Below are 57671 nucleotides of genomic sequence, written 5' to 3' on the forward strand. Positions count from 1 at the left end.
GTTGCGTGACGGCGTCGCTGTCGTCGGAATAGCGCTTGAAGCGCAGCAGACGGCAGAACGGCTTTTCGACGATCGTCTGTTCGACGATGGGAATGTTGCGGCCGTCCTTGACGATCTGATGCAGGTTGAACTCGGGCTTTTCGTAATCCTTGCCGAGGCGGTACAGCAGCTCGTAGCCCGCGGACAGGCGGGTGGCGCCTGGCACATAGGCGAACGGACTGGCCGGATTCGCAAACGATTTCGAAGCAGCCTGAGCCCAGGCGGTAAGCGGGCTGAGGAGTGCCCGCTGGAATTCGTGAAATTGATAGAGCATGGGGGCTCCGGCGTTAAGCGGTTCGCGCACGGCAGCGTGTTTTGAAGCGCGGCGACGAGGCGGGCCGTTTTTGGTTACGTGTGGACTTTGTTAGTGGCGAATGGCGACAATTATCGGCCGTCAACTTCATTCGATGATATAGAAGGCATACGATTTGTGCAATGCAACAACAGTTCGTTAGCGCACGCACCGGATGTCATATTCACGTCATCGTCAAGGCGGGAGTTTTCTTTAGACGACAGGTGACGATTCCGTACCAGCATCTGCTGTGCCAGCCGGCGGTTCCCGGCCTTGTCCGTCGTGGGGCGGCTGGCCTGCGGCGCTTGCCATGCCTTGTTCGTGCTTCATCAGGTTCAGCCCCGTATGAACGAGGGCCACATGGGAAAACCCTTGTGGAAAATTACCTACAAGCCGCGCGGAAACGGGATCGTACTCCTCCGCGAGCAGCCCGACATCGTTGGCCAGCGCCAGCAGCCGCTCGTACATCTCGCGCGCTTGCTCGACACGCCCCTGCAGCGCCAGGTTGTCGACCATCCAGAAGCTGCAGGCGAGAAACGTCCCTTCGCCGGGCGGCAGGCCGTCGTCGACTTCCGTCGTGCGGTAGCGCAGCACGAGACCGTCGTGCACCAGATGCTTTTCGATCGCATCGACGGTGCCCGCGACGCGCGGGTCCGACGGCGGCAGAAAGCCGAGCAGGGGCATCAGCAGCACGCTCGCGTCGAGCGCGTCGCCGCCGTAGGTCTGCGTGAATGCGTTGAGCTCCGGGTTCCAGCTTTTCGCGCAGACATCCGCGTGAATGTGCGCGCGCACCGCTCGCCAGTGGTCGAGCGGCGCGGGCAGATCGAACGCTTCCGCCGATTTGACCGCGCGATCGAACGCGACCCACGCCATCACCTTCGAGAACGCGAATTGCTGACGGCCGCCGCGTGTTTCCCAGATGCCTTCGTCGGGTTCTTCCCAGATCGTTTCGAGGTGCTTGAGCATCGCGCACTGCACGTTCCACGCGGTTTCGTCGGCCTGCAAGCCGCCGACGCGCGCCAGATGCAGCGCGTTCATCACTTCGCCATACACGTCGAGCTGCAACTGGCCGACGGCGTTGTTGCCCACGCGCACGGGCTTCGAGCCCTCATACCCCGGCAGCCAGTCGAGTTCGAACTCCGGCAAGCGGCGTTCGCCCGCGAGGCCGTACATGATCTGCAACTGTTCCGGCGAGCCCGCCATCACGCGGCCGAGCCACGAGCGCCATGCGCGCGCTTCGTCGTAGTAGCCGCCGCGCATCATCGCGAGCAGCGTGATGGTCGCGTCGCGCAGCCAGCAGTAGCGGTAGTCCCAGTTGCGCGAGCCGCCCATCCGCTCGGGCAGCGACGTCGTGGGCGCGGCGACGATGCCGCCCGTCGGCTCATAGGCGAGCGCCTTCAGCGTCAGCAGCGAGCGGCGGATCGCGGGCGCGTATTTGCCCTCGACGGTGCCGCGCGCGGCCCATTCGAGCCAGTAGTTCTCGGTACGGGCGAGCGCCGTATGCGGATCGTGTGCGGGCGGGATGCGCAGATGCGATGCCGAATACGTGAGCGAGAACGGCACGCGCTCGCCTTCGGCGACCGTGAACTCGGCGACCGTCTTCATGTTCTCGCCGCGCAGATCGACGGGCGTGCGCAGCGCGACGGTGTCAGGGCCGGCGATCGCCTTGATGCCGCTGTCGTGCGTGAGGCGGCTGACCCATGGAATCGAAAAGCCGTAGTCGAAGCGCAGCACCAGTTCCATGCGCATCTTCACGGTGCCGCGCTTGCCGACGACAATGCGGATCATCTCAGACCACCCATTGCCGGGCGGCATGAAATCGATCAGCGTGACGGCGCCTTCCGGTGTCTCGAAGTCGGTTTCGAGAATCAGCGTTTCGCCTCGATAGCGGCGGCGCGTCGAGCGCGCGTAGCCGTGCTGGCGCGCCGTGCTGTCGTCGCCTTGATGCTGCTCTTCGTGGGCGCGCCGCGCCGCGACGTTCGTGCGCCGCGCCGCTGCCTTCGTGCGGGCTTTGCGGCCATCGCTCCCGGCTGCTTGTGCGGGGCGCTTTCCGGCTTGCCTCGGGACGGGCTTTTCGTCCGGCTTTGGCTCCTGCTTCGCGTTCGATGTCGCGCAGTGCGATTCTTCTTCGTGCTGTTGCGCGCCGGCATGCAAGTCGTCGTGGGCGGTATCGGCGGCGTTCGTGTCGGCTGCGGGCGCGATCAGCCAGCGGCCGTTGTCCTCGGTGCCGAGCAGGGCGGCAAAGCAGGCCCCCGAATCGAAACGCGGCCAGCAAAGCCAGTCGACGGAGCCATCGCGGGAAACCAGCGCGGCCGTGTGGCCGTCGCCGATGAGTGCATAGTCTTCGATACGTGCAGGCATGATAAAGCGGTCTATAGCGGTCGGTCAGCGTGTAATAAGTACGCTCCCGCACAGCGCCAGACGGTGCGCGAGCGTCGTTGTTACCTGACTCGCGCGATGCGTTTTGGTTCGTACACCAGCGAGCACTTCGAGTATTGGCAATCCGCGTATTGGCTGCTTACAATCGATTCGAACGTGACTTCTGACGAATCGCCGCCCACCGGCGCCCGGTGTTGCAGCATGCAGCACAGTGCCGATTTCGAGGAAATATAGCCATGCTGAACCCGTCGAAATCCGACTGCATCACGATTCTCTCCGCCGCGAGTGAACTGCCTGACGACTCGCTCTTGCCACTCGACTTCCGCACGCTCGGCCTCACGCGCAACGGGATGGAAACGGCCGCGGCATTTCTGATCGAACGAGCCTGCTTCAAGCGCCATAGCGACGCCGACGGTCATTATGCCGTCGGCGGGCTGTCGTTGCAGGGACGCTGGCGCCTCGACCAACTTTCGAACGGTTGACGCACGCTAGCGCCCATCGTCCGGTGATCGCGCTGCCGCGCCGCGGCGAATGACATGCAACAGGCATCCGGACCGTGCAACAGGCCGTCCGTGCGTCGACACGCGTGTCGATGCGTTGCGTGCACGTGCGCTGCGATTCTTTCGACACTGCGCGCGCTCGCAGCGCCGCATGTGCCCGGCTTCACGCATGTTCGCCACGCGCAGCGAATCGAAGCAAGGCGCTCCGCATGGGCGCCTGCACGCGCGCGTCAGAAATGCATGGTGCCGCCGACGCCGAACAGCCCGATCAGGCCGATGATGATCAGATACAGCGCGACGATGTAGTTGAGCAGACGCGGCACGATCAGGATCAGAATGCCGGCGATCAGCGCGACGAGCGGGCCGAGGGTGACATGGATATTCATGGCGACTCCTTTGTTGGACTTGACTGCTGTGAGCGATAACCTGCGCGTGCCCGCGTGACTGTGCGATCGCGAGCAACGCTTCTATACTTGCCCCAGCTACAACATCGACGACCAGCCCCCGCCACGAGGGCGCGCAGCGCGACGGCCGCCGTCTCGCCATGCAACCGTCACGATAACGGCACGCTTCGATCGAGCCGCGCGGCAGACCAGCGACACGCACAATCCGAATAACCCGTATCGCCAGGAGGTCGTCATGCAGCGTCGTATACGAGGAGTAGCGTGTGCCGTGCCACAGTCTTTCAATTGCCGGGTTTCCCCTCGTTCGGCCGGCTCTCGCTTCCGCCCCGCACTACGTTCGATGATAAGAGGATTGACACTCATGGTATCGATTGCCTCGTTTGCGTCGGTTGTCATCAGCAAGCAGGCCTTCGCGCAAGGCCCGGCCGCAGCGCCCGCCGACGGTATCTACGATCTGATCGTCGGCACCTACACCGGGCCGAAGAGCGAGGGCATCTCCGTCTACCGCTTCGATACGAAGTCGGGCGACGCGACGCAGGTATCGTCGATCAAGACAGATAACCCGTCGTATGTGATCGCGACGCGCGATGGCCGCCATGTCTATTCCGTCGACGAGCAGCCGGGCGACAACGGTCCCGCGACGCAGCGCGGCGGCATCAGCGCGTTTGCCTTCGATGCGAAGAGCGGACAGCTGACGTTCCTGAACCGCGTTTCGTCGGATGGCAACGATCCGTGCTATCTGAGCATTTCGCCCGACGGCAAATATCTGACGACGGCCAACTACTCCGTTGCTGCGAACCCCGGCGGCAGCTTCGCCGTCTTTCCGTTGCAGGCGGACGGCCAGGTCGGCGCATCCGTGCTGACCGTGCATCACGAGGGCGGCGGTCCCGTGAAGGGGCGCCAGGACAACGCGCACGTGCATTCGACCGTGTTCTCGCCCGACGGCAAATATCTGTTCGCGCAGGATCTCGGCACCGACAAGCTCTATTCGTACCGCTACACGCCCGACGGCAGCCGCGGCCTGTTCGGCCCCACCGAGAAGCGCTATACCGATGTGAAGGCCGGCTCCGGTCCGCGGCATCTCGTGTTTGGCGCGGACGGCAAATACGCATATTTGACGAGCGAGCTGACCGCAACCGTCACCGTTTTCCGCTACGACGACGGCAAGCTCACGCAGCTGCAAGTCGTGCCGATGACCAAGCCCGGCTTCAAGGGGCAGGTCGCGGCGGCCGCGATCCATCTGTCGCCGGACGGGCGCTTTCTTTACGCCAGCAACCGGGGCGACGCGAACGAAATCGTCATCTACGCGGTCGATCCCGGTAGCGGCCATATCCGCGAGGCAGGCCGTCAGTCGACTCTCGGCAAGGCGCCGCGCGAGTTCTCGATCGACCCGACGGGGCAATGGCTGATCGTGGGCAACCAGAACAGCGACACGGCCTATGTGTTCCGCCGCGATCAGCAAAGCGGCCTGCTGGAAGCGAATCCGAAACGGATCGATCTCGGATCGCCCGTCGACTTCAAATGGGTGCTGCCGTCCTGATTGCCGTGACCTGAGCGATCCGGACGAGTCCGCCGGCATGTCGCCGGTTGTCATCGGTTGTGCTGCCGGCTGACGCGAACAACAACGGAACGCGCGATGAGAACGACGCTAACCAGGAGAAGACCGAGGCCGAGGACAGAAACAAAGACGAGGACAAGCGCCGCATTCATCGCAGCGGGCGCGATGTGCGGCGCGTGCAGCGGGTTCTTCAGCGCGCCTGCGTTCGCGGAGGCGAGCTGCAGCTATTCGACGGAATGGCTCGCGGGCGCCTGCCGGCGTATCGAGCGCGTCGCGAAACAGGGCACGTGGGATCTCTACGTGACGGGCTACGGCTGGCACATCAACGGCTATACGGAAGAGGAGCGCCAGTCGCTCAATTCCCGGTCGTGGGGCGGTGGTGCGGGCAAGCACTTCACCGACGAAAACGGCAACGAGGACATCCTGTTCGCGTTCGTGTTCCTCGATTCGCACGAGAACCCGGAGCCGATCGGCGGCTGGGCGAGACAGTGGTACACGAAGCCCGTGGCCGGCGGACTGTCGCTGGGCGGCGGCTACTTCGCGGGTTTCACCGCGCGCGAAGACGTCGCGCACTACCTGCCCGTGCCGCTCGTGTTGCCCGTCGGCTCGATCCGCTATCGCAAGGCGTCCGTGATGGGCACGTTCATTCCGGGCATTCCCGGCGTCACCAAGGGCGATGTCGCGTTCTTCTGGAGCCGCTACGAGTTTTGATATCGCGGTTGCCCAGGAAGCGGCCCGTCGACGGCAGGTGGCTTACTCGGCGGGCCCCGGCGCGAGCACTTCGCGGCTGCCGTTGATGCCCATCGCCGACACGAGGCCCGCCGTCTCCATCTGCTCGACGAGGCGCGCCGCGCGGTTATAGCCGATGCGCAACTGCCGCTGCACCGCTGAAATCGACGCGCGCCGCGTGCGCACGACGAACGCGACGGCTTCGTCGTAGAGCGGATCGGCTTCCGCATCCGGCGTCTCGCCGAACAGGTCCTGACCCGCGCCGCCGCCGTCCGTTGCCGGGCCGTCGAGAATGCCCTCGACGTATTCCGGTTCGCCGAACTGCTTCAGATGCTCGACGATGCGATGCACTTCCTCGTCGGCGACGAACGCGCCGTGCACGCGCTGCGGGTAGCCGGTGCCGGGCGGCAGGAACAGCATGTCGCCCTGGCCGAGCAGCGATTCGGCGCCCATCTGGTCGAGAATCGTCCGCGAGTCGATCTTCGATGAGACCTGGAACGCGACGCGCGTCGGAATGTTCGCCTTGATGAGGCCCGTGATCACGTCGACGGAAGGGCGCTGCGTCGCGAGAATCAGATGGATGCCCGCTGCGCGCGCCTTTTGCGCGAGACGCGCGATCAGCTCTTCGATCTTCTTGCCCGCGACCATCATCAGGTCGGCCAGCTCGTCGATCACGACGACGATCAGCGGCAACGGCGACAGCGGCTCGGGCGCGTCGGGCGTCAGCGAGAACGGATTGCCGATCTTCTTCTCTTTCGCCTCGGCGTCACGGATCTTCTGGTTGAAGCCTTGCAGATTGCGCACGCCGACGGCCGACATCAACCGGTAGCGCTTCTCCATTTCGCCGACACACCAGTTGAGCGCGTTCGCGGCAAGCTTCATGTCGGTGACGACGGGCGCGAGCAGATGCGGGATGCCTTCGTACACGGAAAGCTCCAGCATCTTCGGGTCGATCATGATGAGGCGTACGTCTTCGGGCGTCGCCTTGTACAGCAGCGAGACGATCATCGCGTTGATCGCAACCGACTTGCCCGAGCCCGTCGTGCCCGCGACCAGCATGTGCGGCGCCTTCGCGAGATCGGTGACGACGGGGTGCCCCGTGATGTCCTTGCCCATCGCGAGCGTCAGATTCGACGTGGACTTCTGATAGACGTCGGCTTGCAGAATTTCGGAGAGACGGATCGTCTGGCGCTTTGCGTTCGGCAGTTCGAGACCCATGCAGGTCTTGCCGGGAATCGTCTCGACGACGCGGATCGACGTCAGGCCGAGTCCACGCGACAGGTCCTTCACCAGTCCGACGATCTGGCTGCCGCGCACGCCGAGCGCCGGCTCGACTTCGAAGCGCGTGATGACGGGACCCGCCGATGCGCCGACGACCGTCACGGGCACCTTGAATTCCTGCAGGCGCTGCTCGATCAGCGCGCTCGTTTCGGCGAGCTTTCCTTCGCTGACGGGCTCGGCGTCGGCCGATGCGGGCGCGAGCAGATCGAGGCCGGGCAGCTCGATGTGCGACGCCGAGGGTGCATGGAACTCGAACGCGGGACCGCTGTGGCCACGCACGGCAGGGCGGGGCGCTTGCGCTTGCGACGCGTCTTCTGCGTCGGGCGTCTGGGCGGGCGTCGGCGCTTCGTCGTGCGCGGGTTGCGCGAGGCTGTCGGCGGCTTGCTGGTCAGGCGCTTGCGCCGTCGCGACGGGTGCGGCGCCGGGGAAGCGGACGATGTTCGATGCTACGTGCGCTTGGGGCTCCTCGTTCGCAAAGTCAGCCGGTTCGACGTCGGGCGGGTTGCCGCCGACGGCAAGTGGACTGATCGTATGCAGCGGCGCGACAGGGGCGTCGTACGCCGACGCGTTCGATACGGGCGCGCGGTCATGGCTGGAAGCGGTCCGCAGCAGCGTCACGGATTGCGTGATCGCGTCCCATGGCGCGAGCCTGGAGGCGGCGGCTTCGTTTGCCTGCGCGTGATCGGGTTGCTGACCTGCTACCTCTGTCGCGGATTCGGTTTCTTCGGCGGCAGTGTTTGAATGAGCCGCAGCCGGATGATTGCTTTGCGGTTCGGGCTGGTTCGATTCCGCTGCGTGGTCGATCGTAGGCGCATCGTAGGCGGCGGGCGTCGTCGTTGCTGTCGGCGATGCGGCTGCGCGCGCCGTATCCGCTGGCTCGTGATCGACGTGGGCTGCCGGGATTTCGCTCGCTATGGACGATGACGGCGTCGTGCTCCCCTGTTCGATGGCTGGCTCTGCCGTTTGACTTTGCGTCGTGACGTGCGCAGCGCCGGCGTGCGGTTGGGGCTTGACAGTCGAAATCGCGTCATCGTTGGCTGAGGGCGAGTCGGGCGCGGCAGCGTGCGGCTGTTGGGCGTCAGCGACCACGTTTGCAGTCGTCGGCGCGTGCGGCACTTCGATGCGCGTCGCAGCGTCTTCGTTTGTTTCTTCCGAAGGTGCCGCAGCCACTGTCGTATGCGCGACAGGCTCAGCAGTGTGCGAAGCGTCCGGGCTTTGTCCAGCCGTCGAATCGCTTGCATCCGCCGATATGGGAGGGGTTGCGTCCGGCGCTGCGGCTTCGCGAGCGGTCAAGCTTGCCGCTGCGACTGCAGCATTCGCTGCGCTCGTTCGCGGCTCATCTTCGGCAGCGGAACCCGGCACGGCGACGGGTTCCATCGCTGTAGCGGCATTTGCCACGGCAGACGGCTGCGCGTGCGCAACCGCATCGGCTGCATCGGACTGCGGCGCGATCGTTGACGCATTGCCGGCATGACGGGCGCCGATGGCCGCTTCGAGTGCCGACACGGCCTGATCGACGGCGGTGACGGCTGCGACGTTAGCGGCCATGCCGCTGCCCGCGGCATCAATGGCCGCATTCATGCCCGTCTGCGGAACGGGAGCCACGGGCGTCATTGGCGCGGCAACAGGCGGTGTCTGCGCGGCAGCCGGCTGATCGACGGCAGTTGCCGAAGGCGGTGTCTCGGCGATCCGCGACAGGTCGCCCGCCGAGCGCCGCGCGAGACTCGCGCCCGCGAGCGTCGTCCAGCGCGCGGCGTTTTCCTCGATGCTGCGCAACGTTTCCTGCACGCTCGTCGTGGGCGCGGCAGGCTGAGCAGGCGGATTCGCCCGCGTATAGGCGGGCGCGCGGAGCTGCGACATGCCACGGCGCGTGCCCGGCAGACCAGGCGGGCTTGCAGGACGCGTCGTCTGGGCCGATGAGGAAGGCCCGGTCGAAATCGACTGGCTGCTCTGCGACCGCCCGCTCTGCGCGAGCGTGGCGGCGCGCAAAGACGCCGCGCGCGCCGACGACACAGCGGGATTCACCGACACGCCGCGCGCGGCCGCCTGGGCCGCCGCCTTCGACGATTGCAGCGCCGCAGTGCTGCCGAACACGGTCGGCGGCGTGGCCGCGACGCGCGCGCTTTCCATCGATGCCGGGATGCTCTCGCGCGAATGCGGGCGCTGCGCGTCGGCGCTGAGCCAGCCGGCGGGTGCCGTGGGCTCGGCAGGCGTCCACGGCGTCGGACGGTTCGGCTGGCGGTTGCCCGCGCGGCTTCCCGCGCCGCTTCCCGCGCCGCCGCCCGTCATTCCGCTTGTAGTCCCACTCGCTATCCCACTCGCAGCTGCGCTCGTCCCGCGCCCGATACCCGCAGCTGCCGCACCGGACGACGATACCGCCGATGCGCCCGAAGGCATTCCCATCGTCTCTTGCGCCACACCTGCGCTCGCCGCGCCAGCCGCCGCAGCATTCGAGCCGCGCGCCGTCGAGGGTGGCCGCCATACGGTCGGCCGCGCATAGCGTCCGTTGTTCTTCGGCGCCATCGTGTTGATGGGCGCGCTGCTATGCGCAGGCGCCGTATCGGTGGCGGCGCGGTGATGGCCGCGCGGCTCGTCGTCGCGGGCGCGCTTCGACAGCCCGAGCCCGAACGCGTCATTCGACCACGCGACGAACGACGACCACCTGAATCCGATCAGCCACGGCAGCGCGAGCCCGAGCAGACCGAGCATCACGAGCGGCGTCGCGACGCGCCCCATCAGGTGCGCGAACCCCGCCGCCAGCGCGTGACCGAACGCATCGAGCCCCGGCGCGTCGATCAGCGACGCCTCCAGCGTGCAACTCGCGACCAGCACGCAGACAAAGCCGAGCCACAGCCTGATCGTGCCCGGACCGCGCAGCCCCGCGCCGCCCGGCAGCACGGACTTCACGAGACGCCACACGAGGGGAAGAAACCAGACGGCGGAAGCGCCGAACCAGCCGAAAACTACCGTTTGCATGCTAGACATCAACGAATGACGGGCGCGCGCTCGCGCAACCCGTCGAGTTTAATCGGACGAAGCATTCTGCTTCGAAGGCCGGCGTCGCATGCGGCGCGCGGGCATCGGCGCGTGATGCGGCAGCAACGCACGAGTGAGCGCCTCGACGCGCATCGTGCTCAGTGCGGACGCTCGCCGGCCGCGCCGTCATTGGCCGCGCCGCGCGAACACGAGGGTGTCGCCGTTGTTGAGGATCAGTTGCAGTTGCTGCGGCTTGCGCATGTCGACGCCCGAGTGCTCGACATGTGCGAGCGCATCGAGATACGCGGCTTCGATCTTGCCGCCCGGCGTCGCGCACGCCATGCGCGTCCCCGCGAGCGGGCCGAAGCTGAGCTTGCCGTCCTTCAGCATGTAGGTGCCCGTATAGCGGTTGCATCCCGAGAAGCCGCTCGCTCGGCGCATGCCGCTTTCCGTCGACAGCACGAGCGTGACCGGTTCGCCGCTCGCGCCGCCCGGCACGTCGCGCGTGCCGCCGCCGGACATCTTCCAGCCGCTCAGTTGCCAGTCGGTGTTGTCGAGCAGCTGCGTCGCCGCCGGGTTGAAGGGATCGGGCGGCGCGGCTTCCACGTCGGGATGCTTCGGCATCGCGCAGGCGCCGAGCAGCGCGGCCATCGACACGGCGGCAAGCAGGGCCCGCGCGGTCGTCGCGTGTTTCGCGCGGCGTCGGAACGATGCCCACGATGCAGCGCCCGGTGCATTCGACGATGCGCCGGATGTTGCGTTCGAGCTTGCGTCGCGTGGCGTGGCGGACGTGGGCTGCATGTCGTCGTTCCTCTCTAAACTGGCGAAGGCGTAAGGGTATCGCACTACGCTTGCCGCATGCGAGCGCAAACGCGCGCGGCAAAACACATAGGCGCGCCTATGCGCGCATAGGCGAAATGCCCGGCGGCGCGGATGCGTCCATGCACGATGCATCGCGTACAGCCGTTGCAATTCTCCGGCTCGAAGCGCGGCCTGCGGACGGTTTATCGGCACGCGCGGCGCGCAGGCGCAGGGGCCGCGCATGTTAACATCGCCGCAGTCATTCATTCCACCCGCAGTTCGTAAAAATTCTCTGGAGTTTCCATGCAGATCGGCCAACGCATCGGCACACCGCTTTCGACTTCCGCCACGCGCGTGATGCTGCTCGGTGCGGGCGAACTGGGCAAGGAAGTGATCATCGCGCTGCAACGGCTCGGCGTCGAAGTGATCGCGGTCGATCGTTACCCGAACGCGCCGGGCCATCAGGTCGCGCATCGCGCGCACGTGATCGACATGACGGATGCGAAGGCTTTGCGCGCGCTCGTCGAACAGGAGCGCCCGCATCTGATCGTGCCGGAAATCGAGGCCATCGCCACCGACGCGCTCGCCGCGCTCGAAACCGATGGCGTGGCCGAAGTGATCCCGACGGCGCGCGCGACGCAACTGACGATGAACCGCGAAGGCATCCGCCGTCTTGCCGCCGAGGAACTCGGCCTGCCGACTTCGCCCTATGCATTCGCCGATTCGCTGGAAGAACTGAAGGCGGGCATCGCGAAGGTCGGCTATCCGTGTGTCGTGAAGCCGGTGATGTCGTCGTCGGGCAAGGGGCAGTCGGTGCTCAAGAGCGACGCCGACGTCGAAGCGGCATGGCAGTACGCAATGGCAGGCGGGCGCGTGAATTACGGGCGCGTGATCGTCGAAGGCTTTATCGACTTCGAGTATGAGATCACGCAACTGACCGTGCGCGCAATCGATCCCGCCACGCAGCTGACTTCGACCTACTACTGCGATCCCATCGGCCACGTGCAGGTGGCGGGCGATTACGTCGAATCGTGGCAGCCGCAGCCGATGAGCCCGCTCGCGCTCGAACGCTCGCGCGAAGTCGCGCACAAGGTGACGGCGGCGCTCGGCGGCCGGGGCCTCTTCGGCGTGGAACTTTTCGTGCGCGGCGATGACGTATGGTTTTCGGAAGTCAGTCCGCGTCCGCACGACACGGGGCTCGTGACGCTCGCATCGCAGCGTCTGTCCGAGTTCGAGTTGCACGCGCGCGCGATCCTCGGTCTGCCCGTCGATACGTCGCTGCGCGCGCCGGGCGCATCGGCCGTGATCTACGGCGGGCTCGACGAAGCGGGCATCGCATTCGAAGGCGTCGCGCAGGCGCTCGCCGTGCCGGATGCGGATCTGCGCCTGTTCGGCAAGCCGGAGAGCTTCGTCAAGCGCCGCATGGGCGTGGCGCTCGCGACGGGGCGCGACATCGGCGAAGCGCGTCAGCGCGCGAAGCAGGCAGCGGCGGCCGTGAAGCCGGTGTCGGCGAAGTAGTCGGTACGTAGATGCGGCGCAGGTGAGGAGCAGCATGTGAAAGCGAAGCGGGCAGGTGGTGCGCAACGCGGCGGACTTGTGCGGCGTGCCGCGCTGCTCGCATCGGCCGTCGTGTTGATGGCGGCGCTGAGCGGCTGCGGTCTTGCTGCCGCGCCATGCCGGATTGCATCAGCGGGGCTGAAGATCGTGCCCGTGGTCGGCCACGCCGCCGCCGCGCCGACGGACGCATGCGCCGACGTGATCGATCCTTGAGCCGCGCTCGTTGTCGTTCGGTTGTGCGATGAGGCGACAGCGGCGTCGCTGCGTCATTCAGAAACGAGGCTTTCGATGAGCATGAGGCAGTATGCGTTGATGGGCGTGCTGACGATCGCCGCTGTGTCGGGCGCGGCCCGCGCTGCGGACCTGATGCCGCTGCCGGACATCAGGACCACCCATCGCGTGACGCAGAAATACACCTGTGCGACGGGCCGCATTCTGCACGTCACGTATCTGAACACGAGCAACGGACAGAGCTTCGCGATCCTGCCCGTCAAGGGCAAGCAGATGCTGTTCGTCAACGTGCTGTCGGGATCGGGCGCGAAGTATCAGGCGGCGAGCTATACATGGTGGACGAAAGGCCCGCAGGCCACGCTGTACGACACAATGCTCGGAGAGAATGCGCCGCCGATGCTGTCCGATTGCGTGACGATCGTGCGCTGATGCTCTGCTAATGCGTTGCTAATGCCTCGCTGATGCCGCCCGGCGCAGTTACGCCCGCGCCGGGCCCGACCCTCGTTCCGCTTTAAATTCCCTCGCGCCTCACGTTGCGCCCGCTCATTGCTCGCGGCCTGCCCCACGCATCGTGGACGCACGCCGACACGATTTCCCCACCCGGAGTAAGCTGTCTGCGACGCACAAGCCGCGCTTCTTCCTGATGCCGTTGCGCGGCCGTCATCGTTTTCGATCATCCTTGTCCGCGCGCCGCGATGGCGGCCCGGTCTGCGTTCGTTCGTCAAGCGGGACTTCACATGAAAGCATCGGATCTGTTCGTCAAATCGCTGGAAGCGGAAGGCGTCGAGTACGTGTTCGGCATTCCCGGCGAAGAAAATCTCGATCTCCTCGAATCGCTGCGCCGCTCCCGGATCAAGCTCGTCCTCACCCGCCACGAACAGGCGGCCGGTTTCATGGCCGCGACCTATGGCCGCCTCACGGGCCGCACGGGCGTCTGCCTGTCGACGCTCGGACCGGGCGCGACCAACTTCGTGACAGCGGCCGCCTACGCGCAGCTCGGCGGCATGCCGATGCTGATGGTCACGGGCCAGAAGCCGATCAAGTCGAGCAAGCAGGGCCACTTCCAGATCGTCGATGTCGTGCGGATGATGGAGCCGCTCACCAAGTACACGCGGCAGATCGTGTCGATCGGCAATATTCCCGCGTCGGTGCGCGAGGCGTTCCGTCAGGCCGAAGAAGAGCGCCCGGGTGCCACGCATCTCGAACTGCCCGAAGACGTCGCGCACGAAGAGGGCGACGGCAAGCCGATTCCGAAGAGCTACAGCCGCCGGCCCGTCGCCGAAGAGAAGGCCGTCGAGCGCGCGGTGAAGGCCATCGCGGACGCGAAGCATCCGATCCTGATGATCGGCGCGGGCGGCAACCGCAAGACCACGCGCAAGATGCTGCGCGAATTCGTCGACCAGATCGGCATCCCGTTCTTCACGACGCAGATGGGCAAGGGCGTGATCGACGAATCGCATCCGCTGTGGCTCGGCAACGCGACGCTGTCGGACGGCGACTTCGTGCACCGCGCGATCGATCACGCGGACTGCATCATCAATGTCGGCCACGACGTGATCGAAAAGCCGCCGTTCTTCATGCGCGGCGCCGATGCGGGCGAGAAGACGGTGATTCACGTCAACTTTCTCGGCGCGGAAGTGGACCCCGTGTACTTCCCGCAGATCGAAGTGGTCGGCGATATCGCCAATGCCGTGTGGCAAATGAAGGAGGCGTTGCAGGGCAAGGGCGACCATTGGGACTTCGCGCGCTTCAAGGAGATCAAGGAGCATTTCGAAGCGCATCTCGCGAAGGGCCAGCACGACGACCGCTTCCCGATGTACCCGGTGCGCATCGTCAACGATGTGTACGAGACGACGCCCGTCGACGGGATCATCTGTCTCGACAACGGCATGTACAAGATCTGGTTCGCGCGCTACTACCGCGCGCACGAGCCGAACTCGCTGCTGCTCGACAATGCGCTCGCGTCGATGGGTGCGGGGCTGCCGTCGGCGATCGCGACGAAGATCGTGCTGCCCGAGCGCAAGGTGATGGCCGTGTGCGGCGACGGCGGCTTCATGATGAACTCGCAGGAGCTCGAGACGGCCGTGCGCCTCAAGCTCGACCTCGTCGTGCTGATCCTGCGCGACGACGCGTTCGGCATGATCCGCTGGAAGCAGGAGAACATGAATTTCCCCGACTACGGGATGACGCTCAAGAACCCCGATTTCGTCGACTACGCGAAGAGCTATGGCGCGCAGGGACACCGGATCGCGTCGGCGGCCGAATTCGCGCCGCTCGTACGCGAGTGCTTCGCGACGCCGGGCGTGCATGTGATCGACGTGCCCATCGACTACTCGGACAACGAGCGCGTGCTCAATCGCGAGATCAAGCGGCTGTCGGCGCAGCTTTGACATGTCGCCGCATTTTCCCGGCGCGCGGCGCGGCGGACGCGGAACGGCCGTCGCTGCGCTCCTTTGATCGGATCAAGGAGAACGTGTCATGTTGCAGAAGAGTTACCCGTACTACCTCGCGAATGTTGCGGTAGCCGCGAACACCGATCTCGAAGTCACCGACAAGTTCAGCGGCGAAGTCGCGACACGCGTCGCGCTCGCCGATGCGGCAGCGATCGACAAGGCGATTGGCCTCGCCGTCGCCGCGATGCCCGAGCTGCGCGCGTTTCCGCCGTTCAAGCGCCAGGCCGTGCTCGAACATTGCGTGAAGCGCTTTCGCGAGCGCTTCGACGAACTGGCGATGGCGCTGTGCATCGAGGCAGGCAAGCCAATCAACGATTCGCGCGGCGAAGTCACGCGCCTCATCGATACGTTCAAGGTCGCGGCGGAAGAATCGGTGCGCATCGACGGCGACATCATCAACCTCGAAATCTCGCAGCGCGCGAAGGGCTATCACGCGTACGTGAAACGCGTGCCCATCGGGCCGTGCTCGTTCATCTCGCCGTTCAACTTTCCGCTGAATCTGGCTGCGCACAAGGTCGCGCCGGCGCTCGCGGCAGGCGTGCCGTTCGTGCTGAAGCCGGCGAGCCGCACGCCGATCGGCGCGCTGATCATCGGCGAAGTGCTCGCGGAAACGGATCTGCCGAAAGGCGCGTTCTCGATCCTGCCCGCGCATCGCGACGGCGCCGATCTCTTCACCACCGACGAGCGCTTCAAGCTGCTGTCGTTCACGGGCTCGCCCGCCGTCGGCTGGGACCTGAAGGCGAAGGCGGGCAAGAAGAAGGTGATCCTGGAACTGGGCGGCAATGCGGCTGCGATCGTCGATGGCGATCAGCGCGACAAGCTCGATTACGTCGTCGACCGTCTCGCGTTCGGCGCGTTCTATCAGTCGGGGCAAAGCTGCATTGGCGTGCAGCGGATTCTTGCGCACGCATCGCTGTACGACGCGCTGCGCGAGAAGCTGATCGCGAAGACAAAGTCGCTGAAGATGGGCGATCCGAAGGACGAAAAGACTTTCGTCGGGCCAATGATCTCCGAATCCGAATCGCGGCGGCTCGCGGGCTGGATGGAGAGCGCCGTGAAGGCGGGCGCGAAGATCGTCGCGGGCGGCAAGGTGGACGGCGCGATGTTCGAAGCGACGCTGCTCGAACACGTCGGGCGCGACACCGACCTGTACCGGAAGGAGGCGTTCGGGCCGGTGGCGATTCTCGAAAAGTTCGACGATTTCAAAAGCGCGCTCGCGACCGTCAACGACAGCGACTTCGGATTGCAGGCGGGCGTCTTCACCGATTCGCTCGCGCACGCGCATCAGGCGTGGGACGAACTGGAAGTGGGCGGCGTGGTCATCAACGATGTGCCGTCGTTCCGCGTCGACAACATGCCGTATGGCGGCGTGAAGGACTCGGGGCTCGGGCGCGAGGGCATCCGCTACGCGATCGAGGACATGACGGAGCCGCGCCTGATGGTGATGCGCGAGACGTGGTGAGATTGGGTGAACATGGGCGGGGCGCTGGCCGATGCGGGCTGTTTGCTGCGTCATGCGCGTGTCAGGCGGCTGTCACCGGATTGACTCGTTCGCCGTCTACGCTGCCCGCGTCGGACACGGTCCGTCCCCGCTCGAGACGGACGGCGTGCCGGACGACGGGGCGGCCGCCCCCGGGTCGACGCGGGCCCGCTTCGCGTGAGAACAGGCCTCGGGCCGAAGTGCTACAATACCGGCCTTTCCGGCGGATGTTTCCGCCGGCCGGAGCCGGCCGCATGCTTGCCGATACCTGGTGATACCAGAACGGACCTTGTGCGGGACGCCGTGGCTCCGCCTTCATCCTGATGCCCTCCGCGGCCCCGGCCGCTGCAGAAGAAGCTGCAAGAGAGTTTGAGCGGACGCCCGGGCGCCCGCCTTTGGCAACGCGCAAGCTGTTCCGCCCAAGCGCATTTTTAGCGAAAGCCACCATGTCCGACACAGCAACCACGCCCAACACCGTGACCTTCGACCAGTTCGGTCTGCACGCCGACATCCTCAAAGCCATCACGGAACAGGGATACACGACGCCGACGCCGATCCAGGCCAAGGCGATCCCCGTCGTGCTGGGCGGCCGGGACGTGATGGGCGCCGCGCAGACGGGCACGGGCAAGACGGCGGGCTTCGCGCTCCCCATCATCCAGCGTCTGCTGCCGCTCGCGAATACGAGCGCGTCGCCCGCGCGTCACCCGGTCCGCGCGCTGATCCTCACGCCGACGCGCGAACTCGCCGACCAGGTCGCTGCGAACGTGCAGTCGTACGCGAAGCACACGGCGCTACGCAGTGCCGTCGTATTCGGCGGCGTCGATATGAACCCGCAATCGGCGGAACTGCGGCGCGGCGTCGAAGTCCTGATCGCGACACCGGGGCGCCTGCTCGATCACGTGCAGCAGAAGACGGCCAATCTCGGCCAGGTGCAGATGCTCGTGCTCGACGAGGCCGACCGCATGCTCGACATGGGCTTCCTGCCCGATCTGCAGCGCATCCTGAACCTGCTGCCGAGCGAGCGTCAGACGCTGCTCTTCTCGGCGACTTTTTCGCCGGAAATCAAGAAGCTCGCGTCCACTTATCTGCGCAACCCGCAGACAATCGAAGTCGCGCGCAGCAACTCGACGGCGACCAACGTCACGCAGATCGTCTTCGAAGTAGCCGAGGGCGACAAGACAGGCGCTGTCGTGCAATTGATCCGCGAACGCAGCCTCAAGCAGGTGATCGTGTTCTGCAACAGCAAGATCGGCGCGAGCCGTCTCGCGCGCCAGCTGGAACGCGACGGCGTGGTGGCGACGGCGATTCACGGCGACCGCACGCAAAGCGAACGGATGCAGGCGCTCGACGCGTTCAAGCGCGGCGAAATCGAAGCGCTGGTGGCGACGGATGTGGCGGCGCGCGGTCTCGATATCGCCGAACTGCCTGCCGTGATCAACTTCGATCTGCCGTTCAACGCCGAAGACTACGTGCACCGGATCGGCCGGACGGGCCGCGCGGGCGCATCGGGCGATGCGCTGTCGCTGTTCAGCCCGAACGAGCGCAAGCAGCTCGCGGACATCGAGAAGCTGATCAAGCGTCCGCTGGACGTGCAGCGTCTCGCCGTCGACACGCCCGTGCGTCATCATCACGACGAGCGCGGCTCGCGGCGCGATCGCGACGACCGCGGCAGCCGCCGTCGCACGACGGGTGCGCACGAGCGTCCGTCGCACGGGGCGCATCATCGTCAGCAGCCCGTCGACGATTTCTTCTTGAAGCCGTACGAGCCGTCGCCTTCGGCCGTGTCGGCTTCCGCCAAGCGCGAAGAGGTGCCCGCCGCGCAGCAGAAGCCCGCTTCGAAGCAGCCGCTTGCTGCGCTGCTGGGCGGTTTCGGGATGCCGCGCAAGACGACTTCTTCGAACTGATATCGTGCGGCCGTTGGTGTTCAAGCCGAACGGCGAGACAAGCTGAAAACGGCGCCATTGCTGGCGCCGTTTTTATTTCTTTTCTGCGCTATGTGGACGCTTTAGCGTTTCACGCGCTCGGACCACGCCTTGATCGCTTCGGCGTAAAACGCTTCTCGCGACAACGCTGCCGTCCCGCTCAGCTTCAACCCCAGATGCAACGCGGCCTCGTTGAGCGCGACGAGCGGCCGGCTTGCGTCGAGCGCGAGCGCGCCCGTCTGCTTGCTGAGCTTTTCTCCGTCTGCATTCGTGACGACGGGCACGTGAAGATAAGAGGGCGTCGGCACGCCCAGGCACTGTTGCAGATAAATCTGACGTGCCGTCGAGTCGAGCAGGTCCGCGCCACGCACGATATGCGTGATGCGCTGATCCACATCGTCGACGACGACGGCCAGTTGATACGCCCACTGATCGTCGGCCCGGCGCAAGACGAAATCGCCGACTTCTGTCGCGAGGTTCTGTGTCTGCGGGCCTTGCCAGCGATCGTCGAATGTCACGATGGCGGCATCGCCGTCGGGCACGCGCAAGCGCCACGCGCGCGCCGGCTTGCCGTTCAGGCCGTTGCGGCAGGTGCCGGGATAGGCGAGCGTCGTATGGCGCGCGTGCGCATGCACGAGCGAATCGGCGATCTCCTTGCGCGTGCAGCCGCACGGATAAACGAGCCCCGTCGATTGCATGCGTTCGAATTCCTGCTGATAAAGCGGCATGCGCCGGCTTTGCCAGACGGGCGGCTCGTCGGCCACCATGCCGAAGCGCGCGAGCGTTTCGAGAATACTTTCGGCCGCGCCGGGGACGGTGCGCGGACCGTCGATGTCTTCGATCCGCACGAGCCATGTGCCGCGATGCGCGCGCGCGTCGAGCCAGCTTGCGAGCGCGCTGACCAGTGAACCGAAATGCAGCGGGCCGGTCGGCGACGGGGCGAAACGTCCGCGATAGATCGTCATGCCGCGAGCGTCAGCATCGAACCATCGCAGCGTGCGCTTTACGCGGCACGCGCCGCGCTGGCGTGTTGCACTTGTGGATGACAAGCGGCGCAGGTCTTGCCCGGCACATAGAAGGGCGACTTCTGGTCTTCCGGCGTGACGACGGCGCGACAGCCGAAACATTGCACGGTGGCCGTCGGCTGCAGATTCGGATCGAGCGAGGTGCGATAGTCGAACACGAAGCACTCGCCGTTGTAGTGCGCGCCGCCCACTTCCTCGAAGTACTTCAGAATGCCGCCTTCCAGCTGGTAGACGTTTTCGATGCCGGCATCCTTCATGTGGATCGCGGCCTTCTCGCAGCGAATGCCGCCCGTGCAGAACGACACGACCGTCTTGCCTTCGAGGTCCGCGCGGTTCTGCTCGATCACGTGCGGAAACTCGCTGAACTTCGTGATGCGGTAATCGAGCGCGTTGTCGAACGTGCCGACGTCGACTTCGAATGCATTGCGCGTGTCGAGCATCACGACGGGGCGGCCCGCGTCGTCGTGACCGCGGTCGAGCCACATCTTGAGCGTGCGCGCATCGACGGCGGGCGCGCGCCCCAGTTCCGGCTTGATGGCCGGCTTCTTCATCGTGATGATCTCGCGCTTGAGCTTAACCAGCATGCGGCGGAACGGCTGCGTCTCCGACAGGCTTTCCTTGAACTGAAGCTCGGCGAATTTGCCCTCGAAGAGAGGATCGTGACGGATGTAGTCGATGAATTCGCGCACTTGCGCGATTTCGCCGGCAATAAACAGGTTGATGCCTTCCGGCGCGAGCAGGATCGTGCCGCGCAAGCCGAGTTCGTTGCAGCGGGCGGTGACGAGCGGCCGCCATTCGACCGTCTTGTCGAGTGTCGAGAACTGATAAGCCGAGAGATTCAGGATATTCATGCTGGTCCAGCGATAAAGCGCCGTGCCCCGGCGCGCATCGATGGCGGGCGCAGCACGTGTACGGCAGGGAATGGGTTCGAGTCCGTATTATCCCTCATCCTGCGGATCGCTTCGCAATCCGCCGGGCGGCATATTGACTTGCGGACGGATAGGCCGAATGGCCGACCCACACGCGCGCGGATCGCCACCGTAAAAGCCCCACGTGCGAGCCCGCCTGGCCGGATGGCCAACGGGCCGGTTCAGGGCCGTTTTGCCGAAAATTTTCGGGAGGGCGGGGTTACAATGTCGCCCATGTCAGATCCCCGCTTCGTCCATCTCCGCGTTCACTCCGAATTCTCGATTGCCGATGGCATCGTGCGCCTCGACGACGTCGTCGCCGCCGCTGCCAAAGACGGTCAGGGCGCGCTCGCGCTCACCGATCTCGGCAACGCATTCGGTCTCGTCCGTTTCTACAAGGAAGCCCGTGACAAAGGGGTCAAACCCATTGCGGGCTGCGATGTCTGGATCACGAATCCCGACGACCGCGACAAGCCTTCGCGTCTTCTGCTGCTGGTCAAGAACAAGACCGGCTATCTGAACCTGTGCGAACTGCTGTCGAAGGCGTGGCTCACGAACCAGTATCGCGGACGCGCGGAAGTCGAGGCGGCGTGGCTCGAAAGCGGCCTCGCCGAGGGGCTGCTTGCGCTGTCGGGCGCGCAGCACGGCGACGTGGGCATCGCGCTCGCGGCGGGCAACGAGGAAGCCGCAAAGCGCAATGCATCGCGTTGGGCGAAAGTCTTTCCGAACGCGTTCTATATCGAACTGCAACGCAGCGGGCAGCCGGGCGCCGAGACGTACGTGCAGCAGGCGGTCGCACTGGCCGCATCGCTGAAGCTGCCTGTCGTCGCCACGCATCCGCTGCAGTACATGACGGCCGACGACTTCACCGCGCACGAAGCGCGCGTGTGCATTTCCGAGGGCGACATTCTCGCGAATCCGCGTCGCCAGAAGCGCTTTACGACGGACCAGTATTTCCGCACGCAAGACGAGATGGCCGCGATGTTCGCGGACATTCCGTCCGCGCTCGCCAACACCGTCGAAATCGCGAAGCGCTGCAATCTCATGCTCGAGCTCGGCAAGCCCAAGCTGCCGCTCTTCCCGACGCCGGACGGCATGTCGCTCGACGACTATCTGGTGCAGCTCTCGAAGGAAGGGCTTGAGAAGCGTCTTGAGCAGCTATACGCCGATCAAGCCGAACGCGACGCGCAGCGCGAGACGTACTACGCGCGTCTCGACTTCGAATGCGGCACGATCATCAAGATGGGCTTCCCCGGCTACTTCCTGATCGTCGCGGACTTCATCAACTGGGCGAAGAACAACGGCGTGCCTGTCGGGCCGGGCCGGGGCTCGGGCGCCGGCTCGCTCGTCGCATACGCGCTCGGCATTACCGATCTCGATCCGCTGCGCTATAACCTGCTGTTCGAACGTTTTCTGAATCCGGAACGGGTATCGATGCCCGACTTCGATATCGACTTCTGCCAGCACGGCCGCGATCGCGTGATCCAGTACGTGAAGGAGAAGTACGGCGCCGATGCCGTGTCGCAGATCGCGACGTTCGGCACGATGGCCGCGAAGGCGGCCGTGCGCGACATCGGCCGCGTGCTCGATCTCGGCTACATGTTCACGGACGGCGTCGCGAAGCTGATTCCGTTCAAGCCCGGCAAGCATGTGACCATCGCCGACGCGATGAAGGAAGAGCCGCTGCTGCAGGAGCGCTTCGACAACGAAGACGAAGTGCACCAGTTGCTCGAGCTCGCGCAGCGCGTGGAAGGCCTGACACGTAACGTCGGCATGCACGCGGGCGGCGTGCTGATCGCGCCCGGCAAGCTGACCGACTTCTGCCCGCTCTATACGCAGGGCGACGAAAGCGGCGTGGTGAGCCAGTACGACAAGGACGACGTCGAAGCCGTCGGCCTCGTGAAGTTCGACTTTCTGGGCCTGACCACGCTGACGATTCTCGACTGGGCCGAGCGCTATATCCGCCGACTCGATCCGTCGAAGGAGCACTGGTCGCTCTCGCAAGTGCCGCTCGACGACCCCGCGTCGTTCTCGATCCTCAAGAAAGCGAATACCGTCGCCGTGTTCCAGCTGGAAAGCCGCGGCATGCAGGGCATGTTGAAGGACGCGCAGCCCGACCGCTTCGAGGACATCATCGCGCTCGTCGCGTTGTATCGTCCGGGTCCGATGGACCTGATCCCGAGCTTCTGCGCGCGCAAGCATGGCCGCGAAACAGTGGAGTATCCGGACCCGCGCGTCGAGCCTGTTCTGAAAGAGACCTACGGCATCATGGTCTACCAGGAGCAGGTGATGCAGATGGCGCAGATCATCGGCGGCTATTCGCTGGGCGGCGCCGACTTGCTGCGTCGCGCGATGGGCAAGAAGAAGCCCGAGGAAATGGCGAAGCACCGCGAAATCTTCGCCGAGGGCGCAGCGACCAACGGCCTCACGCGCGAGAAGTCGGACGAGATCTTCGACCTGATGGAGAAGTTCGCGGGCTACGGCTTCAACAAGTCGCACGCGGCGGCCTATGCGCTGCTCGCGTACTACACCGCGTGGCTCAAGGCGCATCATCCCGCCGAATTCATGGCGGCCAACATGTCGCTCGCGATGGACGACACGGACAAGGTCAAGATCCTGTTCGAAGACTGCCTCGCGAACAAGATGGCCGTGCTGCCGCCGGACATCAATCTGTCCGCGTATCGCTTCGAGCCGGTCGCTGAAAGCGACGGCAAGCGCTCGCGCACGATTCGATATGGCCTCGGCGCGATCAAGGGTAGCGGCCAGAACGCAATCGAAGAAATCCTGCGCGCGCGCGAAGGCGGGCCGTTCGTCGATCTCTTCGATTTCTGCAACCGTATCGATCGCCGCATCGTCAACCGTCGCACGATCGAGGCGCTGATTCGCGCGGGCGCGTTCGATTCGCTGCACCCGAACCGCGCGCAACTGCTCGCATCGGTGTCGCTCGCGATGGAAGCCGCCGATCAGGCGAGCGCCAACGCGATGCAGGCGGGCCTGTTCGACATGGGCGATGCGCCGTCGCAAGGCCATGAGCTCGTCGACGAACCTGTGTGGCCGGACAAGCGCCGCCTGCAGGAAGAAAAGACGGCGCTCGGCTTCTATCTGTCGGGCCATCTGTTCGATGCGTACAAGGACGAAGTGCGCCGCTTCGTGCGGCAGAAAATCGGCGAGCTGAAGGAAGGGCGCGACAAGCTGGTGGCGGGCGTCATCGTTTCGCTGCGCACACAGATGACTCAGCGCGGCAAGATGCTGATCGCGCTGCTCGACGACGGCACGGGCCAGTGCGAAGTGACCGTTTTCAACGAGCAGTTCGAGGCGCACAAGCAGCTCTTCAAGGAAGACGAACTGCTCGTCGTGCAGGGCCAGGCGCGCAACGACGCGTTCACGGGCGGCATCCGCTTCACCGTCGATACGCCGATGGATCTCGGCCGTGCACGCACGCGCTATGCGCAGGCGGTGAAGGTGCGGATGAACGGCAACGCGGACGCCCATGCGCTGCGGCGTGTGCTCGAAGCGCATTGCGCGAAGCCGGAAGACGCCGAAAGCGCTGCGCCCGCTGCCGCGCCGAGCCGCAGCGGCCGTGGCGGTCAGTACGGGCAGAATGGCCAAGGCGGCGACATGAGCCGTGGGCAGCGCTTGTCCGCGCCGATGCCTAACGGTCTCGCCGTGCAGATCGTCTATCGCAGCGACAACGCGGAAGGCGAGGTGCGGCTCGGCGATGCGTGGCGCGTGAAGCCGACGGACGAATTGCTCGCCGCGTTGCGCAACGAGTTTTCAGGTAGCGCGATCGAGATCGTGTACTGACCGATCGAATGATCGATCGGGTAATCGAGCGAGAGAGACGCCGGCTCGCGCGGGCGGGCCTCGGCTTCGTTCACCGGCCCGAAGCGTCCTTGCGCCCCAACTGCGCGAGCTTCACGAACCGGTAGTACACGGTCTCCGCATTGAACATCGCGATCATGAAGCCGGCGCGCCCATCGAGAAACCCGCGCCGCAGAAGGTACGTCCGCACGAACGCCCACGCGCCTCTTGCGACGGCCTTGCCGAAGCTGCCGCGCTGGCCGGCCGCGTGACGCTGCTGCGCGCCCAGCGTCGAATACGCGTCGAGCTTGCGCAACACTGTCTCGAAGTCTTCGTACGAGTGATGCATCAGCTTGCCCTCGAGGCGCTTCGCGGGCGCGTCGAACACGAGCCGCTCGTGCACGAGATCGTCGGAAAAGCGCGCGGCGCCTTGTTTGAAGAGGCGCGGAATCCAGTCCGGATACCAGCCGCTGTGACGCACCCAGTGACCGCAGAACGCCGACAGCCGGTCGACAGCGTAGACATCAGCGGCGGGCGCGGCCAGTGCGCTGGCGATCGAGACGGCCAGTTCGGGCGTCACGATTTCGTCGGCGTCGATCGACAGGACCCATGTCGTAGTGAGCGCGTCGACGGCGCGGTTCTTCTGCGGGCCGAAACCCGGCCAGTCGTCGTGTGTGAGCACGCGGGCGCGATGAGCGCGGGCGATCTCGACCGTGCCGTCGGTGCTGCCGCTGTCGACGACGACGATCTCGTCGGCGAACGCGACGGCTCGCAGGCATTCGTCGAGCCTGCGCGCGGCATTCTTCGTGATGATGGCGACGCCGAGCGTGGGTTGTGTCATGCGAGTCGAAAGCGGGAAGGAAGGCGGACGCCGCGCGCGCTCTGCTGCTGAAGTGCCGCCAGAGCCCAGCGAAAGTTGCGCAAGTATACACAGCACTGCGCACGGCACGGCACAGCACAGCCCGCGCTACCGAAAAGCCCAACCCCAGGCACGACGACCCAGCCAATCCGCCAACGCGGGCTTTTACCGCCATTCGGCCGATCCGGGACAGCAACCCGGACGGTTTACAATGTCGCATTTGCAAATCCGCCCGAGGGCGGTTCATGGACGCCGCGAAGCGCGTCCGCATTTCCAGGGGATCTTTTGAGCGCCAAGCCAACGTTAAGCAAGCCCATCGGCTCGGGTGAAGTATCGTCGTCAGTCGTCGTGCTGCGCCGTCTGTGGCCGTATGTGAAGCCGCTCATCTGGACCGTCATCGCCGCCATCGCGACGATGGGCGCCGTCGCCGCCACCGAGGCCGGCATTCCCGCGCTGCTCAAGCCGCTGCTCGATCATGGCTTCGGCGCGCACGGCAGCGACAGCGCGAAATGGTACGTGCCGCTTGCCGTGATCGGCCTCGCGCTCGTGCGCGGGATCGCGCAGTACGCGTCGGGCTATCTGCTGTCGTATGTATCGAACCGGATTCTGCTCGAGCTGCGGCTCACGATGTTCAACCGGATGATCCACGGCAGCGTCGCGTTCTTTCAGCGCGAGACAGCGAGCACGGTGATCAACGCGATCGTCTTCGAGGTGAACCAGATCCTGAACGTGTTGACGGGCGTGATGGTCACGCTCGTGCGCGATTCACTGACGGTCGTGTTCCTGCTCGGCTATCTGTTCTATCTGAACTGGCGCCTGACGTTGATCGTCGCGGTGCTGCTGCCGGGCATCGGTTGGCTCGTTGGCAAGATCAACCGGCGGCTGCGGCGGCTGAACCGCGAGCACCAGACGCTCACGAACGAGCTGTCGTACATCGTCGAGGAGACGGTGGGCGGCTACAAGGTCGTCAAGGTCCACAACGGCGAGCAGTACGAAATCGACCGCTTCACGCAGATGAGCAAGCGCCTGCGCGGCTACTCGATGCGCATGACGGTGTCGGGCGGTCTCGCGCAGCCGCTCACGCAGTTCCTCGCGTCGATCGCGCTCGCCGTCGTGATCACGATTGCCGTCGTGCAGTCGTCGCACGATCAGACGACGGTCGGCGGCTTCGTCGCGTTCGTCACGTCGATGCTGCTGATCATTTCGCCCCTCAAGCACCTGATGGACGTGAACCAGCCGCTGCAACGCGGCATGACGGCGGCCGAGCTGATCTTCGGGCTGATCGACGAGCCGTCGGAGCCGGAAGGCGGCGGGCGCAAGCTGGAGCGGGCGACGGGCGAGGTCGAATTCCGCGACGTGTCGTTCATGTACGGCGCGAGCGGCCCGATGCAGCGACAGACGCTCGATACCGTGTCGTTCAAGGTCGCGCCGGGCGAGATGGTCGCGCTGGCGGGCCCGTCGGGCAGCGGCAAGACGACGCTCGTGAACCTGCTGCCGCGCTTCTTCGATCCGAGCGGCGGCGAGGTTCTCGTCGACGGCGTCGCGCTGCCCGAGTACGGCATTCACGAGCTGCGCAGCCAGATCGCGATGGTGAGCCAGGACGTCGTGCTGTTCAACGACACGATCGCGAACAACGTCGCGTATGGCCAGGCGGCCGACGCCGAGCGCGTGAGAGCGGCGTTGCACGCGGCCAATCTGTGGGACACGGTGGCCGCGATGCCGAACGGCATCGACACGCTGATCGGCGACAACGGCATGATGCTGTCGGGCGGCCAGCGCCAGCGGCTCGCGATCGCGCGCGCCGTCTACAAGGACGCGCCCATCCTGATTCTCGACGAAGCCACGTCCGCGCTCGATTCCGAATCCGAGCGTCATGTGCAGGCGGCGCTCGAAACGCTGATGAAGGGCCGCACGACGCTCGTGATCGCGCACCGCCTGTCGACCATCGAACGCGCGGACCGCATTCTCGTGCTCGACGCGGGGCGTATCGTCGAGCGCGGCAGTCATCGCGAACTGCTCGCGCAAAACGGGCTGTACGCGCATCTGCATCGGATCCAGTTTCAGCAGCATGCGGCGTGAGCGGATGCGAGCGCGCATCGCTGACCGCGCGGCGCGGCGAATCGTCCCGTTCGCGCCCTCCGCCGCCAATGTGCCGCCTTCGCACCGCACGCGCGGCCTTCATGCCCGTTCGATCGACGCTCCGGCAAAGCCCCTTCAATGCTAAAAATCGGAATCTCCGCCAACGCGCTCAAGTACAGCGGCGGCCTCGAACGCTATGCGATGGACCTCGTGCGCGGATTCGCGGGCATCGGCATCGAGCCTGCGTTCTTCGCGCGGCACTTCGACATGACGGTGCCGGAGAGCGGGCTCGTCGAGCGTCATCGAATCCCCGTGTCGTTTCTGCCGGGCAAATGGCGCGACGTATGGTTTTCGGCCCGTCTGCGCAGGGCGCGACGCGCGGCGGGCGTCGACGTGCTGATCGGCTGCAACCGCGTCGATTCTTCCGATATCGCGATTTGCGGCGGCACGCACATCGGCTTTCTGCGGGCGACGCGCCGCCCGGCGAAGCGTTCCGACCAGCGGCAGATCGAACTCGAAAAGCGCCAGTACGAACGCTCTGCGGTGATCGTCGCGCATTCCGACCTGATGCGCGACGAGCTGATCGAGCTGTACGGCGTGGATGAAGCGAAAATTGAAGTGCTCTATCCGCCTGTCGACGGAGCGCGGTTCACGCCCGTCGACGCCGTGACGCGCGCCGCGCTGCGCAAGCGCTACGGCTTTGCCGACAATGAAATCGTGCTGCTGTTTCCGTCGAGCAGCCATCAGCGCAAGGGCTTGCCGCTGATCGAAGCCGCGCTGCGCGACATCGATCCGCGCGTGGTCGTCGCCGTCGCGGGCCGGCCGCTCGACAGGCCGGCAGAGCGCATCCGCCATATCGGCTACGTGCGTGAAATCGAAGACTGCTACCGTGCCGCGGACTTCACGATCCTCGCATCCGAATACGAGCCTTTCGGACTGGTCGGCGTCGAGTCGGTGATGTGCGGTACGCCCGTCATCTTCCCGTCGACGATCGGCTGCTGTTCGGCAATTGCCGGACAGGCGAAGTTCGTCTTTGCACACGGCGACGTGGCCGCGTTGCGGGCGGCGATCGAGCGCGCGGTGAAGACGTCATCGGCCGAAGCGCATGCCGCTGCCGGCCCGCGCGTGCCCGCCGGCTCCGTGCTTTACGACACGAGCGTGGCGGCTCACGTCGCGACGCTGTTGAAGCTGGCGCAGCGCGTGAGCCGCGCCCGCTAGCCGTTTGCCAGACTGCGATTGGAGGGCCACATGGTAAAATCAGGCGCTTCTGATGCAGATTATTCGTCGAACGATCGCGTGTTTCGGGTGACGGGCAACGGAAGTCATTGCGCGCCTTTTTTGCGATAAGTTGCGCTCACGTATCAGCGGGCATCAGAGATGACACCGTCGGAAATGTTTTGTATGAGAAAAGAGCGGCCTGCTGTCATCAAAGTGAGCAGCAGACGGGAATCGCTGGAGAGGGCCAACGCGGCGATCACCCAATGAGTCGACTGTCCGGACGTATCCGAATCTTTGCGCGCGCCGTTCCGCGGCTCGCGCTCAAGCCATTGCGCCGCAAGCCCGCCGCACCCGCGCGCATCCTGATTGCCCACCATCTGCTGCTCGGCGATACGCTGCTGCTCACGCCGTTGCTGGCGAAGCTGCGCGCGCAGTATCCGCAGGCGGATATCGTGCTCGCGTGCCCGAAGCCGATCGTGCCGCTGTATGCCGCGCGGCCGTTCGACGTCACGGCCTTGCCGTTCGATCCGCGCGATCTGCCGACGGTGCAGCACGTGTTGCGCTCGGGCCCGTACGATCTGGGCATCGTCGCGGGCGACAACCGGCACAGCTGGCTTGCGCTCGGCGCGGGCTGCCGCTGGATTGTTGCGCATGCAGCCGATGTGCCTGCATGGAAGAACTGGCCCGTCAACGAACACATTCCGTATCCGTCGAAGCCGGCCGCGTGGGCCGACCTCGCGACGGAACTGGTGGACGGCGAGTCGCCGCGTCGCTACCGGACTCAGGATTGGCCGGCGCCCGCCGCTTCAGCCGTGTTGGACGAACGGCTGACGCAACGGCCGTATGTCGTGCTGCATCCGGGCGCGAGCACGGCCGTCAAGCGCTGGCCGGACGCGCGCTGGCGCGAAGTCGCCGAATACGTTGCCGGCCTCGGATACATGCCCGTATGGAGCGGCGGCCCCGGCGAAACCGATCTGATTCGCCGCATCGATCCCGATCCGGGGCATCCGAATCTGGCGGGGCGGCTCGGGCTCGGCGAACTGTGGCATCTGTTTGCCGGCGCACGTGCGGTGGTGTGTCCCGATACGGGCGTCGCGCATCTGGGACGCCTCGTCGGCGTGCCGACGATTGCGCTCTTCGGTCCCGGCAATGCGCTGATTCACGGCGCCGGTCAATACTGGAGCGACGTGCCGTTCGTACCCGTCACGATCGCCGATATGCCGTGCCGTGACGAGCCGTTTATTTTTCGCCGCGAGGTGCCGTGGGTCCGCCGTTGCGACCGCAACGCCGAGACTTGCGTCGACTGGCACGGCGATCACGCTGCCTGTATGGGTCGCCTGACAGTCGATTCCGTCTGCCGGGCGTTGAGCGATGCACTGGGAGTCTCATGAAAAACTTGGCGGCGCGCGGAGAGCGCGTGCTTTGGGTTGCCTGCCCGATCATCCTGTTTGCGGTCATGTTCGGACACATGACCGCGATCGTCTATAACGGTCTCGCGCTGCTGGCTATCGGTACGCTGTGCGCTGCGTTCGCATCGGATACGCCGGCGCTGCGCCGCTGGCCGCTCGTCGTGCCGATCTGTGCGTGGGCCGCATGGGCGCTGGCTGCCGTCGTGTGGTCGCGCGCGCAGCCCGTCAGCCTGCATCAGTGGTTCGACGAGATTCTCTATCCGTTTGTCGCCTTTCTCGGCTTCTGGGTCGTCGGCAGCCGCACGCAGTGGCCGACCTCCTTCGTCGCCGTCACGTGGATTGCCGCCGCGTTGCTGGCGCTCACGAGCATCGTCAACTGGGGCCATCTGCAGCCGCCGACGGCCGATACGTTCCTGCTTCACTACTACAACCGCGTCGGCCATACGAGCACGCTGGCCGTGTTCGCGATGCCGCTCTTCTCCGGCGTGATGCTGCGCGCGCGGTGGCGGGCAGCCGGTATGACGGGGCTCATCCTGTGCCTGTTCGTCGGGCTCGCCACGCTCAATCGTTTCTTCTGGCCCGCCGCGGCGATCACGCTGCTGGTCGCGCTGTTTCCGTTCTACCGCAAGCGGATGTTGATCGCGGGCGTGGTGTGCGTCATCGCGGCCGCCGCGGCGCTCGGAAGCCTCGAACTGAGCGCGCGGCTGCGCTACGGCGACGCGGCGCCGCGTCCGGCGCAAGGCGACTTCCACATCGGCGGACATCAGATCTACCTGCCGCCCGCGCTGGCGGGAATCGGCGACACGGTGTCGAACGATACGCGTCCCAAGCTGTGGACGTTCTACGAGCGTGTGGGCGCGGAGCATACGTGGACGGGCATCGGTTTCGGCAAGCCGCTTCCGGGCATCGCCTATCGGAACCAGATGCCCGCGAGCCTGCTGACGCTCGAGCCTCAGGCGCTGACGCATGCGCATAATCTGTTCATCAACACGTGGCTGCAGACGGGGATCATCGGCCTCGCGCTGCAATCCGTGCTGCTGCTTGCGCTCGTCGCGCGCTTCTGGAACTTGCGTCACGTCGAGCCGCTCGTCAGCGCAGCGGGTGTTGCGCTCGTCGCGGGCATGCTCGCGAAGAACCTGACGGACGACTTCATGTGGCAAACGACAATTCTCGCTTTCTGGTGCTTCTCCGGTCTGCTGCTGGGAATCGGCGAGCGCAGCCGCGAAACGCGCAAGGTGATGTCATGACGCTCCGCCGCGAGTCCCGCAAACCCGTTGCCGACCGCCACGCGCACGTGCGCGAAGCCGACGGCGCGCCGTTGCGCATCCTGTTCCACATCAACGACTTCGGCAAAGGCGGTACGGAAACGTCGTTGCTCGCGTGGCTCAATGCGTTGGACAGACGGCATTTCGCGCCGGCCGTCTCGGTTGCGTATCCGACCGACGATCTCGCGTTCTGGCAGGCCCATTCGATTCCCGCCGATGTCCCCGTCTACGTGCTGGCGGAGCCGGGCTGGATGCACGGCACGCATCTGATCGCACGCAAGCGCAAGCTCAAGGGCGCGAAGAAGCTCTATCACAAGCTGCTGACGTATGGCGTCGTCAGGCCGCTGGCCGCGCGCCGCTTCACGCGTATCGCGCGAAGCTTCGACATCGTCTGCGACTACGATTTTTCGCTGCGCCATCTGGCCGGCCGCTGCGACGTGCCCGTGGTCGGCGTGAGCCACTTCAGTCTCGCGACCCGCATCGGCAACCGTGGCGCGCGCTTTCTCGCGCGACGGATGAACCAGTACCGGCGCTATGCCGCCGTCGCCATGATCACGCCGGCCATGGCGCGTGAAGCCGAGTCGCTGTTCGGCAGCGACCGGCTGAACCTGGTCGAGTTGCCCAACGTGATCGACATCGCGCGAATCCGGCGCGACGCGACGGCGAGCGTCGACTATCCGGCGAATCCGTACATCGTGTCGGTGGCAAGGCTCGACGAGGGGCAAAAGGATAACTCGACGCTGCTGCGCGCGTTCGCCGAAGTCCGCCGACGCGCCGCGACGCCGATCGATCTCGTGCTGATCGGCGAAGGCCGCGACCGCGCGAAGCTGGAGCAGCTCGCGGCCGAACTGGGCATCGGCGCTCACGCGCAGTTCCTCGGGTTTCGCGCGAATCCGTTCCCGTACATACGACGCGCGGAGATGCTGGTCCTGAGCAGCCGCTACGAAGGCTGTCCGATGGTGCTGGGCGAAGCGATGGCGATCGGCACGCCCGTGATTTCCGCCGATTGTCCGACGGGGCCGCGTGATCTTTTAGACGGCGGCGATGCGGGTCTGCTCGTGCCGCCAGGCGACGTCGGCGCGATGGCGGCGGCGATCGAGCGCCTGCTGAAGGACAGCGCTGCGCGCCGGGTGCAGATCGAAAACGCCAACAGGAAAGTGGCGTCGTTTGCGCCGGAAAACGCAAGCCGACGCATGCTGCAACTCGTGCGGCGGCTTCGCGGGATGAAGTAAAGGCCGGCGCGATGATCAGCGGACGCTGCGATTGCGTCGCGCTGGGCGCATGCGTGCACGCGCGCATGCGCCTATGCGAAGCACGCAATGATCGCGCTCCCTCCGGTGACGTGCGCCTCGTTGGCCAGGCGCTCTACACGCCGCTCGTCACTAGCGATAACACCGACAGATCCGGATGCGTCCCTTCGACGATGCTCTTGCCGACGTGCACGGCTTCATACGTCGCATCGTCGAGCGTCTTGAACGACTCCTCGCCATCCGCGTGAAACGGCACCGTATGGCCGGGCAGTTTCGGGTCCGCACCGGGGTGGCACACATAGCCGATGTACGTGTAGCGCTCGCTCCCATCCTTCGGGGACGGCGCGACGTGAATCTCGAAGCCTTCGTATTCGACCGTCTGCCAACGCAGGATTACGGCGTCGTCGGACATGATTGCCTCCGTGCAGGGCGGGCGCGTCGATTGGCCTGTGGGTAACGGGCGAGACTGACGCTGCGCCGCGTGTCATGCGCCGCGGTGCGCGGCGCGGTGATGTCGAATGGTTCAGCGCGAATGGCGCGGCATGGATGTTCAGCGACTGCGGGATCAGTGCCGATGCCGCATCCGTTCCCACCAGCGATGCCCGTCGAAGCGGCCCAACATCCTGTCGCGAAGAGGGTGATCGCGCCGCCACTGATGCGATAGCAGCGTCGCGATGACGGCCAGCACGACGATGCCGACCACGATGCTTACCATTGATTCAGCCATGGCAGCCTCCGTCTATTGCAACTGCATACGGGAAGTCTAGTTGATTTGTTAGAACAGGGCGGTTGATGCCCAGTCCACGCTTTCCTCGATGCCGTCCCCGATCAATCTTTGTAACGCCTACACGGAATCCATTGAAATTCAGTATCGCCCGTCAATGCGACGCGCATCGGCGGAACGATCTTCATCGTCGGAAAAGAGCGCTTCGAGGCCGAACAGCCACGCGACGCCGAACGCGAAAATGCCGGCCACCGAGCGCTTCGTCAGCGTCGGGGCATTGTCGGGCGGTGCCCCGCGAAGCCTGTCGTAGCGGGCCTCTGGCAAGGGTTCTGGGTCGTCCGTGTATTCGAATTGTTCTGTGTGCATGTCGCCTCCCGCGCGTGGTGTCAGTGCGTCAGAGCAATTGCTGTGCCACGCGAGGGGGAGCGAAATGGGAAGGGCGATGCGTTACATCAGCACAATGTCGTACTGCTCCTGGCTCAAATTCGACTCGACCTGCAACGACACCGGCTTGCCGATGAAATCGATCAGCATCGCCAGATGCTGGGATTCTTCCTCGAGGAACAGATCGATGACCTGCTGCGACGCCACCACGCGAAACTCGCGCGGATTGAACTGGCGCGACTCGCGCAGGATTTCGCGCAGCACGTCGTAACAGACGGTGCGCGCCGTCTTCACCTGGCCTTTGCCCTGGCAGACAGGACACGGCTCGCACAGCACGTGCGCGAGCGATTCGCGCGTGCGTTTTCTCGTCATCTCGACGAGCCCGAGCTGCGAGAACCCATTGACTGTCACGCGCGTGCGGTCGCGCGCGAGCGCCTTCTTCAGTTCGTTGAGCACCTGGTCGCGATGCTCGGCGTTTTCCATATCGATGAAGTCGATGATGATCACACCGCCCAGGTTGCGCAGCCGCAGTTGACGAGCAATCGTGTGCGCCGCTTCGAGGTTGGTCTTGAAGATCGTATCGTCGAAATTGCGCGCGCCGACGTAGCCGCCCGTGTTGACGTCGATGGTCGTCATCGCTTCCGTCTGGTCGATCACGAGATAGCCGCCCGACTTCAGATCGACGCGCCGCGACAGCGCACGCTGGATTTCCGTTTCGATGTTGTAGAGATCGAAAAGCGGGCGCTCGCCGGTGTAGTGATGCAGCTTCGACGACACGGCCGGTGTGAACTCCGCCGCGAACTCCGAAAGCATCTGATACGTCTCGCGCGAGTCCACCTGAATGCGCGTGGTCTCATCGTTGACGAAGTCGCGCAGCACGCGCTGCGCGAGATTCAGGTCTTGATAGAGCAGGCTCGTGGCCGGCATGCGCTGCGCCTGCGAGAGTATCGTCGCCCACGTCTTGCGCAGATACGCGACATCGGCGGCGAGCTCTTCGCTCGTTGCGTCTTCGGCGATGGTGCGCACGATGTAGCCGCCTTTCTCGTCGACGGGCAGCACCGATGTGAGCCGCGCTCGCACGGCCTCGCGCTCCGCTTCGCTCTCGATCTTCTGCGAGATGCCGATGTGCGGCTCTTGCGGCAGATAGACGAGCGTGCGTCCCGCGATGCTCACTTGCGTGGAAAGCCGCGCGCCCTTGGTGCCGATCGGGTCCTTGACGACCTGGACCATCAGCGTCTGCCCTTCGAAGACGATCTTCTCGATGGGCTGATGCGGCACCGGTTGCTGCGTTTCGCCCGCGAGCCGCGGATGCCAGATATCGGCGACATGCAGGAACGCGGCACGCTCCAGACCGATATCGATGAACGCCGACTGCATGCCCGGCAGCACGCGCACGACCTTGCCGAGATAGACGTTGCCGACCCGCCCGCGCGACAGCGTGCGTTCGACATGAAGCTCCTGCACTGCGCCCTGCTGGACCAACGCGACGCGCGTCTCCTGTGGCGTGACGTTAATCAGGATTTCTTCGTTCATGGTGTTGTTAGAAGTCGATGCGCGCCGCGCGCAGAAGGGCAGCGGTTTCAAACAATGGCAAACCCATGATACCTGAATAGGACCCGTCGATATGCTCGATGAACTCCGCCGCACGCCCCTGAATGCCATACGCGCCTGCCTTGCCGAGCGGCTCGCCGCTGGCCGCATAGCGCCGCAGCGCATTGCTTTGCACCGCAGCAAATCGCACGCGCGATACCGACAGCGCGGGCGTCAGCAATTCGCCCTGCGCATCGACGACGGCAACGGCCGTCAGCACCTCATGATCGCGGCCGGCGAGACGCGCGAGCATCGCCACGGCGTCGTCGGCATCGACAGGCTTGCCGAGAATCGCATCGTCGATCGTGACGGTTGTATCGGCAACGAGGACGGGTGCGTTCGCATGACTTCCCGCCACCAGCCGCGCGCGTGCCGCCTGCGCCTTCGCAATGCACACGCGCATCACGTAGTCGTGCGCGCGCTCGCCGGGCAGTTCGGCTTCGAGCGCTTCGGCATCTTCATCGGGACGCGGCAGCAGCAGTTCGAAGCGCACGCCGAGCTGGGTCAGCAGTTCCTGACGGCGCGGGCTTTGCGACGCGAGATAGACGAACGGCCAGGCAGCCGCGGACGAAGTGGACATGGATCGGTATTCAATAGAAAGAGAAGGGCGCAGCTTAGGCAACGCGAAGCGGACGACAGGTGGTGAGCGTACCAGACGAGGCGGGCGCCGCGCACCTGGCCGTTCGGCCAGGTTGCGCCCGCCGATGCGCGGCCGGAAGATGACCGGCATGTTCAGACCCGAGGTTCAGGCCCGATGATAAGGATGATTCTGCGTGATGGTCCACGCGCGATACAACTGTTCGGCAAGCAGCACGCGGACCATCGCATGCGGCAGCGTGAGGCTCGACACGCGCAGCATCATGTCGGCGCGCGCCTTCAGTTCGGGGTCGAGCCCGTCGGCGCCGCCGATCAGAAACGCGACGTCGCGTCCGTCCTGCTGCCACGAGGGCAGCGCGTTCGCGAGCTGCATCGTGGTCCAGTCCTTGCCGCGCTCGTCGAGCGCAACGATGCGCGCGTTCTTCGGCAGCGCGGCTTCGATCTTCTGCCGCTCGGCAGCCATCACGCTCTCGGCGGAGCGTCCCGACGAGCGTTGCTCGGGCTTGATCTCACGCAGTTCGATGCGCAGCTCGGGCGGCATCCGCTTCGCGTATTCGTCGAAGCCCGTCGCGATCCAGTCGGGCATCTTGTGGCCGACAGCGAGGATATGCAGTTTCATCGTCGGGATAGCGCCGGATCAGATGGGTGCGCAGCCGGGAGCGTGGCCCACGGCTCGGACGGCGCGCGCCGCGCTCACGAGCGGCGGCGTGCGGGCGCCTTGCGTGCGGGGCGTGCGACGGGCGCTTCTTCTTCGTCTTCATCGTCGATCGGTTCGGACGGGCGGGCGCCGCCGAACGGGTTCGGCACGGACAGCTTCACGCGCACCGGCTTGTCGCCCCAGATCTCTTCGAGGTTGTAGTACTGGCGCAGTGCCGGTTGCAGGATGTGCACGACGGCATCGCCGCAATCGACCAGCACCCATTCGCCGATGTCTTCGCCTTCCGTGCTGATGATATCGCCGCCCGCTTCCTTGACTTTCTCGCGCACGCTGGAGGCGAGGGCCTTGGTCTGCCGGTTCGACGTGCCGCTCGCGACGATCACGCGGTCGAACAGTTCGGTCAGGTGGCTGGTGTTGAACACCCGAATGTCTTGCGCCTTCACGTCTTCGAGTCCGTCGACGATTGCGCGTTGCAGCTTGCGTATATCCATGGTTTACCGGTGGTACAGATGATGTTGAACAATATAGTCCCACACCGCGGTGGGGACATGACTCTGCGCGGACAGGGCAGTGCCGTTCGTGGCGCCTGCCGCGGTGTCCGCGTGGTTTTCGAGCGATGTGCGCAAATGCGCACGGATGTCGGTCGCCGACACGTCGAAGGCCAGCGATGTGTCGATCAGCAGATGACCGGACGGCGTCACCTGCAATATGCGCGCGCTGGCGGCGCGTTGCGCGATCGTCGCGGCGACGGCGGGCGGCACGGCCGTCACGTCGAAGCCAGGGCGCGTCGCGGCGGCGATATGCGCATAATCGAAGAGGCGCTGCCAGTCGTGCCACGTATCGAGCCGCACCAGTTGATCTGCGCCGATCAGCAGCGCAATCGACGTATCGGCGCCTTCGCGCTCGCGCCAGCGCTGCAGCGTATCGACCGTATACGTGGGGCCGTCGTGCTGGATTTCATCCGTCGCGACGCTGACGGTCACGCCCGGCAGCTTCAGCGACGAAGCCGCGGCACGCGTCATCGCGAGCCGATGTTCGGCCGCCGACACGTCCGCCTTCTGCCATGGCTGCCCAGCCGGCATCAGCACGAGTTCGGTCAGCTTCAGCACGTCGGCGAAACGTCGCGCGAGCGCGAGATGGCCGTCGTGGATCGGATCGAACGTGCCGCCGAGTATCCCGATGCGGCGGCGCAGCGCCCCTTTCGAGGCGGCGTGTTGAGCGGTCGGATTCAGTTGCAGTTCCTTTGCCTGTCGGTTGGAGCGGGTGACACAGCGGGTAACGAGGCGGCGGCGCGCGTCAGACCCACTCGCGCGCCACGAGAAAATCGCTGTACAGGCGCGCTTCCGGCGTGCCCGGCTCGGGCTGCCAGTTGTAGCGCCAGTTCACGACGGGCGGCATCGACATCAGAATCGACTCGGTGCGGCCGCCGCTTTGCAGCCCGAACAGGGTGCCACGGTCGAACACGAGGTTGAATTCGACGTAGCGGCCGCGCCGGTAAGCCTGAAAATCGCGCTCAGCTTCGCCGTATGCGATGTCGCGGCGTTTCTCGATGATGGGCATATACGCGTTCAGGAACGCGTCGCCGACGCTCTTCACCATCGCAAACGACTGCTCGAAGCCGGGCTCCGCGTAATCGTCGAAGAAAATCCCGCCGATGCCGCGCGGCTCGTTACGATGCTTCAGAAAAAAGTAGTCGTCGCACCAGCGCTTGAAGCGCGGGTACAGGTCGTCGCCATACGGCTGCAGCGCGTCGCGGCACACGCGGTGAAAGTGCCGCGCGTCTTCTTCGAAGCCGTAGTAGGGCGTGAGGTCCATGCCGCCGCCGAACCAGAACACGGGCGCTTCGCCTGCCTTGGTCGCAACCAGCAGCCGCACGTTCATGTGCACCGTCGGGCAGTACGGGTTGCGTGGATGCAGCACCATTGAGACGCCCATCGCTTCGAAGCCGCGTCCCGTCAACTGCGGACGCAGCGCACTGGCCGAGCCCGGCAGCGCATCGCCTTGCACGTCCGAAAAGCCGATGCCCGCCCGCTCGAAGAACTGGCCGCCTTCGAGGATGCGCGTGCAGCCGCCGCCACGCAGCTTGTCGCCGGGCGCGCGCTGCCAGCTGTCGGTGGCGAGCGGCGTGCCGTCGAACGCGCCGAGCGCGTCGGCGATCTTCGTCTGCAAACCTTGCATCCAGGCCCGGACTGCGTGGGCATCGTTGGCGTCGTGAATCGAATCGGTCATATGGTTGGGGCGCTGCACGTCGAAACGCTGGCGCAGTCGAGATTCAATGGGACTTCATCAGGCCTTTATTGGGTCTTCGTCAGGCCTTGCTCAGGCCGTCAGCGGCGGGTGGCTCTGGTGTCGCCGGGGCGGGCGGAACACAGCCGGTTTTCGCTTACAGATGCCGCTGCCAGCTTCAAGTGTAGCGCCGGCGCGGCTCGACGCCCCGGAAAGGGCCAGAAGCGGCCTGAATCGAATCCGAATCGGCCCGAACCGAACCAGACCGAACCAGACCGAACCAGACCGAACCCCAAATCGAACGGCCCCGCAGGGCTGTGGAGGCGAGTTCGCCGCGCCGGTGAAGCGTGTGCCTGCCGGACCGGACCAGGCAGGCTCAGCTGTGTTTGCGGTTGGCCGCGCGATAACCGATGTCGCGGCGATATTGCATGCCATCGAACGAGATGTGATTGATCGCTTCGTACGCGACCGACTGCGCGCTGCGCACCGAATCCGCGAGACCCACGACGCACAGCACGCGCCCGCCCGACGTCGTCAGCTTGCCGTCCGCGAGCGTCGTGCCCGCGTGGAACGTGACGGCGTCCGCAGTTTCCGGCGGAACGCCGCTGATGAAATCGCCCTTGCGCGGCGCATCCGGATAGTTATGCGCGGCCAGCACGACGCCGAGCGCGGTGCGGCGATCCCATTCGAGGTCCACCGTATCGAGCGTGCCCCCGATCGCGGCTTCGACGACCTTCGAGAAGTCGCCCTTCAGGCGCGCCATGATCGGCTGCGTTTCCGGGTCGCCCATCCGGCAGTTGAATTCGAGTGTCTTCGGGTTGCCTTGCGCGTCGATCATCAGGCCGGCATACAGGAAGCCCGTAAAGCGGATGCCTTCCTGTTCCATGCCGCGCACGGTCGGCAGGATGATTTCGCGCATCACGCGCGCGTGCATTTGCGGCGTGACGATGGGCGCGGGCGAGTAGGCGCCCATGCCGCCCGTGTTCGGGCCCTGATCGCCGTCGAGCAGGCGCTTGTGATCCTGGCTCGACGCGAGTGGCAGCACGTGCTTGCCGTCGACCATCACGATGAAGCTCGCTTCCTCGCCGGCGAGGAACTCTTCGATCACGACGCGCGCGCCCGCATCGCCGAGCTTGTTGTCCGACAGCATCATGTCGACAGCGGCGTGCGCTTCTTCCAGCGTCTGCGCGACGACCACGCCCTTGCCGGCCGCGAGTCCGTCGGCCTTGATGACGATGGGCGCGCCCTTGGCGTCGATGTAGGCGTGCGCGGCCGCGACGTCCGAGAAGGTTTCGTATTCGGCCGTCGGAATCGCATGGCGCTTCATGAACGCCTTTGCGAAGTCCTTCGAGCTTTCGAGCTGCGCCGCCTCGCGCGTCGGGCCGAAGATCTTCAGGCCGCGCGCGCGGAAGATGTTGACGATGCCCGCCGCGAGCGGCTGTTCCGGACCGACCAGCGTGAACGCGATCTGCTCTTGCGCGACGAAGTCGGCGAGCGCGTTCGGGTCGGTGATGCCGACATTGCGCAGGCGGTCGTCCTGCGCGGTGCCGCCGTTGCCCGGCGCGACATAGACGAGCTGGACGCGCGGCGACTGCGCGAGCTTCCATGCGAGCGCATGTTCGCGACCGCCGGAACCGACGACGAGTAACTTCATGTGATTCCCCGAATACTAAAAATCGTGAACGGCCCGCGCAGCGGCGCGAGCCGTGGATATCTGCCTCTACCTTCGCACAACGCGAACGCCACACCTGTGATGCAGGCAACGTAGCGGGACAATGTGGCGGAAATCGCCTGGATGCCGTGCGGTTGGTGCGCGCGTCGTGTCGCACCGGTGCAACGCGAGTGGAGCGGGGAGCGCGGCAACGGCCCGGACAGGGGCGGCGCGCTCACCGTCGGCCTCACTCGTCGGCGATTGCCGCGTTTGTATAGACTTCCTGCACGTCGTCCAGATTTTCCAGCGCGTCGAGCAGCTTCTGCATCTTGACGGCGTCGTCGCCCGTGAACTCGACTTCCGTCTGCGGCTTCATCGTCACTTCCGCGACTTCCGCCTTGAAGCCCGCGGCTTCGAGCGCGGTCTTGACCTTCGGGAAATCGTTCGGCGGGCAGATCACTTCGATGCTGCCGTCGTCGTTCGTGACGACGTCGTCGGCGCCCGCTTCGAGCGCGGCTTCCATCAGTTTGTCTTCGGGCGTGCCGGGCGCGAACAGGAACTGGCCGACGTGATCGAACATGAACGACACCGAGCCGTCCGTGCCCATGTTGCCGCCGAACTTCGAGAACGCGTGGCGCACTTCCGCGACGGTGCGGGTGCGGTTGTCCGTCATCGTGTCGACGATGATGGCCGCGCCGCCGATGCCGTAGCCTTCGTAGCGGATTTCCTCGTAGTTCGCGCCGTCGACGCCGCCCACGCCGCGCTGGATCGCGCGGTTGACGTTGTCCTTCGGCATGTTGGCGTCGTACGCCTTGTCGACGGCGAGCCGCAGACGCGGGTTCGAGTCGATGTCGCCGCCGCCCATGCGGGCCGCGACCTGGATTTCCTTGATGAGCCGCGTCCAGACCTTGCCTTTCTTGGCGTCGGCCGCTGCTTTCTTATGCTTGATGTTGGCCCATTTCGAATGACCCGCCATACCTTTCTCCGTCGCGCGCGCCAGCGGGGCGCACGCATAGTGCAATAGTCGTTGCGATTTCGGGCGGCGGTGCGGATTCGCGCTCGCGCCTCGATGTCAGTCTGGTCGCACCCTGAAACGCGCCAGAATGGCGCCGTGAAAGCGTCGCGGGATCGACGGAAGCGGCCAAAGCGCCGCAGTTGGCGTCGTCAGTACAGTAGCCGGTGAAGGCGCAAACCGGGGTAGGAATGCCGCAAAGCGATGCCAGCAGGGTGAACTGCCCGTTCAGCGGGCAGAATGCGATTTTATCATGCCGGGGGCCGGCTTCTGTAGGGGAAGGATGCGGATTCGCGCGGGGCGGCACCAGTCTGTCCTTGCCGTGCCGCCCCGCGCGGCGCTGTCTGTCGGCGCGCCGTCAGCTGATTTCCTTAGCCGATTTCTTCGGCCGCTTTCGTCAGCGGCTGTTGTCAGCCGCTTTGCCAGTGGCTTTCGTCAGTTCTTTGTGCCGAACAGCCGGTCGCCCGCGTCGCCGAGACCGGGAATGATGTACGCATGCTCGTTCAGGTGCGAATCGAGCGACGCGACGTACAGCTTCACGTCCGGATGCGCATTCTGGAACACCTCGACGCCTTCCGGCGCGGCGACGAGCGCGAGGAACGAGATGTTCTCGCCCGCGACGCCGCGGCGCTTCAGCACGTCGATCGCGTGCACGGCCGAGTAGCCCGTCGCGACCATCGGATCGCAGAGGATGAAGATGCGGTCCTCGAGATCGGGCAGGCGCACCAGATACTCGACGGGACGGTGAGCGTCGTCGCGATACACGCCGATATGGCCGACTCGCGCCGACGGGATCAGCTCGAGCAGCCCGTCCGACATGCCGACGCCCGCGCGCAGCACGGGTACGATCGCGAGCTTCTTGCCGGCGATCACGGGCGCGTCGATGTCGACGAGCGGCGTGCTCACGCGGCGGGTCGTCATCGGCAGGTTGCGGGTGATTTCATAGCCCATCAGCAGCGTGATCTCGCGCAGCAGCTCGCGGAACGTCCGCGTGGACGTGTCGCGGTCGCGCATGTGCGACAGCTTGTGCTGGATCAGCGGGTGATCGAGGATGAAAAGATTGGGGAAACGGCTGTCCTGAGTCATGACGGAGCGCCTCGCGGCGGTAAATGGGCTGTGCTGTCGATGGAGAGCGGCGCGGCGTTTGCGGCCCCGTTTCGCGGCCCCGCATCGAGAGACGAAGGGAGACGGAGGGCGGCGGACGCGTGCGCCATGGCTGCGAGTTTACCGGAAGGGTGGCGGAAAGAGACTGGAGATTGTGGAAAGGAATTGAAGTCGGACCGAAGCAGAACCGAAGCAGCGTCCGGCAGCACCGCGTCGATTCTTCTAGAATCGGGGGACAGTTGACCGACTGCGAGCGCGACGCGTCCCCACGCATTGCGCGCATGACAAAAGGAAAAAGCACATGGATCTGGGAATCGCAGGAAAGAGTGCGCTGGTTTGCGCGGCGAGCAAGGGACTGGGACGCGGCTGCGCCCAGGCGCTGGCGGCGGAGGGTGTGAACGTGACGATCGTCGCGCGCACGGCGCAAACGCTCGAAGCGACGGCGGCCGATATCCGCGCGAAGACGGGCGTCGACGTGAAGGCCGTGGCGTGCGACATCACCACGCCCGAAGGCCGCGCCGCGGCGCTCGCCGCGTGTCCGCAGCCGGACATCCTCGTCAACAACGCGGGCGGTCCGCCGCCCGGCGACTTCCGCAGCTTCACGCACGACGACTGGATTCGCGCGCTTGAAGGGAACATGCTCACGCCGATTGAGCTGATCCGCGCGACCATCGACGGCATGATCTCGCGCGGTTTCGGCCGCGTGGTCAACATCACGAGCTCGTCGGTGAAGGCGCCCATCGACGTGCTCGGCCTGTCGAACGGCGCGCGCTCGGGCCTGACGGGCTTCGTCGCGGGCGTCGCGCGCAAGGTCGCGCCGCATGGCGTGACGATCAACAACCTGCTGCCGGGGCTGTTCGACACGGACCGCATTGCCGTGACGTTCGAGGCGTCGGCGAAATCGCAGAACATTTCCGTCGACGAAGCGCGCGAGCAGCGCATGGCGACGATTCCCGCACGCCGCTTCGGCACGCCCGACGAATTCGGCCGCGCATGTGCGTTCCTGTGCAGCGTGCACGCGGGCTATATCACGGGGCAGAACTGGCTGCTCGACGGCGGCGCTTATCCCGGCACGTTCTGAGCGGGCCGCGCTTTCGCAAACGCAACGGCAACGACGACAACGATAACGCCCATAACGACCATAACGACAACGCAAGAGGAGCATCGACATGACAACACGCGTCGCGCTGATCGCGCACGATCACAAGAAGGACGACATCGTCAGGCTGGCGGGCGAATACGTCGACACGCTCGCGCGCTGCGAGCTGATCGCCACGGGCACGACAGGTTCGCGTATCGCCGATGCGCATGGGCTGAAGGTCGAGCGGATGCTGTCCGGGCCGAATGGAGGCGACCTGCAGATCGGCGCGCAACTGGCCGAAGGACGGGTCGACGTAGTGATCTTCCTGCGCGACCCGATGACGCCGCAGCCGCACGAACCGGACATCAACGCGCTGGTGCGCGCGTGCGATGTGCACAACGTGCCGTGCGCAACGAACATCTCGACCGCGCGGATGATCCTCGACGATCTGACGCTGCGTTTTTCACAACAGGTCTGACGGCGTCGTCCGCGTTCATTCAGGCAGGTATCACGAACGAATCTGGAGAGAAGATGGTCAAGGCAATTCGATTCGACAAGACGGGCGGCCCCGAAGTGATGAAGTGGGTCGACGTCGAGGTGGGCGAGCCGGGCAACGGCGAAATCCGCATCAAACAGTACGCGGTCGGCCTCAACTATATCGATGTGTATTTCCGCACGGGCCTGTATCCGCTGCCGTTGCCGGGCGGGCTCGGCATGGAGGCGGCGGGCGAGGTGGTCGCCGTCGGCGAGGGCGTGTCGGACCTGAAGGCGGGCGATCGCGTCGCGTATGTCGCGCGGCCGCCGGGCGCGTATGCGCAGGAGCGCGTGCTGTCCGCCGCGCAGGTCGTGAAGCTGCCGGATGCGATCGGGTATGAAGACGCGGCGTCGGTGATGCTGCAAGGGCTGACGGCGCAATACCTGTTGCGCCGCACGTACCCGGTCAAGGCGGGCGACACGATCCTGATCCAGGCCGCTGCGGGCGGCGTCGGCCTGCTCGTATGCCAGTGGGCGAAGGCACTGGGCGCGACGGTGATCGGCACGGTCGGTTCCGACGAGAAGGCGGCCATCGCGAAGGCCCACGGCTGCGATCATCCCATCGTCTACACGCGCGAGAACTTCACGAAGCGTGTGCGCGAGATCACGAACGGCGCGGGCGTGCCCGTCGTGTACGACTCGATCGGCAAGGACACGTTTACGGCTTCACTCGATTGCCTCGCGCCGCTCGGCATGTTCGTGAGCTTCGGCAATGCGTCGGGCCCGCTGCCGCCGATCGATTCGTCGGAATTCGCGGGGCGCGGCTCGCTGTTCTTCACGCGGCCCACGCTCTTTACGTACATCGGCAAGCGCAGCGATTACGACGCGATGGCGGGCGAGCTATTCGACGTGATCGCGTCGGGCAAGGTCAAGACGAGCATCAACCAGCGCTACGCGCTTGCCGATGTGGGCAAGGCGCATGAGGATCTGGAAGCGCGCAGGACGACGGGGTCGACGGTTTTGCTGCCGTAAGCGCTGCTCGCTCGCAAAGAAGGCCGCTTCACGCCGGACGTGAAGCGGCCTTTTCCGTTTACGCCATTTTTATATCCATCAACACACCTTTGACCAGCCCTTTACGCCGATCGGCATAACGTTGCGGGCATCCATCGCCCAACAATTGGAGAACATGAAATGGATGTGCTGTACGTCGGGGGCATCGCGCTTTTCGCTGCGCTGACCTTTGGATTGATCGCCGGCTGCGAGCGGCTCACACGCTATGGCCGCGGTCAGGGAGCGCGCTCATGATCTGGATCCTCTGGCTATCGGGGGCGGCGACTGCGCTGCTGTTCGTTTATCTCGTCTATGCGCTGCTGCGCGCGGAGGACATTGAATGAACTTCAACAATGTCCTGCAGCCGGCGATCTTCATCGTCGTGCTGCTTGCGCTGGCCGTGCCCGTCTCGCGCTATCTGACGCGCGTGATGGACGGCACGTCGCGCGTCGTCAAACTGGGCGGTCCGCTCGAGCGTCTGCTGTATCGCATCGCGGGCGTCGATCCGGCACACGAAATGGGCTGGAAGCAGTACGCGATCGCCACGATCGCGTTCAATGTATTGGGCGTCGTCTTCCTGTACGTGCTGCTGCGCGTGCAGGGCTGGCTGCCCGGCAACCCGCGGCAGTTCGGCGCGATGACGGTCGACGGCGCGTTCAACACGGCAGTCAGCTTCGTCACCAACACGAACTGGCAGGACTACTCGCCGGAGCAGACGGTCGGCTATCTGACGCAGATGCTCGGTCTCACCGTGCAGAACTTCCTGTCGGCGGCGACGGGCATCGTCGTCGTGATCGCGCTGGTGCGGGGCTTTGCGCGTCACACCGCGCAGACCATCGGCAACTTCTGGGTCGACATCACGCGCGTGACGCTGTACGTGCTGCTGCCGATGGCCGCGGTCATCGCTGCGCTGCTGATGAGCCAGGGCGTGATCCAGAACTTCGAGTCCTATCAGGAAGTGCCGACGCTGCAAACCACCACTTACCAGGCGCAGAAAACGGACGAGCAAGGCAACGCAGTGAAGGACGCGAAGGGCAACCCGGTGATGGCTGATACGCCCGTCAAGTCGCAGACCATCGCAATGGGCCCCGTCGCGACGCAGGAAGCGATCAAGATGCTCGGCACGAATGGTGGCGGCTTCTTCAACGGCAACTCCACGCATCCGTACGAGAACCCGACGCCGTTCTCGAACTTCGTGCAGATCTTCTCGATCCTGATCATTCCGGCCTCGCTGTGTCTCGTGTTCGGCCGCATGATCGGCGACGGCAAGCAGGGCGTCGCGGTGCTCGCGGTGATGACGATCGCATTCGCCGTGTGCGTCGCGGGCGAGATCGGCGCGGAGCAAAGCGGCAATCCGCTCTTCACGACGCTGCACGTCGATCAGACCGCGAGCGCGCTGCAGGCGGGCGGCAACATGGAAGGCAAGGAAACGCGCTTCGGCATCGCGCAGTCGGGCATCTTCACGGTCGCGACGACGGCGGCTTCGTGCGGCGCCGTGGCCAACACGCACGACTCGCTGACACCGCTCGGCGGTCTCGTGCCGATGCTCCTGATGCAACTCGGCGAAGTGATCTTCGGCGGCGTGGGTTCGGGTCTGTACGGGATGCTCGTGTTCGCGATGCTGGCGGTGTTCGTCGCGGGACTGATGATCGGGCGCACGCCTGAATACGTCGGCAAGAAGATCGAAGCGTACGAGATGAAGATGGTGTCGATCGTCGTGCTGCTGACGCCGCTGCTGGTGCTCGTCGCGACGTCGATTGCCGTGCTCACCGATGCGGGCAAGGCGGGCATTCTGAATCCGGGCGCGCATGGCTTCTCCGAAATTCTCTATGCGTTCAGCTCGGCAGCCAACAACAACGGCAGCGCATTCGCGGGCCTCACTGTGAGCACGCCGTTCTACAACTGGCTCACGGCGATTGCGATGTGGTTCGGCCGCTTCGGCACGATCGTTCCGGTGCTCGCGATCGCAGGCTCGCTCGCCGCGAAGAAGCGCATCGCGGTGACGGGCGGCACGCTGCCGACGCACGGTCCGCTGTTCGTCGTGCTGCTGCTCGGCACGGTGCTGCTGGTCGGCGCGCTGACGTACGTGCCCGCGCTCGCGCTTGGCCCCGGCGTCGAGCATCTGATGATGATCGCGGGCCATTGACGGACTGTCTGTGTCCCATGAACGGCGCGCAAAACATGCGAAGCAATTAGAGGAAGAAATGACTGACCATTCCGCTACGCGGTCCATGTTCGATCCGGCGCTCGTGCGCCCGGCGATCGTGGACTCATTCAAGAAACTCAAGCCGCACACGCAGTTCCGTAACCCGGTGATGTTCTGCGTGTACGTCGGCAGCATCCTGACGACGATCCTCTGGATCGCCGCGCTGACGGGCCAGGCCGAAGCGCCCGCGGGCTTCATTCTCGCGGTGTCGTTGTGGCTGTGGTTCACGGTGCTGTTCGCGAACTTCGCCGAAGCGCTCGCCGAAGGGCGCTCGAAAGCGCAGGCCGCCTCGCTGCGCAGCGCGAAGAAAGACGTGATGGCGAAGAAGCTCAACGAGCCGCATCCGAAGTCGCCGATCCGCATCATGACGGCGTCCGATCTGCGCCGCGGCGATGTCGTGCTCGTCGAGACGGGCGACACGATTCCCGCTGACGGCGAAGTGATCGAAGGCGTCGCGTCCGTCGACGAATCGGCGATCACGGGCGAATCCGCGCCCGTGATCCGCGAGTCGGGCGGCGACTTCTCCTCGGTGACGGGCGGCACGCGCGTGCTGTCCGACTGGATCGTCGTGCGCGTGACGGCCAATCCCGGCGAAGCGTTTCTCGACCGCATGATCGCGATGGTCGAAGGCGCGAAGCGTCAGAAGACGCCGAACGAAATCGCGCTGACCATTCTGCTCGTCGCGCTGACCATCGTTCTCTTGCTCGCGACCGCAACGCTCTTGCCGTTCTCGATGTTCTCTGTCGAAGCGGCTCATTTGGCAAATTCGGCTGGGCATGTGGTGACGATCACGGCGCTTGTCGCGCTGCTCGTGTGCCTGATTCCGACGACGATCGGCGGCCTGTTGTCCGCGATCGGCGTCGCGGGCATGAGCCGCATGATGCAGGCGAACGTGATCGCGACGTCGGGCCGTGCCGTGGAAGCTGCCGGCGACGTCGACGTGCTGCTGCTCGACAAGACGGGCACGATTACGCTCGGCAACCGCCAGGCGTCGGCCTTCATACCCGCGTCGGGCGTGACGGAAGAGGCGCTCGCCGATGCCGCGCAACTGTCGTCGCTCTCCGATGAAACGCCGGAAGGCCGCAGCATCGTCGTGCTCGCGAAACAGCGCTTCAATATCCGCCAGCGCGACATGGCGATGCTGCATCCCGTCTTTCTTGCGTTCAGCGCGCAGACGCGCATGAGCGGTGTCGATCTTCCTGGCCGCGAAATCCGCAAGGGCGCAGCCGATGCCGTGAAGCATTACGTCGAAGCGCACGGCGGCCGCTTCCCGGTCGATGTGTCGACTGCGGTGACGGAGGTCGCGCGGCGCGGGAGCACGCCACTCGTGGTTGCCGAAAAGCTGGCAGAGAAGGGCGAAGGCGCGGCGCGCGTGCTCGGCGTGATCGAGCTGAAGGACGTCGTGAAGGGCGGCATCAAGGAACGCTTCGCCGAACTGCGCAAGATGGGCATCAAGACCGTGATGGTGACGGGCGACAACCGGCTGACGGCCGCTGCGATCGCAGCGGAAGCGGGCGTCGACGATTTCCTCGCGGAAGCGACGCCGGAGACCAAGCTCGCGACGATCCGCGCGCATCAGGGTGAAGGCCGGCTCGTCGCGATGACGGGCGACGGCACCAACGATGCCCCCGCGCTCGCGCAGGCCGATGTGGCCGTCGCGATGAACACGGGCACGCAGGCCGCGAAGGAAGCGGGCAACATGGTCGATCTCGATTCGAATCCGACGAAGCTGATCGAGATCGTCGAGATCGGCAAGCAGATGCTGATGACGCGCGGCTCGCTGACGACGTTCTCCATTGCGAACGATGTCGCGAAGTACTTCGCGATCATCCCCGCCGCATTCGCGACGACGTACCCGGCGCTGAACGCGCTGAACGTGATGCATCTGGCGACGCCCACGTCCGCGATCATGTCCGCTGTGATCTTCAACGCGCTGATCATCGTGCTGCTGATTCCGCTCGCGCTCAAAGGCGTGAAGTACCGGCCGCTCGGCGCGGCGATCCTGTTGCGTCGCAATCTGCTGGTCTACGGTCTGGGCGGCATCATCGTGCCGTTCTTCGGGATCAAGCTGATCGACATGGTGCTCGCCGCGTTCGGCTGGGTCTGATGCGCGCGACGACAGACAGATAAAGGAAGCTGAATCATGAAATCGCTTTTTCGTCCGATGCTCGTGATCTTCGCCGTGTTGACGGCGCTCACGGGTCTCGCGTATCCCGCCGTGATGACGGCGTTCGGCCAGGCCGTCTTTCACGACAAGGCCAACGGCAGCCTGATCGAGCACGACGGCAAGGTGGTCGGCTCGCGGCTGATCGGCCAGCAGTTCGACGCGCCGCAGTACTTCTGGGGGCGCCTGTCGGCGACGACGCCGATGCCGTACAACGCGCAAGGTTCGAGCGGCTCGAACCTCGGCCCGATCAACCCGGCGCTCGCCGATGAAGTCAAAGGGCGTCTGGATGCGTTGAAGGCGGCGGGCCACATGCCCGCCGGCATGGCTGTTCCCGTCGATCTGGTGACGTCGTCGGGCAGCGGCCTCGATCCGGAGATTTCGCCTGCGGCGGCCGCATATCAGGTCGAGCGCGTGGCGGCCGCGCGCAAGATGAACGCGAACGATGTTGCCGCGCTTGTTGACCGCTATACGCGTGGTCGGCAGTTTGGTCTGTTCGGCGAGGCGCGGGTCAATGTGCTGGAGTTGAATCTCGTGCTTGATGAGGTGCAGCACGGTTGATTTGATGTCTGCGACGTTGTTGGTTTTTTTGTGTCTGCGACGGCATTTTTCTTTGGTTTGTTTCGCGTGCCGCGGGCATCCGCGATTGCGCCTCGCGGCGCGGGCGTTGCCCCTGTGCGGGGCGGCACCTACTTTTCTTTGCCGCCGCAAAGAAAAGTAGGCAAAAGAAAGCGGGCTAACACCGCCAGTCCTTGACCTTTACCCACGGGCCCTCAACGTCCCCGTGCTTCACACCGCAATGTGCTCGCTGATGTCGTTGCCAACGCGCTACTTGAACGCCTCACCCGCGTCGCGCACATGTGTCACAGCTAAGGGCATCGAACGTTTCAGCGCCGCATGTCGGTAGTGAATGAGGTTGCGGTATCGTACGGGACACCGCCCGCACTTGTAGCCGCATCGCGTAGCGAAGGTGTCCTGTGCGGTGCGAATGCCTACATACAGTTTGCCGCAAAGGGGCCGGGGATATTCGATGTCGCGAGCCGTAATTCGGATGCAGATGCAGGTGAGGCGCTTAGTAGTGCGTTGGCAACGAACATGGGCCAATACGCTGCCGTGTGAACAATGGGGACGTTGAGGGCCCGTGGGTAAAGGTCAAGGACTGGCGGTGTTAGCCCGCTTTCTTTTGCCTACTTTTCTTTGCGGCGGCAAAGAAAAGTAGGTGCCGCCCCGCACAGGGGCAACGCCCGCGCCGCGAGGCGCAATCGCGGATGCCCGCGGCACGCGAAACAAACCAAAGAAAAATGCCGTCGCAGACACAAAAAAACCAACAGCGTCGCAGACAAAAAACATGCCACCATACCCGCACGGAAGTGCCTGACAAAGGAAGTGCCTGAAAAACCATCATGCCCCGCCCCGACCCCGACGAACTCCTCGACAAACTCCAGCGCGAAGAAGAAAAACGCCAGCGCGGCAAGCTGAAGATTTTCTTCGGCGCGTCGGCGGGCGTCGGCAAGACGTATGCAATGCTGCTGGCCGCGCGCCGCCGCAAGGAAGAGGGCATCGATGTCGTCGTCGGCATCGCGGAGACGCATGGCCGCGGCGAAACAGCGGCGCTGCTCGAAGGCCTCGACGTGCTGCCACTTGCGCGCATCGAATATCGCAACAGGCTGCTAGCCGAGTTCGATCTCGATGCCGCACTCGAACGCAAGCCGCAACTGATCCTCGTCGACGAACTCGCGCACTCGAACGTTCAGGGCGCGCGTCACGCGAAGCGCTGGCAGGACGTGTACGAACTGCTCGACGCGGGCATCGACGTCTATACGACGGTCAACGTCCAGCACCTTGAAAGCCTCAACGACGTGGTCGGCCAGATCACCGGCATCCGCGTGTGGGAGACGGTGCCCGACCGCGTGTTCGATCGCGCGGACGAAGTGACGCTCGTCGACTTGCCCGCCGAAGAACTGCTCGACCGCATGCGCGACGGCAAGGTCTACATGCCGCTGCAGGCCGAGCACGCGGTGCGCAATTTCTTTCGCAAGGGCAATCTGATCGCGCTGCGCGAACTGGCGCTGCGGCGCACGGCGGATCGCGTCGATGCGCAGATGCGCGAGTATCGCGCGGACCGTTCGATCCAGCGCATCTGGCAGGCGCGCGAACGCCTTCTGGTGTGCGTCGGTCCCGGCCCCGAAGCGCCGCTGCTGGTGCGCGCGGCGGCGCGTCTCGCGGCGAGCCTGAAGGCCGACTGGATCGCCGTCTATGTCGAGACGCCGAAGCTGCAGCGCCTCTCTGATGCGCACCGCAAGCGCACGCTCGACGCGCTCAAGCTCGCCGCCGAACTCGGCGCGGAAACGGCGACGCTCGCGGGCGCCGACGCCGTCTCGACGCTGATCGGCTATGCGCGCGTTCGTAACGTATCGAAGCTGGTCGCGGGCGGCTCGGCGGCGATGGGCTTCACGCGCTGGTTGCGCCGGCCGTTCGGCGAGCGCCTCGCGGAACGCGCGAGCGATCTCGACCTCACGCTGATCCGCGCGAGCAGCGACGGAACGAGACCGGCGCAAGGAGCCACGCAGGGCCCGACGCGCGACCGCCGCGCGGACGAAGAAGTGCGCGCGTGGCGCGAAGCGTTGAGCGTTGCGCGCGACCGCCGCTCGCCGCCGCGCAGCTACGCATGGGCGCTCGCGATCTGCGCGGGCGTGACGCTGATCGCGAGCCAGCTGATCGATCGCATCGATCTCGCAAACCTCGTGATGCTGTATCTGCTCGGCGTGATCTTCACGGCAGTGAAGCTCGGCCGTGGACCGGGCGTGATGCTGTCGTTTCTCTCCGTCGCGGCGTTCGATTTCTTCTTCGTGCCGCCGCGCATGTCGTTCTCCGTCAGCGACACGCAATATCTGCTGACGTTCTTCGGCATGCTGCTGACCTCGCTCGTGATCGGCCATCTGACATCGACGTTGAGGCGCGAAGCGAGCGTCGCGCGCCGCCGCGAGCAGCGCACGAGCGCGATGTACGCAATGGCGCGCGAACTGGCGGCCGCGCTGACGACGGAGCAGATCGTCGGCATCGGCAGCCGGCACGTGAGCGAAGTGTTCCGCGCGCGTGTCGCCGTGCTCTTGCCCGATAGCGCCGACCAGGTGAAGCAGAAGATCGACGATCCCGACGTGAGCATCATGCTCGATGCCGCTTCGCTCGACGTCGACGTGGGCCAGTGGGTCTACGACCAGCAGAAGCCGGCGGGCCACGGCACCGATACGCTGCCTGCCGCGAAGGCGCTCTATCTGCCGCTGCGCGCGCCGATGCGCACGCGCGGCGTGCTCGCCGTCGCGACGCAGGACGAGCGCGAGCTCGACGTGCCCGAGCAGCAGCGCATGCTCGACGCGTTCGCCGCGCAGATCGCGCTGGCGCTGGAGCGCGTGCATTACGTCGATATCGCGCGCGATGCGCTCGTCAGCATGGAGTCGGAGCGGCTTCGCAACTCGCTGCTCTCGGCGATTTCGCACGATCTGCGCACGCCGCTCACGGCCATCGTCGGCTTTTCATCGATGCTTGCCGCGCAGCGCGCCGACCAGGACGATGCTCAAGGCGAACTCGTCGACGCGATCCACGAAGAAGCGCTGCGCATGACGGGCATCGTCACGAACCTGCTCGACATGGCGCGTCTGCAGGCGGGCAGCCTGAAGCTGAACCGGCAATGGTCGCTGCTCGAAGAGACGGTCGGCTCGGCGCTGCGCGACTGCAAGCGCACGCTCGCGCGGCATCCGGTTCAGGTCGCGCTGCCCGCCGATCTGCCGCTGCTGCAGATCGACGCCGTGCTGATGGAGCGCCTCTTCGCGAATCTGTTCGAGAACGCGGCGAAGTATGTGCCGCCCGATACGCCGCTCGTGATCGGCGCGCAGCGCATCGACGAGAACGGCAAGCCGTTCGTGCGCGTAACCGTCGACGATAGGGGCCCCGGTCTGCCGCCCGGCATGGAAACGCGCATCTTCGAGAAATTCACGCGCGGCGAGAAGGAATCGGCGAAGCCTGGCATCGGCCTGGGGCTCGCGATCTGCCGCGCGATCGCGGAGGCGCATGGAGGTAGAATCGGCGCGGTCAATCGCGTCGCCGCCGAGGGGCGCGTCGAGGGCGCGCGCTTCTGGTTCACGCTGCCAGTGGAGACGCCGCCGCCTGGGCCCGACGATGCGGCATCGGCGTTGCCCGATGCAGCCGACGCCACCGATGCCACCGATGCCACCGATGCCTCCGACGCCGCCGATGCCGGGCCCGAAGCAATGCCAGCGTCCGACACGCGCAAAGCGACGGAATCGGCGGAACCGCATAATCGACAGCAAGCCGACACGCATCCGCATACCCATCCATGAGTGACCTGAGCATCACCGTCGTACTGATCGAGGACGAGCAGCAGATCCGCCGCTTCGTGCGCGCGTCGCTGGAAGGCGAGGGCATCGTCGTGCACGACGCGCCGACGGGCAAGCAGGGGCTGATCGAAGCAGCCACGCGCAAGCCCGATCTCGTGATCGTCGATCTCGGCCTGCCCGATACCGACGGCCTCGACGTGATCCGCGAACTGCGCGGCTGGAGCGAGTTGCCCGTGATCGTGCTGTCCGCGCGCATCCAGGAAAGCGAGAAGGTGGCGGCGCTCGACGCGGGCGCCGACGACTATCTGACCAAGCCGTTCGGCGTCTCCGAACTGCTCGCGCGGATTCGCGCGCATCTGCGCCGGCGCAACCAGGGCGGCGCGAACGAAACGCCGCAGGTGCATTTCGGCGGCGTGATCGTCGATCTCGCGCTGCGCCAGGTCTCGCGCGACGGCGAGACCGTGCATCTGACGCCGCTCGAATACCGGCTGCTCGCGACGCTCGTGCGCCACGCGGGCCGCGTGCTCACGCACCGGCAACTGCTGCGCGACGTGTGGGGGCCGTCGCATGTCGAAAGCCATCACTATCTGCGCATCTACATGGCGCATCTGCGGCAGAAGCTCGAACGCGATCCCGCGCAGCCCGAGCACATCGTGACTGAAACGGGCGTCGGCTACCGGCTCGTCGGCGTCGTCTGAAACGGCTGCGTCGCTATATCCGTCGGCGTATGGCAAACGGTGAAATGCCGCCTGTCTTGATATAATTGCGCGCGGCAAGGACGACCTTGCTGCATCCGCTTTCAACGGGGACGGCCCCACTCATACTGGGGGTTCGTCTCGTGTCCTGGATTCTTCTCTTTATCGCCGGTCTGCTGGAAGTCGCGTGGGCGGCCGGTCTCAAGTCATCCGAAGGTTTCACCCGTTTCTGGCCGTCCGTGTTCACCGTCGTGACGGCGCTCGGCAGCTTCGCGCTGCTCGCGATGGCCATGCGCCAGTTGCCGCTCGGCACCGCCTACGCCGTCTGGACGGGCATCGGCGCCGTCGGCGCATTCATTTTCGGCATCGTGATGATGGGCGAGGCCGTCACAGCCGCGCGCGTCGGCAGCGCGGTGCTGATCGTCGTCGGGCTGATCGGACTCAAGCTCTCCTCGGGCCACTGAGCGCGTCGGCCGATCACCGGCCCGTTGCCGGACCGTCGTCCACCCGGCGTCGGCACACCCGTTCAAAAAAGTGCCGCAAACATGCCACAAACGCTCGCGAAGCCCATGCGGCCGTCGAATTGACGTGGCTATAATGAGACGGAATCATCCTGAAATTGCTCCGCGCGGCCTTGATGCGCGGATCCGGCGGCTTCGGCACGGCGGAGCCCCCTAGGCTTCCTGGTCCCGAGCGCAGGCTGCCGGAACTGACGGCACGCGACGCGCGCCTCGGAGGCGGCCATGCTTGAACCTCTTTCGCTTGCGGCGGGCCTGTCGTGGGGCAGCGGCTTGCGTCTGTACCTGACCGTGCTGATCGCGGGCGTCTTCGGACGCACCGGCATCATCCATCTGCCCGATACGCTGTCCGTGCTGCAGTCGCCGTGGGTGATCGGCGCCGCGGCGATATTGACCCTCGCCGAATTTCTCGCCGACAAGATTCCCGCGTTCGATTCTCTGTGGGACGCGATCCATACGTTCATCCGCATTCCGGCGGGCGCCGTGCTGGCCGTCGGCGCGCTCGGCCACGCCGATCCGTCGCTGATGACGATCGCGGCACTGGCGGGCGGCACGCTCGCGGGCGCGTCGCATCTGACGAAGGCGGGCACGCGCGCGCTGATCAACCTGTCGCCGGAGCCGGTGTCGAATGTCGTCACGTCGGCGGCCGAGGACGGGCTCGTGTTCGGCGGCCTGTTGCTCGCGCTGTTCGTCCCCGTGCTGTTCCTCGTGCTGCTCGTGGGCTTTCTGGTGCTCGCGAGCTGGGCGCTGCCGCGTCTGTGGCGCGGCGTGCAGGGCGGCTTTCGCGGCATGGCGACGCACATGGTGTCGCGACTCGCGAGGAGCCGACACGATTGAGCGAAGCCGAACGCGTCACCACTCAGGTTCCCCCCGAGCTTCCGCCTGAACGCCCAAAGCCGCGTGCGAGCGCGCACCGGCTGTCGCTGGGTCATCTGCTGCATCAGTCGGTGCGCATGACGGCGCGCGACTGGCGCGCCGGCGAGCTGACGATGCTGCTGTTCGCGCTGGTGCTGGCCGTCGCGGCGCTGTCGAGCGTCGGTTTTCTCGCGGACCGTCTGCATCAAGGTCTCGAACGCGACGCACGGCGCATGATCGCCGCCGATTTCGTCGTGCGCGCCGATCATCCCGTCGATGCGCAATTCGCGCAGCAGGCCAGGACGCTCGGCCTTGAAACGGCGACGACGGCGATCTTTCCCAGCATGGTCAACTCGACGGCCGCGCAGCCCGTTTCGCGGCTCGCGGCGGTGAAGGCGGTGTCGCCCGGCTATCCGCTGCGCGGCGCGTTGCGGATCGCGCTCGCGCCCGGCGCGCCCGACCGCGAAGTGCGCGGCATTCCGCCGCCCGGCGACGTGTGGGTCGATCAGCAACTGCTCGACGCGCTAAAGGTGCATATCGGCGACAAGGTCAAGGTGGGCGGGCGAGACTTCACGATCGGCGCGCTGATCACGCGCGAACTGGACCGCGGCTTCGCGTTCGTCAATTTTTCGCCGCGCCTGATGATGCGCGCCGACGATCTCGCATCGACGGGACTGCTCGGCTACGGCAGCCGCGTCACGTACCGGCTGCTGGTGGCGGGCGGCGACAAGCCCGTTGCGTCGTTTGCGACGTGGGCGCATGAGCGCGTCGACAACGGCAAGATGCGCGGCGTCGCGCTCGAGTCGCTGAAGGACGGTCAGCCGCAGGTGCGCGAGACGCTCGATCGCGCGAGCCACTTTCTCACGCTCGTGTCGCTGCTGACGGCGCTGCTCGCCGCCGTCGCGATTGCGATGGCCGCGCATCGTTATATGCGGCGGCATCTCGACAGCTGCGCGGCGATGCGCTGCCTCGGCGCGAGCCAGCGGACCTTGCGCGCGCTGTTCGTGTTCGAATTCGCCGGGCTCGGTTTGCTCGGCGGCATGGCGGGCGTCGTGCTCGGCTTCGGCGGGCATCTCGCGCTCTTCTGGTGGCTCGGCAGCCTGATCGACGTGACGCTGCCGTATCCGACCATCTGGCCCGCGCTCGAAGGCATCGCGGCCGGTCTCGTGCTGCTGATCGGCTTTGCGCTGCCGCCGCTGTTGCCGCTTACGCATGTGCCGCCCGTGCGCGTGCTGCGCCGCGAGTGGGGCGAAGAAGGGCGCACCGCGTGGGCCGCGTACGCGCTCGGCATCGCGCTGTTCGCGGGCCTGTTGATTCTCGCGGCGGGCGAGCTGAAGCTCGGCGGCATCGTTGCGGGCGGCTTCGCGGGCGGGCTCCTGGTGTTCGCGCTGATCGCGCGCGTCGCGTTGTGGGGCCTGTCGCGCATCGTGCGCAGTGAGCGCTTTCATATCGGCATCGGCTGGCGCTATGCGCTCGCATCGCTGGAGCGGCGCGCGAACGCGAGCGCGCTGCAGATCACGGCGCTCGCGATCGGCCTGATGTGCCTGCTGCTGATCGCGATGACGCGCAACGACCTGATCGAAGGCTGGCATCGCTCGACGCCGCCCGACGCGCCGAACGAGTTCATCATCGACATCCAGCCCGACCAGCGCGATGCCGTTACGCAGTATCTGGGCGCGCACGGCTTTGCAGGCATCGAACTGGCGCCGATGGTGCGCGGCCGGTTGGTCGCGATCGACAACAAGCCCGTCAACCCGAACGACTACAAGAGCGAGGACGCGCGCCGCCTGGTGGATCGCGAGTTCAACCTGTCGTACACGACGCAGTTGCCCGACGACAACCGGATCGTGTCGGGCGAGTGGTACGGCAATGCGGCGAAACCGCAGATCTCGATCGAGCAGGGACTCGCGA

General features: G+C 65.5%; 46 protein-coding genes and 3 pseudogenes (1 of these 49 running past the window's edge). 28 read left to right on the forward strand and 21 right to left on the reverse strand.

From position 1 onward, the window contains the following. From GCT13_RS23970 to GCT13_RS51260, 3 pseudogenes are all read right to left on the reverse strand, one after another. Positions 1–313, reverse strand: a pseudogene (locus GCT13_RS23970) (polyhydroxyalkanoate depolymerase); the annotation flags it as partial. A gap of 231 nt (positions 314–544) precedes the next feature. Continuing rightward, a pseudogene (locus tag GCT13_RS23975) lies at positions 545–2233 on the reverse strand (glycoside hydrolase family 15 protein); the annotation flags it as partial. A gap of 261 nt (positions 2234–2494) precedes the next feature. Beyond that, positions 2495–2692 (reverse strand): annotated as a pseudogene (locus GCT13_RS51260) (trehalase-like domain-containing protein); the annotation flags it as partial. Between the two features lie 254 nt (positions 2693–2946). On the opposite strand from GCT13_RS51260, the gene GCT13_RS23980 reads away from it, so the two are divergent. After that, positions 2947–3192, forward strand: coding sequence for a hypothetical protein (locus GCT13_RS23980; RefSeq protein WP_152762312.1), 246 nt, complete (start codon positions 2947–2949; stop codon positions 3190–3192). A gap of 248 nt (positions 3193–3440) precedes the next feature. Here the strand turns inward: GCT13_RS23980 and GCT13_RS23985 are convergent, their stop codons facing one another. Beyond that, positions 3441–3596: a DUF3096 domain-containing protein gene (locus GCT13_RS23985; RefSeq protein ID WP_087734508.1), complete on the reverse strand. Its 156-nt coding sequence runs from the start codon at positions 3594–3596 to the stop codon at positions 3441–3443. A gap of 358 nt (positions 3597–3954) precedes the next feature. Here GCT13_RS23985 and GCT13_RS23990 point away from each other — a divergent pair, with 358 nt between their 5' ends. Together GCT13_RS23990 and GCT13_RS23995 are read left to right on the forward strand one after the other, a co-directional pair. Then, positions 3955–5154, forward strand: coding sequence for a lactonase family protein (locus tag GCT13_RS23990; RefSeq protein ID WP_227746981.1), 1200 nt, complete (start codon positions 3955–3957; stop codon positions 5152–5154). A gap of 183 nt (positions 5155–5337) precedes the next feature. Then, positions 5338–5883, forward strand: a complete 546-nt coding sequence (locus GCT13_RS23995) for an antimicrobial peptide resistance and lipid A acylation PagP (protein WP_152762316.1) — start codon at positions 5338–5340, stop codon at positions 5881–5883. 42 nt (positions 5884–5925) lie between these two features. Here GCT13_RS23995 and GCT13_RS24000 read toward each other — a convergent pair whose 3' ends face one another. Both GCT13_RS24000 and GCT13_RS24005 read right to left on the reverse strand, forming a co-directional pair. Further along, positions 5926–10158, reverse strand: coding sequence for a DNA translocase FtsK (locus GCT13_RS24000; protein ID WP_152762318.1), 4233 nt, complete (start codon positions 10156–10158; stop codon positions 5926–5928). A gap of 186 nt (positions 10159–10344) precedes the next feature. Then, positions 10345–10959, reverse strand: a complete 615-nt coding sequence (locus GCT13_RS24005; RefSeq protein WP_152762320.1) for an META domain-containing protein — start codon at positions 10957–10959, stop codon at positions 10345–10347. A 303-nt stretch (positions 10960–11262) separates the two neighbouring features. On the opposite strand from GCT13_RS24005, the gene purT reads away from it, so the two are divergent. The 6 genes from purT (at position 11263) to GCT13_RS24035 (ending at position 18584) form a co-directional block, all read left to right on the forward strand. Then, complete coding sequence (gene purT / locus GCT13_RS24010; protein WP_152762322.1) at positions 11263–12477, forward strand: formate-dependent phosphoribosylglycinamide formyltransferase; 1215 nt, start codon at positions 11263–11265, stop codon at positions 12475–12477. Positions 12478–12555: 78 nt separating this feature from the next. After that, positions 12556–12729, forward strand: coding sequence for a DUF6726 family protein (locus tag GCT13_RS24015; RefSeq protein ID WP_321574599.1), 174 nt, complete (start codon positions 12556–12558; stop codon positions 12727–12729). A gap of 75 nt (positions 12730–12804) precedes the next feature. After that, positions 12805–13176, forward strand: coding sequence for an MliC family protein (locus GCT13_RS24020; RefSeq protein ID WP_407670842.1), 372 nt, complete (start codon positions 12805–12807; stop codon positions 13174–13176). Positions 13177–13484: 308 nt separating this feature from the next. After that, positions 13485–15137 (forward strand): acetolactate synthase large subunit, encoded by a 1653-nt coding sequence (locus GCT13_RS24025; RefSeq protein WP_152762326.1) that lies wholly within the window; start codon positions 13485–13487, stop codon positions 15135–15137. Positions 15138–15225: 88 nt separating this feature from the next. Next, entirely contained in the window at positions 15226–16662 is a 1437-nt protein-coding gene (locus GCT13_RS24030) for an aldehyde dehydrogenase family protein (protein WP_152762328.1), read from the forward strand. 464 nt (positions 16663–17126) lie between these two features. Next, on the forward strand, positions 17127–18584 hold the full coding sequence (locus GCT13_RS24035) for a DEAD/DEAH box helicase (RefSeq protein ID WP_152762502.1): 1458 nt from the start codon (positions 17127–17129) through the stop codon (positions 18582–18584). A gap of 101 nt (positions 18585–18685) precedes the next feature. On the opposite strand, the gene gluQRS is transcribed toward GCT13_RS24035, so the two are convergent. Further along, positions 18686–19567 carry a tRNA glutamyl-Q(34) synthetase GluQRS gene (gene gluQRS / locus GCT13_RS24040; protein WP_152762330.1) on the reverse strand — a complete coding sequence of 294 codons (882 nt, stop codon included), beginning with the start codon at positions 19565–19567 and terminating at the stop codon, positions 18686–18688. A gap of 38 nt (positions 19568–19605) precedes the next feature. Then, positions 19606–20478 carry a sulfurtransferase gene (locus tag GCT13_RS24045; RefSeq protein WP_152762332.1) on the reverse strand — a complete coding sequence of 291 codons (873 nt, stop codon included), beginning with the start codon at positions 20476–20478 and terminating at the stop codon, positions 19606–19608. Between the two features lie 282 nt (positions 20479–20760). Between GCT13_RS24045 and dnaE the strand changes: the two genes are divergently transcribed. After that, complete coding sequence (dnaE, locus tag GCT13_RS24050) at positions 20761–24339, forward strand: DNA polymerase III subunit alpha (protein WP_152762334.1); 3579 nt, start codon at positions 20761–20763, stop codon at positions 24337–24339. A gap of 70 nt (positions 24340–24409) precedes the next feature. On the opposite strand, the gene GCT13_RS24055 is transcribed toward dnaE, so the two are convergent. Continuing rightward, positions 24410–25177 (reverse strand): glycosyltransferase family 2 protein, encoded by a 768-nt coding sequence (locus GCT13_RS24055; protein WP_152762336.1) that lies wholly within the window; start codon positions 25175–25177, stop codon positions 24410–24412. A 303-nt stretch (positions 25178–25480) separates the two neighbouring features. Between GCT13_RS24055 and msbA the strand changes: the two genes are divergently transcribed. The 5 genes from msbA to GCT13_RS24080 all read left to right on the forward strand — a co-directional run bounded on the left by msbA (position 25481) and on the right by GCT13_RS24080 (position 32398). Beyond that, entirely contained in the window at positions 25481–27274 is a 1794-nt protein-coding gene (gene msbA, locus GCT13_RS24060; RefSeq protein WP_152762338.1) for a lipid A export permease/ATP-binding protein MsbA, read from the forward strand. Positions 27275–27412: 138 nt separating this feature from the next. Further along, entirely contained in the window at positions 27413–28492 is a 1080-nt protein-coding gene (locus GCT13_RS24065) for a glycosyltransferase family 4 protein (protein WP_152762340.1), read from the forward strand. Between the two features lie 263 nt (positions 28493–28755). Beyond that, the gene (locus GCT13_RS24070; protein ID WP_152762342.1) at positions 28756–29883 is read left to right on the forward strand and encodes a glycosyltransferase family 9 protein; all 1128 of its coding nucleotides are present in this window, start codon (positions 28756–28758) and stop codon (positions 29881–29883) included. Continuing rightward, entirely contained in the window at positions 29880–31148 is a 1269-nt protein-coding gene (locus tag GCT13_RS24075) for an O-antigen ligase family protein (protein ID WP_152762344.1), read from the forward strand. Before GCT13_RS24070 ends, GCT13_RS24075 begins: the two co-directional genes overlap by 4 nt. Then, positions 31145–32398, forward strand: coding sequence for a glycosyltransferase (locus GCT13_RS24080; RefSeq protein WP_152762346.1), 1254 nt, complete (start codon positions 31145–31147; stop codon positions 32396–32398). Before GCT13_RS24075 ends, GCT13_RS24080 begins: the two co-directional genes overlap by 4 nt. 133 nt (positions 32399–32531) lie before the next feature. Here the strand turns inward: GCT13_RS24080 and GCT13_RS24085 are convergent, their stop codons facing one another. From GCT13_RS24085 to upp, 12 genes are all read right to left on the reverse strand, one after another. Continuing rightward, positions 32532–32828, reverse strand: a complete 297-nt coding sequence (locus tag GCT13_RS24085) for a hypothetical protein (RefSeq protein ID WP_152762348.1) — start codon at positions 32826–32828, stop codon at positions 32532–32534. Between the two features lie 153 nt (positions 32829–32981). Continuing rightward, positions 32982–33143 (reverse strand): hypothetical protein, encoded by a 162-nt coding sequence (locus GCT13_RS48530; RefSeq protein ID WP_162849242.1) that lies wholly within the window; start codon positions 33141–33143, stop codon positions 32982–32984. 138 nt (positions 33144–33281) lie between these two features. Beyond that, positions 33282–33506 carry a hypothetical protein gene (locus GCT13_RS24090; protein WP_152762350.1) on the reverse strand — a complete coding sequence of 75 codons (225 nt, stop codon included), beginning with the start codon at positions 33504–33506 and terminating at the stop codon, positions 33282–33284. A gap of 81 nt (positions 33507–33587) precedes the next feature. Further along, the gene (gene rng, locus GCT13_RS24095; RefSeq protein WP_152762352.1) at positions 33588–35057 is read right to left on the reverse strand and encodes a ribonuclease G; all 1470 of its coding nucleotides are present in this window, start codon (positions 35055–35057) and stop codon (positions 33588–33590) included. 7 nt (positions 35058–35064) lie between these two features. After that, entirely contained in the window at positions 35065–35694 is a 630-nt protein-coding gene (locus GCT13_RS24100; protein ID WP_152762354.1) for a Maf family protein, read from the reverse strand. A 165-nt stretch (positions 35695–35859) separates the two neighbouring features. After that, the gene (gene rlmH, locus GCT13_RS24105) at positions 35860–36330 is read right to left on the reverse strand and encodes a 23S rRNA (pseudouridine(1915)-N(3))-methyltransferase RlmH (RefSeq protein WP_152762356.1); all 471 of its coding nucleotides are present in this window, start codon (positions 36328–36330) and stop codon (positions 35860–35862) included. A gap of 74 nt (positions 36331–36404) precedes the next feature. Beyond that, positions 36405–36860: a ribosome silencing factor gene (gene rsfS, locus GCT13_RS24110; RefSeq protein WP_152762358.1), complete on the reverse strand. Its 456-nt coding sequence runs from the start codon at positions 36858–36860 to the stop codon at positions 36405–36407. Positions 36861–36863: 3 nt separating this feature from the next. Next, positions 36864–37601, reverse strand: a complete 738-nt coding sequence (locus GCT13_RS24115) for a nicotinate-nucleotide adenylyltransferase (protein WP_152762360.1) — start codon at positions 37599–37601, stop codon at positions 36864–36866. Positions 37602–37665: 64 nt separating this feature from the next. Next, positions 37666–38598, reverse strand: coding sequence for an oxygen-dependent coproporphyrinogen oxidase (gene hemF, locus GCT13_RS24120; RefSeq protein WP_152762362.1), 933 nt, complete (start codon positions 38596–38598; stop codon positions 37666–37668). Between the two features lie 373 nt (positions 38599–38971). Continuing rightward, a complete protein-coding gene (gene purD / locus GCT13_RS24125; protein WP_152762364.1) occupies positions 38972–40249 on the reverse strand; it encodes a phosphoribosylamine--glycine ligase in 1278 nt (425 codons plus the stop codon). Positions 40250–40493: 244 nt separating this feature from the next. Continuing rightward, the gene (locus GCT13_RS24135; protein WP_152762368.1) at positions 40494–41222 is read right to left on the reverse strand and encodes a YebC/PmpR family DNA-binding transcriptional regulator; all 729 of its coding nucleotides are present in this window, start codon (positions 41220–41222) and stop codon (positions 40494–40496) included. A gap of 471 nt (positions 41223–41693) precedes the next feature. Further along, positions 41694–42344 (reverse strand): uracil phosphoribosyltransferase, encoded by a 651-nt coding sequence (upp, locus tag GCT13_RS24140; RefSeq protein WP_090864440.1) that lies wholly within the window; start codon positions 42342–42344, stop codon positions 41694–41696. 319 nt (positions 42345–42663) lie between these two features. On the opposite strand from upp, the gene GCT13_RS24145 reads away from it, so the two are divergent. From GCT13_RS24145 to GCT13_RS24205, 13 genes are all read left to right on the forward strand, one after another. Then, a complete protein-coding gene (locus GCT13_RS24145; protein ID WP_152762370.1) occupies positions 42664–43443 on the forward strand; it encodes an SDR family oxidoreductase in 780 nt (259 codons plus the stop codon). An 88-nt stretch (positions 43444–43531) separates the two neighbouring features. Then, entirely contained in the window at positions 43532–43921 is a 390-nt protein-coding gene (locus GCT13_RS24150) for a methylglyoxal synthase (protein WP_152762372.1), read from the forward strand. Between the two features lie 53 nt (positions 43922–43974). Further along, positions 43975–44949, forward strand: coding sequence for a quinone oxidoreductase family protein (locus GCT13_RS24155; protein ID WP_152762374.1), 975 nt, complete (start codon positions 43975–43977; stop codon positions 44947–44949). Positions 44950–45108: 159 nt separating this feature from the next. Beyond that, positions 45109–45222: a potassium ABC transporter ATPase gene (locus GCT13_RS24160; RefSeq protein WP_090864435.1), complete on the forward strand. Its 114-nt coding sequence runs from the start codon at positions 45109–45111 to the stop codon at positions 45220–45222. Further along, positions 45219–45311: a K(+)-transporting ATPase subunit F gene (gene kdpF / locus GCT13_RS24165; protein ID WP_087734544.1), complete on the forward strand. Its 93-nt coding sequence runs from the start codon at positions 45219–45221 to the stop codon at positions 45309–45311. Before GCT13_RS24160 ends, kdpF begins: the two co-directional genes overlap by 4 nt. Further along, a complete protein-coding gene (gene kdpA, locus GCT13_RS24170; RefSeq protein WP_152762376.1) occupies positions 45308–47113 on the forward strand; it encodes a potassium-transporting ATPase subunit KdpA in 1806 nt (601 codons plus the stop codon). The genes kdpF and kdpA overlap by 4 nt, the downstream gene beginning before the upstream one ends. A gap of 58 nt (positions 47114–47171) precedes the next feature. After that, positions 47172–49280: a potassium-transporting ATPase subunit KdpB gene (kdpB, locus tag GCT13_RS24175; protein ID WP_152762378.1), complete on the forward strand. Its 2109-nt coding sequence runs from the start codon at positions 47172–47174 to the stop codon at positions 49278–49280. 36 nt (positions 49281–49316) lie between these two features. Beyond that, positions 49317–49898, forward strand: a complete 582-nt coding sequence (kdpC, locus tag GCT13_RS24180) for a potassium-transporting ATPase subunit KdpC (protein ID WP_152762380.1) — start codon at positions 49317–49319, stop codon at positions 49896–49898. Positions 49899–50740: 842 nt separating this feature from the next. After that, positions 50741–53695 carry a DUF4118 domain-containing protein gene (locus GCT13_RS24185; protein WP_152762382.1) on the forward strand — a complete coding sequence of 985 codons (2955 nt, stop codon included), beginning with the start codon at positions 50741–50743 and terminating at the stop codon, positions 53693–53695. Beyond that, the gene (gene kdpE / locus GCT13_RS24190) at positions 53692–54390 is read left to right on the forward strand and encodes a two-component system response regulator KdpE (protein WP_152762384.1); all 699 of its coding nucleotides are present in this window, start codon (positions 53692–53694) and stop codon (positions 54388–54390) included. The genes GCT13_RS24185 and kdpE overlap by 4 nt, the downstream gene beginning before the upstream one ends. Positions 54391–54530: 140 nt before the next feature. Next, the gene (gene sugE, locus GCT13_RS24195) at positions 54531–54851 is read left to right on the forward strand and encodes a quaternary ammonium compound efflux SMR transporter SugE (RefSeq protein ID WP_321574582.1); all 321 of its coding nucleotides are present in this window, start codon (positions 54531–54533) and stop codon (positions 54849–54851) included. Between the two features lie 279 nt (positions 54852–55130). Then, entirely contained in the window at positions 55131–55742 is a 612-nt protein-coding gene (locus GCT13_RS24200; protein WP_152762386.1) for a DUF4126 domain-containing protein, read from the forward strand. Positions 55743–55858: 116 nt separating this feature from the next. Further along, positions 55859–57671, forward strand: the 5' portion of a protein-coding gene (locus GCT13_RS24205) for an ABC transporter permease (protein ID WP_152762506.1). It continues 677 nt past the right edge of the window; the window shows 1813 of its 2490 coding nt (coding positions 1–1813); its start codon is at positions 55859–55861; its stop codon lies beyond the right edge, outside the window.

It is taken from the genome of Paraburkholderia franconis (genome assembly GCF_009362735.1).
GTDB lineage: Bacteria > Pseudomonadota > Gammaproteobacteria > Burkholderiales > Burkholderiaceae > Paraburkholderia > Paraburkholderia franconis.

Coding starts and splice junctions, on each gene's coding strand:
- GCT13_RS24145 (WP_152762370.1), top strand. CDS start 42,664: ATGGATCTGGGAATCGCAGGAAAGAGTGCGCTGGTTTGCGCGGCGAGC.
- kdpF (WP_087734544.1), top strand. CDS start 45,219: ATGATCTGGATCCTCTGGCTATCGGGGGCGGCGACTGCGCTGCTGTTC.
- kdpA (WP_152762376.1), top strand. CDS start 45,308: ATGAACTTCAACAATGTCCTGCAGCCGGCGATCTTCATCGTCGTGCTG.
- GCT13_RS24075 (WP_152762344.1), top strand. CDS start 29,880: ATGAAAAACTTGGCGGCGCGCGGAGAGCGCGTGCTTTGGGTTGCCTGC.
- GCT13_RS24035 (WP_152762502.1), top strand. CDS start 17,127: ATGTCCGACACAGCAACCACGCCCAACACCGTGACCTTCGACCAGTTC.
- rlmH (WP_152762356.1), bottom strand. CDS start 36,330: ATGAAACTGCATATCCTCGCTGTCGGCCACAAGATGCCCGACTGGATC.
- GCT13_RS24200 (WP_152762386.1), top strand. CDS start 55,131: ATGCTTGAACCTCTTTCGCTTGCGGCGGGCCTGTCGTGGGGCAGCGGC.
- dnaE (WP_152762334.1), top strand. CDS start 20,761: ATGTCGCCCATGTCAGATCCCCGCTTCGTCCATCTCCGCGTTCACTCC.
- rng (WP_152762352.1), bottom strand. CDS start 35,057: ATGAACGAAGAAATCCTGATTAACGTCACGCCACAGGAGACGCGCGTC.
- GCT13_RS24020 (WP_407670842.1), top strand. CDS start 12,805: ATGAGCATGAGGCAGTATGCGTTGATGGGCGTGCTGACGATCGCCGCT.
- GCT13_RS24090 (WP_152762350.1), bottom strand. CDS start 33,506: ATGCACACAGAACAATTCGAATACACGGACGACCCAGAACCCTTGCCA.
- kdpB (WP_152762378.1), top strand. CDS start 47,172: ATGACTGACCATTCCGCTACGCGGTCCATGTTCGATCCGGCGCTCGTG.
- GCT13_RS24160 (WP_090864435.1), top strand. CDS start 45,109: ATGGATGTGCTGTACGTCGGGGGCATCGCGCTTTTCGCTGCGCTGACC.
- GCT13_RS24150 (WP_152762372.1), top strand. CDS start 43,532: ATGACAACACGCGTCGCGCTGATCGCGCACGATCACAAGAAGGACGAC.
- GCT13_RS24005 (WP_152762320.1), bottom strand. CDS start 10,959: ATGCAGCCCACGTCCGCCACGCCACGCGACGCAAGCTCGAACGCAACA.
- GCT13_RS24025 (WP_152762326.1), top strand. CDS start 13,485: ATGAAAGCATCGGATCTGTTCGTCAAATCGCTGGAAGCGGAAGGCGTC.
- GCT13_RS24055 (WP_152762336.1), bottom strand. CDS start 25,177: ATGACACAACCCACGCTCGGCGTCGCCATCATCACGAAGAATGCCGCG.
- kdpE (WP_152762384.1), top strand. CDS start 53,692: ATGAGTGACCTGAGCATCACCGTCGTACTGATCGAGGACGAGCAGCAG.
- gluQRS (WP_152762330.1), bottom strand. CDS start 19,567: ATGACGATCTATCGCGGACGTTTCGCCCCGTCGCCGACCGGCCCGCTG.
- GCT13_RS48530 (WP_162849242.1), bottom strand. CDS start 33,143: ATGGCTGAATCAATGGTAAGCATCGTGGTCGGCATCGTCGTGCTGGCC.
- purD (WP_152762364.1), bottom strand. CDS start 40,249: ATGAAGTTACTCGTCGTCGGTTCCGGCGGTCGCGAACATGCGCTCGCA.
- GCT13_RS24185 (WP_152762382.1), top strand. CDS start 50,741: ATGCCCCGCCCCGACCCCGACGAACTCCTCGACAAACTCCAGCGCGAA.
- upp (WP_090864440.1), bottom strand. CDS start 42,344: ATGACTCAGGACAGCCGTTTCCCCAATCTTTTCATCCTCGATCACCCG.
- GCT13_RS24080 (WP_152762346.1), top strand. CDS start 31,145: ATGACGCTCCGCCGCGAGTCCCGCAAACCCGTTGCCGACCGCCACGCG.
- GCT13_RS24155 (WP_152762374.1), top strand. CDS start 43,975: ATGGTCAAGGCAATTCGATTCGACAAGACGGGCGGCCCCGAAGTGATG.
- GCT13_RS24000 (WP_152762318.1), bottom strand. CDS start 10,158: ATGCAAACGGTAGTTTTCGGCTGGTTCGGCGCTTCCGCCGTCTGGTTT.
- GCT13_RS23980 (WP_152762312.1), top strand. CDS start 2,947: ATGCTGAACCCGTCGAAATCCGACTGCATCACGATTCTCTCCGCCGCG.
- GCT13_RS23990 (WP_227746981.1), top strand. CDS start 3,955: ATGATAAGAGGATTGACACTCATGGTATCGATTGCCTCGTTTGCGTCG.
- GCT13_RS24045 (WP_152762332.1), bottom strand. CDS start 20,478: ATGAATATCCTGAATCTCTCGGCTTATCAGTTCTCGACACTCGACAAG.
- GCT13_RS24135 (WP_152762368.1), bottom strand. CDS start 41,222: ATGGCGGGTCATTCGAAATGGGCCAACATCAAGCATAAGAAAGCAGCG.
- rsfS (WP_152762358.1), bottom strand. CDS start 36,860: ATGGATATACGCAAGCTGCAACGCGCAATCGTCGACGGACTCGAAGAC.
- GCT13_RS24085 (WP_152762348.1), bottom strand. CDS start 32,828: ATGTCCGACGACGCCGTAATCCTGCGTTGGCAGACGGTCGAATACGAA.
- GCT13_RS24070 (WP_152762342.1), top strand. CDS start 28,756: ATGAGTCGACTGTCCGGACGTATCCGAATCTTTGCGCGCGCCGTTCCG.
- GCT13_RS24030 (WP_152762328.1), top strand. CDS start 15,226: ATGTTGCAGAAGAGTTACCCGTACTACCTCGCGAATGTTGCGGTAGCC.
- kdpC (WP_152762380.1), top strand. CDS start 49,317: ATGAAATCGCTTTTTCGTCCGATGCTCGTGATCTTCGCCGTGTTGACG.
- hemF (WP_152762362.1), bottom strand. CDS start 38,598: ATGACCGATTCGATTCACGACGCCAACGATGCCCACGCAGTCCGGGCC.
- GCT13_RS24100 (WP_152762354.1), bottom strand. CDS start 35,694: ATGTCCACTTCGTCCGCGGCTGCCTGGCCGTTCGTCTATCTCGCGTCG.
- GCT13_RS23985 (WP_087734508.1), bottom strand. CDS start 3,596: ATGAATATCCATGTCACCCTCGGCCCGCTCGTCGCGCTGATCGCCGGC.
- GCT13_RS23995 (WP_152762316.1), top strand. CDS start 5,338: ATGTGCGGCGCGTGCAGCGGGTTCTTCAGCGCGCCTGCGTTCGCGGAG.
- GCT13_RS24065 (WP_152762340.1), top strand. CDS start 27,413: ATGCTAAAAATCGGAATCTCCGCCAACGCGCTCAAGTACAGCGGCGGC.
- purT (WP_152762322.1), top strand. CDS start 11,263: ATGCAGATCGGCCAACGCATCGGCACACCGCTTTCGACTTCCGCCACG.